Origin of the sequence: Streptomyces sp. NPDC058864, assembly GCF_042742985.1 — a bacterium.
Taxonomy (GTDB): domain Bacteria; phylum Actinomycetota; class Actinomycetes; order Streptomycetales; family Streptomycetaceae; genus Actinacidiphila.
Genome location: NZ_JBHYMQ010000019.1, coordinates 5790 through 63460, shown reverse-complemented (window position 1 = coordinate 63460; position 57671 = coordinate 5790). Strand labels below are relative to the sequence as shown.

The 57671-nt window shown below is 72.8% G+C and carries 41 protein-coding genes and 1 pseudogene (1 of these 42 only partly in view); 15 read left to right on the top strand and 27 right to left on the bottom strand.

Annotation, left to right across the window (positions count from 1 at the left end):
* From ACFW3D_RS17350 to ACFW3D_RS17335, 4 genes are all read left to right on the top strand, one after another.
* Positions 1-618, top strand: partial view of a glutamate ABC transporter substrate-binding protein gene (locus ACFW3D_RS17350; RefSeq protein WP_500504982.1) — the 3' portion only. Its footprint begins 306 nt before the window's first position; 618 of the gene's 924 nt are visible here — the last part of the coding sequence; its start codon lies off the left edge, out of view; its stop codon occupies positions 616-618.
* A 111-nt stretch (positions 619-729) separates the two neighbouring features.
* Positions 730-1377, top strand: a complete 648-nt coding sequence (locus ACFW3D_RS17345) for an amino acid ABC transporter permease (RefSeq protein ID WP_500504981.1) — start codon at positions 730-732, stop codon at positions 1375-1377.
* On the top strand, positions 1374-2222 hold the full coding sequence (locus ACFW3D_RS17340) for an amino acid ABC transporter permease (RefSeq protein WP_500504980.1): 849 nt from the start codon (positions 1374-1376) through the stop codon (positions 2220-2222). The genes ACFW3D_RS17345 and ACFW3D_RS17340 overlap by 4 nt, the downstream gene beginning before the upstream one ends.
* A gap of 105 nt (positions 2223-2327) precedes the next feature.
* Complete coding sequence (locus ACFW3D_RS17335; protein ID WP_500504979.1) at positions 2328-3983, top strand: FAD-dependent monooxygenase; 1656 nt, start codon at positions 2328-2330, stop codon at positions 3981-3983.
* Between the two features lie 282 nt (positions 3984-4265).
* Here the strand turns inward: ACFW3D_RS17335 and rny are convergent, their stop codons facing one another.
* The 5 genes and pseudogenes from rny to ACFW3D_RS17310 all read right to left on the bottom strand — a co-directional run bounded on the left by rny (position 4266) and on the right by ACFW3D_RS17310 (position 9258).
* Positions 4266-5753 (bottom strand): ribonuclease Y, encoded by a 1488-nt coding sequence (rny, locus tag ACFW3D_RS17330; protein ID WP_500504978.1) that lies wholly within the window; start codon positions 5751-5753, stop codon positions 4266-4268.
* Between the two features lie 93 nt (positions 5754-5846).
* Positions 5847-6476 (bottom strand): annotated as a pseudogene (recX, locus tag ACFW3D_RS17325) (recombination regulator RecX); the annotation flags it as partial.
* Positions 6437-7573, bottom strand: a complete 1137-nt coding sequence (gene recA, locus ACFW3D_RS17320) for a recombinase RecA (RefSeq protein WP_500504977.1) — start codon at positions 7571-7573, stop codon at positions 6437-6439. The gene recA and the pseudogene recX, both read right to left, overlap by 40 nt.
* Before the next feature lie 191 nt (positions 7574-7764).
* Entirely contained in the window at positions 7765-9042 is a 1278-nt protein-coding gene (locus ACFW3D_RS17315; RefSeq protein WP_500504976.1) for an AI-2E family transporter, read from the bottom strand.
* 21 nt (positions 9043-9063) lie between these two features.
* Positions 9064-9258: a DUF3046 domain-containing protein gene (locus ACFW3D_RS17310; RefSeq protein WP_500504975.1), complete on the bottom strand. Its 195-nt coding sequence runs from the start codon at positions 9256-9258 to the stop codon at positions 9064-9066.
* Between the two features lie 349 nt (positions 9259-9607).
* Here ACFW3D_RS17310 and ACFW3D_RS17305 point away from each other — a divergent pair, with 349 nt between their 5' ends.
* The 3 genes from ACFW3D_RS17305 (at position 9608) to ACFW3D_RS17295 (ending at position 14001) form a co-directional block, all read left to right on the top strand.
* Positions 9608-10189: a TMEM165/GDT1 family protein gene (locus ACFW3D_RS17305; RefSeq protein ID WP_500504974.1), complete on the top strand. Its 582-nt coding sequence runs from the start codon at positions 9608-9610 to the stop codon at positions 10187-10189.
* A 198-nt stretch (positions 10190-10387) separates the two neighbouring features.
* Positions 10388-11608 (top strand): PP2C family protein-serine/threonine phosphatase, encoded by a 1221-nt coding sequence (locus ACFW3D_RS17300; protein ID WP_500504973.1) that lies wholly within the window; start codon positions 10388-10390, stop codon positions 11606-11608.
* Between the two features lie 92 nt (positions 11609-11700).
* Positions 11701-14001 (top strand): SpoIIE family protein phosphatase, encoded by a 2301-nt coding sequence (locus ACFW3D_RS17295; RefSeq protein ID WP_500504972.1) that lies wholly within the window; start codon positions 11701-11703, stop codon positions 13999-14001.
* Here the strand turns inward: ACFW3D_RS17295 and ACFW3D_RS17290 are convergent, their stop codons facing one another.
* From ACFW3D_RS17290 to ACFW3D_RS17275, 4 genes are all read right to left on the bottom strand, one after another.
* On the bottom strand, positions 14002-14613 hold the full coding sequence (locus ACFW3D_RS17290; RefSeq protein ID WP_500504971.1) for an HdeD family acid-resistance protein: 612 nt from the start codon (positions 14611-14613) through the stop codon (positions 14002-14004). It lies immediately after the preceding gene.
* A 59-nt stretch (positions 14614-14672) separates the two neighbouring features.
* Positions 14673-15092 (bottom strand): SHOCT domain-containing protein, encoded by a 420-nt coding sequence (locus ACFW3D_RS17285; RefSeq protein ID WP_500504970.1) that lies wholly within the window; start codon positions 15090-15092, stop codon positions 14673-14675.
* A 94-nt stretch (positions 15093-15186) separates the two neighbouring features.
* Positions 15187-17676: an ATP-dependent Clp protease ATP-binding subunit gene (locus tag ACFW3D_RS17280; RefSeq protein WP_500504969.1), complete on the bottom strand. Its 2490-nt coding sequence runs from the start codon at positions 17674-17676 to the stop codon at positions 15187-15189.
* A gap of 145 nt (positions 17677-17821) precedes the next feature.
* A complete protein-coding gene (locus tag ACFW3D_RS17275) occupies positions 17822-20440 on the bottom strand; it encodes a Pls/PosA family non-ribosomal peptide synthetase (RefSeq protein ID WP_500504968.1) in 2619 nt (872 codons plus the stop codon).
* Between the two features lie 332 nt (positions 20441-20772).
* Between ACFW3D_RS17275 and ACFW3D_RS17270 the strand changes: the two genes are divergently transcribed.
* The 4 genes from ACFW3D_RS17270 to ACFW3D_RS17255 all read left to right on the top strand — a co-directional run bounded on the left by ACFW3D_RS17270 (position 20773) and on the right by ACFW3D_RS17255 (position 25403).
* Positions 20773-22623, top strand: coding sequence for a Na+/H+ antiporter NhaA (locus ACFW3D_RS17270; protein WP_500504967.1), 1851 nt, complete (start codon positions 20773-20775; stop codon positions 22621-22623).
* Between the two features lie 346 nt (positions 22624-22969).
* Positions 22970-23161, top strand: a complete 192-nt coding sequence (locus ACFW3D_RS17265) for a HEAT repeat domain-containing protein (RefSeq protein WP_500504966.1) — start codon at positions 22970-22972, stop codon at positions 23159-23161.
* 479 nt (positions 23162-23640) lie between these two features.
* Positions 23641-24303, top strand: a complete 663-nt coding sequence (locus tag ACFW3D_RS17260) for a response regulator (protein WP_500504965.1) — start codon at positions 23641-23643, stop codon at positions 24301-24303.
* On the top strand, positions 24303-25403 hold the full coding sequence (locus ACFW3D_RS17255; protein ID WP_500504964.1) for a sensor histidine kinase: 1101 nt from the start codon (positions 24303-24305) through the stop codon (positions 25401-25403). Before ACFW3D_RS17260 ends, ACFW3D_RS17255 begins: the two co-directional genes overlap by 1 nt.
* Here the strand turns inward: ACFW3D_RS17255 and ACFW3D_RS17250 are convergent.
* The 5 genes from ACFW3D_RS17250 to ACFW3D_RS17230 all read right to left on the bottom strand — a co-directional run bounded on the left by ACFW3D_RS17250 (position 25364) and on the right by ACFW3D_RS17230 (position 33948).
* Positions 25364-28147, bottom strand: coding sequence for a cation-translocating P-type ATPase (locus ACFW3D_RS17250; protein WP_500504963.1), 2784 nt, complete (start codon positions 28145-28147; stop codon positions 25364-25366). The genes ACFW3D_RS17255 and ACFW3D_RS17250 overlap by 40 nt on opposite strands.
* A gap of 51 nt (positions 28148-28198) precedes the next feature.
* Positions 28199-29158: a polyphosphate kinase 2 family protein gene (locus tag ACFW3D_RS17245; RefSeq protein WP_500504962.1), complete on the bottom strand. Its 960-nt coding sequence runs from the start codon at positions 29156-29158 to the stop codon at positions 28199-28201.
* Positions 29159-29218: 60 nt separating this feature from the next.
* Positions 29219-30100 (bottom strand): ATP-binding protein, encoded by an 882-nt coding sequence (locus ACFW3D_RS17240; protein ID WP_500504961.1) that lies wholly within the window; start codon positions 30098-30100, stop codon positions 29219-29221.
* A 126-nt stretch (positions 30101-30226) separates the two neighbouring features.
* Positions 30227-32674, bottom strand: a complete 2448-nt coding sequence (locus ACFW3D_RS17235) for an ATP-binding SpoIIE family protein phosphatase (RefSeq protein WP_500504960.1) — start codon at positions 32672-32674, stop codon at positions 30227-30229.
* 110 nt (positions 32675-32784) lie between these two features.
* The gene (locus ACFW3D_RS17230; RefSeq protein WP_500504959.1) at positions 32785-33948 is read right to left on the bottom strand and encodes a hypothetical protein; all 1164 of its coding nucleotides are present in this window, start codon (positions 33946-33948) and stop codon (positions 32785-32787) included.
* 165 nt (positions 33949-34113) lie between these two features.
* Between ACFW3D_RS17230 and ACFW3D_RS17225 the strand changes: the two genes are divergently transcribed.
* Positions 34114-35016: a hypothetical protein gene (locus ACFW3D_RS17225; RefSeq protein WP_500504958.1), complete on the top strand. Its 903-nt coding sequence runs from the start codon at positions 34114-34116 to the stop codon at positions 35014-35016.
* 6 nt (positions 35017-35022) lie between these two features.
* Here ACFW3D_RS17225 and ACFW3D_RS17220 read toward each other — a convergent pair whose 3' ends face one another.
* Genes ACFW3D_RS17220 through ACFW3D_RS17205 form a run of 4 tightly spaced genes read right to left on the bottom strand, consistent with a single transcriptional unit; the run spans position 35023 to position 38189 of the window.
* The gene (locus tag ACFW3D_RS17220; RefSeq protein ID WP_500504957.1) at positions 35023-36243 is read right to left on the bottom strand and encodes a PucR family transcriptional regulator; all 1221 of its coding nucleotides are present in this window, start codon (positions 36241-36243) and stop codon (positions 35023-35025) included.
* Positions 36244-36293: 50 nt separating this feature from the next.
* The gene (locus ACFW3D_RS17215) at positions 36294-36602 is read right to left on the bottom strand and encodes an AzlD domain-containing protein (RefSeq protein WP_500504956.1); all 309 of its coding nucleotides are present in this window, start codon (positions 36600-36602) and stop codon (positions 36294-36296) included.
* Positions 36599-37315, bottom strand: a complete 717-nt coding sequence (locus ACFW3D_RS17210) for an AzlC family ABC transporter permease (RefSeq protein ID WP_500505048.1) — start codon at positions 37313-37315, stop codon at positions 36599-36601. Before ACFW3D_RS17210 ends, ACFW3D_RS17215 begins: the two co-directional genes overlap by 4 nt.
* Positions 37316-37340: 25 nt before the next feature.
* Complete coding sequence (locus tag ACFW3D_RS17205; protein ID WP_500504955.1) at positions 37341-38189, bottom strand: AraC family transcriptional regulator; 849 nt, start codon at positions 38187-38189, stop codon at positions 37341-37343.
* Positions 38190-38310: 121 nt separating this feature from the next.
* On the opposite strand from ACFW3D_RS17205, the gene ACFW3D_RS17200 reads away from it, so the two are divergent.
* From ACFW3D_RS17200 to ACFW3D_RS17190, 3 genes are read left to right on the top strand one after another with little or no spacing between them, the layout of a single operon-like run.
* Positions 38311-43020, top strand: a complete 4710-nt coding sequence (locus ACFW3D_RS17200) for an ATP-dependent helicase (RefSeq protein WP_500504954.1) — start codon at positions 38311-38313, stop codon at positions 43018-43020.
* Between the two features lie 28 nt (positions 43021-43048).
* Complete coding sequence (locus ACFW3D_RS17195) at positions 43049-43879, top strand: DNA-formamidopyrimidine glycosylase family protein (RefSeq protein ID WP_500504953.1); 831 nt, start codon at positions 43049-43051, stop codon at positions 43877-43879.
* 32 nt (positions 43880-43911) lie between these two features.
* Positions 43912-44709 carry an SDR family NAD(P)-dependent oxidoreductase gene (locus ACFW3D_RS17190; protein WP_500504952.1) on the top strand — a complete coding sequence of 266 codons (798 nt, stop codon included), beginning with the start codon at positions 43912-43914 and terminating at the stop codon, positions 44707-44709.
* 568 nt (positions 44710-45277) lie between these two features.
* On the opposite strand, the gene ACFW3D_RS17185 is transcribed toward ACFW3D_RS17190, so the two are convergent.
* The 9 genes from ACFW3D_RS17185 to ACFW3D_RS17145 form a co-directional block, all read right to left on the bottom strand.
* Positions 45278-45748, bottom strand: coding sequence for a Dps family protein (locus tag ACFW3D_RS17185; RefSeq protein ID WP_500504951.1), 471 nt, complete (start codon positions 45746-45748; stop codon positions 45278-45280).
* Positions 45749-45910: 162 nt separating this feature from the next.
* Positions 45911-46294 (bottom strand): helix-turn-helix domain-containing protein, encoded by a 384-nt coding sequence (locus tag ACFW3D_RS17180; RefSeq protein ID WP_089228334.1) that lies wholly within the window; start codon positions 46292-46294, stop codon positions 45911-45913.
* Positions 46295-46388: 94 nt separating this feature from the next.
* On the bottom strand, positions 46389-46931 hold the full coding sequence (locus tag ACFW3D_RS17175; RefSeq protein WP_500504950.1) for a CinA family protein: 543 nt from the start codon (positions 46929-46931) through the stop codon (positions 46389-46391).
* A complete protein-coding gene (gene pgsA / locus ACFW3D_RS17170; protein WP_500504949.1) occupies positions 46928-47674 on the bottom strand; it encodes a CDP-diacylglycerol--glycerol-3-phosphate 3-phosphatidyltransferase in 747 nt (248 codons plus the stop codon). The genes ACFW3D_RS17175 and pgsA overlap by 4 nt, the downstream gene beginning before the upstream one ends.
* Positions 47671-49155, bottom strand: a complete 1485-nt coding sequence (rimO, locus tag ACFW3D_RS17165) for a 30S ribosomal protein S12 methylthiotransferase RimO (protein ID WP_500504948.1) — start codon at positions 49153-49155, stop codon at positions 47671-47673. The genes pgsA and rimO overlap by 4 nt, the downstream gene beginning before the upstream one ends.
* 114 nt (positions 49156-49269) lie before the next feature.
* Entirely contained in the window at positions 49270-50070 is an 801-nt protein-coding gene (locus ACFW3D_RS17160) for a helix-turn-helix domain-containing protein (protein ID WP_500504947.1), read from the bottom strand.
* A 220-nt stretch (positions 50071-50290) separates the two neighbouring features.
* The gene (locus tag ACFW3D_RS17155; RefSeq protein ID WP_500504946.1) at positions 50291-52927 is read right to left on the bottom strand and encodes a DNA translocase FtsK; all 2637 of its coding nucleotides are present in this window, start codon (positions 52925-52927) and stop codon (positions 50291-50293) included.
* 114 nt (positions 52928-53041) lie between these two features.
* Positions 53042-53722: a response regulator gene (locus tag ACFW3D_RS17150; protein ID WP_499601980.1), complete on the bottom strand. Its 681-nt coding sequence runs from the start codon at positions 53720-53722 to the stop codon at positions 53042-53044.
* Between the two features lie 318 nt (positions 53723-54040).
* The coding region (locus ACFW3D_RS17145) for a HAMP domain-containing protein (RefSeq protein WP_500504945.1) at positions 54041-57671 on the bottom strand (3631 nt) is incomplete at its 5' end.

Sequence of the window (57671 nt, the reverse complement as noted above, 5' to 3'; positions counted from 1 at the left end):
GCCAAGATGATCGCCGCCGACCTCGGCTTCGACGAGAGCAAGATCGAGTTCAAGACGATCCAGTCGGCCAACCGCGAGACCGCCCTGTCCGGCGGCCAGGTCGACTACTACGTCGGCACCTACACCATCAACGACGAGCGCAAGAAGTCCGTCTCCTTCGCCGGCCCGTACTTCGTGGCGGGCCAGGACCTCCTGGTCAAGAAGGGCGGCGGCATCAAGAGCACGGACGACCTCAAGGGCAAGAAGGTCTGCTCGGCGACCGGCTCCACCTCCATCCAGCGCATCAAGGACGGCGGCTACGGCGCCGAGCCGGTCGAGTACGACTCGTACTCGCTGTGCGTGCAGAACCTCGCCTCCGGCCAGGTGGACGCGGTGACCACGGACGACGCCATCCTCAAGGGCTACGCCGCCCAGGACCCCGCCAACCTCGAGGTCCTCGGCAAGCCGTTCTCCGAGGAGCCCTACGGCGTGGGCCTGCTCAAGGACGACACCGTCCTGCAGAAGGCCATCACCAACGCGCTGAAGAACCACGAGGACAACGGCGACTGGAAGAAGGCGTACGACGCCACGCTCGGCAAGTCCGGCGTGACCGCCGAGATCCCGCAGCTCCAGTCCTGAAGCGGTCGGGACCCGGCCTGACCCGGGTCCCGACACCCCTCCCCGGCACAGCCCGAGCCCGATGCGCCGGCGGCCAGGAGCGGCCGTCGGCGCACCCCTTTCGGAGAATCGATGAACGTACTGCTGGACAACTTCGCGCTCTTCCGCAAGGGGTTCCTCGGCACGGTGGAGCTGACCGCGCTCAGCGGGGCGATCGCCCTGGTGCTCGGGGTGATCATGGCCGCGTTCCGGGTGTCCCCGGTGCCGCCGCTGCGCGCCTTCGGCACGGCGTGGGTGACCCTGCTGCGCAACACCCCGCTCACCCTGCTCTTCTTCATCGCGGTGCTGGTGCTGCCCCGGCTGGGACTGAACACCTGGACCTTCTTCCGGCTCGCCGTGCTCGCCCTGAGCTGCTACACCTCGGCATTCATCTGCGAGGCCGTGCGCTCGGGCATCAACACCGTCCCGCTCGGGCAGGCCGAGGCCGCCCGGAGCCTGGGGATGACCTTCACCCAGACCCTGCGGCTGATCATCCTGCCGCAGGCCACCCGGACCGTGCTGCCGCCCATCGGCAGCCTGCTGATCGCGCTCACCAAGAACTCCGCGATCGCCGGCGGCTTCAGCGTCACCGAGCTGTTCAGCGTGCAGAAGGCACTCGGCGAGTTGGGCTACAGCGTCTTCGCGACCTTCATCTGGGTGGCACTCGCCTACCTGATCATCACCCTCTCCATCAGCGCGGTCTTCCGACTGCTCGAGAACCGGCTGGCGGTGGCCCGATGAGCGCGAACGTCCTCTTCGACGCCCCCGGCCCCCGGGCCAGGGTCCGCAACCGGGTCGTCGGCGCGCTGGCCGCCCTGGCGATCCTCGCCCTGCTGTGGTTCGTCTACCAGCGGCTCAAGGAGTCCGGGCAGTTCGCCGCGTACCTCTGGGAGCCCTTCCAGTACACCGACATCCAGCAGCGCCTCCTGGACGGCCTGCTCTCCACGCTGAAGGCCTTCGCGCTGGCCGCGGTCTTCTCGCTGGTGCTGGGCGCGGCGCTGGCCGCGGGCCGGCTCTCCGACCACGCCCCGGTGCGGTGGGTGGCGACCGTCGTCGTGGAGTTCTTCCGCGCGATGCCGCTGCTGATCATGATCTTCGCACTGTACGTGGGCGTCTTCACCTCGGCACCGCTGTGGGCGCTGGTGATCGGCCTGACCCTCTACAACGGCTCGGTGCAGGCCGAGATCTTCCGGGCCGGCATCAACGCCGTGCCGAAGGGCCAGCGTGAGGCCGCCTACGCCATCGGCCTGCGCAAGACGCAGGTCATGGTCTTCGTGCTGATCCCGCAGGCGGTCCGGGCGATGCTGCCGTCGATCATCAGCCAGCTGGTGGTCACCCTGAAGGACACCTCGCTCGGCTACATCATCACGTACGAGGAACTGCTCTACATCGGCAACCTCGTGGCGAAGAACAGCGCGGGCTTCCCCTTCATCCCGATGATCATCATTGTGGCGCCGATCTACATCCTGATGTGCCTGGCGCTCAGCGCGCTGGCCAACTGGATCGAGCGCCGGGGCCGCCGCAGCCCCAAGGGCGCGCCGCCGAAGGCCGGTGACATCAAGGCCGTCGAGGCCGCGGCGGAGTGACGGTGCGCCAGGCGCACCACCACGCGGCAGGTGTCGTCACTTGACGCACGCACGCGCAGTAGGTTGCATACGCAATGTGACTGCACAACTTCCCGGGACCGCGCAGTGGACCCGGTGATCATCGCGGGGGCGGGTCCGGTCGGGCTCGCCCTCGCGCTCTGCCTGGCCCGGCACGACGTGCCGAGCATCGTGCTGGACGAGCACGACCACGCGCCCTCGCTCTCCGCGGAACGCACGGCCGTCCTGAGTCCCGAGACCGCCGGGCTGCTGGTCCGGCTGGGCCACCGCCGGCTCTACGAGTCCGGCGCCACCTGGGAGGCGTGGCGGACGCTGCGCCGCCGGCAGGAGACCGTCCGCGTCGAGTTCGGCGACCCGGCCTCCGGCGGGCAGGGGCCCTCCCCGCTGCACATCGGACAGGAACGCCTGGAGCACGGGCTGCGCGGGGCCCTCGCCGAGCAGGCGCTGGTGCGGATCGTCCCGGGGGCGCGCGTCGAAGCCGTCGAGCAGGACGACCGCGGGGTCAGCGTCCGCACCAAGGGCGCCAACGCCACCTGGTGGCGCGGGAGTCATCTGATCGGCTGCGACGGCCCGCGGTCCACCGTGCGCAAGCTGCTGGGGGTGCGCTTCCCGGGCCGCACGGCCGTCGACCGGCACGCCGTGGCCGCACTGCGGGTCGCACTGCCCGACGAGGGCGTTGCGCTGCTGCACCGCGAGCCGCCGGGGCCGGGCGCGGGCCCGGAGGTGACGGCCCGTCCGCTGCCGGACGGGGTGTGGCGACTGGACTGGCTGCTCCCCGCGCGCGGTGAGCCGCTCACCTCCGACGAGCTCGTCTCGCGCATCCGCGGCACCCTCACGGCCTGGTGCGGAAGCGTTCCTCCGTACGAGCTGCTGGGCTCCGCCGAGTACCCGGTACACCAGCGGCTGGCCCGGCGCTGGCGGGCCGGACGCGTCTTCCTCGCCGGCGACGCGGCCCACCTCATGGGCGCGCTCGGCGCGCAGGGCCTGGAGGAGGGCCTGCGCGACGCCGACAACCTCGCCTGGAAGCTCTCCCTTGCCTGGCACCACGGGGCCTCGGACACCCTGCTCGACAGCTACCAGGCCGAGCGGCGCGGCGCGGTGGGCGCCCGGCTGCGGGCCACCGACCAGGTGCTGCCGCTGCTGCGGGCCAGCGGGGTCTGGCACACCGTGCGGCGCTCCGTGCTGTCCGGCTCGGCCCGGCGGTACGCCGAACTGCTCACCGACGGCCACCTCGGCCGGGGCCCGCTCGGCGCGCCCCCGGTCTACACCCGCTCACCGCTCGCGCTCCCCGCCCCCCGCGGGGCGGGCGCCGCGGCCTCGGCCTCCTCGGCGGCCGCGCCGTCGCCGCTGCTGGGGTCCTGCGCCACGCCGCCTGGCGGTGCGGTCGTCGACGTCCCGGTCACGGCGCTCGACGGCTCCCGGGCGCGCCTGTACGAGCGTCTCGGGCGCGACCTGCTGGTCGTCCTCGTCGCACCGGGCACCGGGGTGTGGGAGAGCCGCCACTGGCTCACCGCGGGCCTGATGCCCCGGCTGGCCAAGGCGGTGGCGGCCCTGCCCACCCGGGCGGAACTGCTCGTCACGGAGGCCTATCCGGGGTCGACGGCGCACAGCGTGCTGCTGATCCGCCCGGACGGCCACCTGGTGACCGTGATGACCGGCTGCCGCCCGACCGAGCTCTACGCCTACGCCGACCTCGCCCGGGGCGGCCCCCCGAGCCCCGTCCAGGACCGCGTCCCCCACTGACGGCCCGCCCCGGGCCCGGGCCGGGCCCGGGGCGCCATGTCCGCCATGGCGTCCGTTCCACCCGCGTCGCGCCTGACGGCCCTGGCGGCCCGGTCGCGGCCGAGCTCCCACCAAAGGCCGAGCAACACGTCCCGCGGTTGCGGGAGCGCTTCGCCGACCTCGCCGACACGGCTGGTTCCGGGAGCGGTGGCACGCCGGGTCGCCGCGGCGGCTCGTCGCCCCATGGGCGGCGGGCGGCGGGTGGCCGGCGCACCGCCCGGGCGCACCGCTCAGGCGGCCCGCTCAGCGGGCGAACTCCGTGGCGCGGGACTCCCGGACGACGGTGATGCGGATCTGGCCGGGGTAGGTGAGTTCCTCCTCGACCTGCTTGGCCACGTCGCGGGCGATGACCTGCGCCTGGATGTCGTCCACGTCCTCCGGGCGCACCATCACCCTGACCTCGCGTCCGGCCTGCATGGCGAAGACCTTGACGACGCCCGGGTGCGCGGCGGCGATCTGCTCCAGTCGCTTGAGCCGGCGGACGTAGCTCTCCAGGGACTCGCGCCGTGCGCCGGGGCGGCCTCCGGAGATACCGTCCGCGGCCTGGGTGAGGACCGCCTCGACGGTGCGGGGGTCGACCTCGTTGTGGTGGGCCTCGATGGAGTGGACGACGTCCTCGGACTCGCCGTGCCGTCGTGCCAGGTCCGCGCCGATGAGGGCGTGGCTGCCCTCCACCTCGTGGGTGAGGGCCTTGCCGATGTCGTGCAGCAGTGTGCCGCGCTTCGCCACGGCCGGGTCGATGCCGAGCTCGGCGGCCATCATGCCCGCGATGTGGGCGGACTCCAGGAGATGGCCGAGCACGTTCTGGCCGTAGGAGGTGCGGTAGCGCAACCGACCGAGCAGGGTGACCAGTTCGGGGTGCATGTCGGTGATGCCGATCTCGGTGAGCGCGTCCTCGCCGTGGCGTACGCACAGCTGCTCGACCTCGGCCTGCTTGCGCTCGTAGACCTCTTCGATGCGGTGCGGGTGGATCCGGCCGTCGGTGACGAGCGCGTCGAGGGTGAGCCGGGCGACCTCACGGCGCACCGGGTCGAAGCAGGAGAGCAGCACCGCCTCGGGCGTGTCGTCGATGATGAGGTTGACACCGGTGACGGCTTCGAAAGCACGGATGTTGCGGCCCTCGCGGCCGATGATCCGGCCCTTCATGTCGTCGCCCGGCAGTTGCAGCACCGAGACCACGGACTCGGCGGTCTGCTCGGTGGCCACCCGCTGGATGGCCCCGGCGACGATCTTCCGGGCGCGTTCCTCACCGCGGTCGCGGGCGGCCCTCTCGATGTCGCGGACGATCACCGCCGCCTCGCGCTTGGCCTGTTGCTCGGCGGAGCGCACGAGGTCGGCGCGGGCCTCGGTGGCGGTGTACGCGGCGACGCGCTCCAGGACCTCGCGCCGCTCCTCCTCCAGCCGGTTGAGTTCGGCGCGGCGGCGCTCCAGTTCCTCACGTTCCTCCGCGAGTTCGCGGCGGCGGCGGTGGAGTTGCTCCGATTCGGAGTCGATGCGGGACTCCCGGTCGGCGAGCCTTTGCTCACGCCGCTCCAAGTCGGCCCGGATCTCGCGGACTTCCTCCTTGGCGGTGGCCCGGATCTCCCGGGCCTCGCGCTCGGCCGCCGCCCTGAGCTGCTCGCGTTCGGCGCGGAGCCGCCGGAGCAGCACGCCCGCGGTGACGGCGACGACCACGGTGACGGCCACGGCCACGACCGTGAACACGGATTCGGTCCCCAGCGCGATGCCCATGGCACCAACTCCCGTATCTCTGAGGACGCGATCCCTCACCCGTTGTGAGGCTAAGTCGACTCAGAGGCACGGTCAAGGAACCTCAGCGGAGGTTCAGTCCGGCAGGTAGTACTCCAGCGTCTCCGAGTCCTCGCCCTCCTCCTCCAGGGCGCGGCGGACCACCCTCAGGGCGAGCCCTTCCGCGTACCCCTTGCGGGCGAGCATCCCGGCGAGCCGGCGGATCCGCTTCTCCTTCTCCAGGCCCCGGGTGGACCGGAGCTTGCGGTCGACGAGGGCGCGGGCCGTCTCCTCCTCCTGCTCCGCGTCGAGCTGTCCCACGGCGTGGCCGATCGCCTCGGCGTCCACCCCCCGGGTACGCAGTTCCTGGGCGAGGGCACGCCGGGCGAGGCCCCGGCCGTGGTGGCGGGACTCCACCCAGGCGTTGGCGAACGCCTGGTCGTCGATCAGCCCGACGTCCTCGAACCGCTCCAGCACATGCTCCGCCGCATCCTCCGGGATCTCCCGGCGGCGCATGGCGTCGGCGAGCTGCTTGCGGGTGCGAGGGGTCCCGGTGAGCAGGCGCAGGCAGAGTGCCCGCGCCTGCTCCACGGGGTCAAGTGGGCGTTCCTGCTCTCCCTCTTGGCCCGGGGCGGGCGAGGAGGGTGGGAACGAGCCGCCACGACCCTTGCGACCGGACGCCACCGTCAGGCCTTGGCGGCCGTGGCCTTGGTCGCCTTGGCGGCCTTGGGCGCCGGAACGGTCGCAGCCTCGGCCTTGGCCGGGTCGGCCGCTGCGGCGGCGGGAGCGGTCGCGTCGGCGCCGGACTCATCGGCCGGGGCCTCCGGCCGGACGCCGATGCCCAGCTTCTCCTTGATCTTCTTCTCGATCTCGTCGGCGAGGTCGGGGTTGTCGCGCAGGAAGTTCCGCGCGTTCTCCTTGCCCTGGCCGAGCTGGTCGCCCTCGTAGGTGTACCAGGCACCGGACTTGCGGATGAAGCCGTGGTCCACGCCCATGTCGATCAGGCCGCCCTCACGGCTGATGCCCTGGCCGTAGAGGATGTCGAACTCGGCCTGCTTGAAGGGCGGCGCGACCTTGTTCTTGACGACCTTGACCCGGGTGCGGTTGCCGACCGCGTCCGTGCCGTCCTTGAGGGTCTCGATGCGGCGGATGTCCAGCCGCACGGAGGCGTAGAACTTCAGCGCCCGGCCACCGGTCGTGGTCTCCGGGGAGCCGAACATCACGCCGACCTTCTCGCGGAGCTGGTTGATGAAGATCGCGGTGGTCTTGGACTGGCTGAGCGCACCGGTGATCTTGCGCAGCGCCTGGCTCATCAGACGGGCCTGCAGACCCACGTGCGAGTCACCCATCTCGCCCTCGATCTCGGCCCGCGGCACGAGGGCCGCCACGGAGTCGATCACGATGAGGTCCAGCGCACCGGAGCGGATCAGCATGTCGGTGATCTCGAGGGCCTGCTCACCGTTGTCCGGCTGGGACAGCAGCAGGGAGTCCACGTCCACGCCGAGGCGCTTGGCGTAGTCGGGGTCGAGGGCGTGCTCGGCGTCCACGAAGGCGACCTTGCCGCCGGCCCGCTGGGCGTTGGCCACCGCGTGCAGGGTCAGGGTCGTCTTGCCGGAGGACTCCGGGCCGTACACCTCCACCACGCGGCCGCGCGGAAGGCCGCCGACGCCGAGGGCGACGTCCAGGGCGGTGGATCCCGTCGAGATGACCTCGATGGGCTCGTTCGGCCGGTCGCCGAGGCGCATGACGGCACCCTTGCCGAACTGCCGTTCAATCTGTGCGAGCGCGGCGTCGAGCGCCTTCTCGCGGTCGGTTCCTGCCATGGGTTCCACCCTGGGTGTCTGAGTCGTTCGCTTCACGTCCATGACGCTACTGCCTGCCACTGACAATGCGTCCCGACGCCGCCCCCGGCCTGTGGACAACCCACGGGAGTCCGTGAAAACCCTTGGGAAACCGGGCCCGGCACACCCATGAGAATGGATGTTCGATTTTCGTGTCAAGCGACCCGCGAACCTCAGGCGCCCCCGCCGTCGGCCCCGCCCCGGCCGTCCGCACCGCCCCCGTCGCTCCCGTCGCCCGTCCCGCCCCGTCCGTCCCGGCGCGGCCACCACCGGAACAGCGGCCGCCGCTGCGGCCCGTGCGCCCGTGGGTCCGTGACGGCGTACCGCTTCACGTACGCCCCCAGGAAGCCCTGCAGCGTCGCCGTCGCCGGGATCGCCACCAGCGCTCCCACCGCCCCCAGCAGCGCGGTGCCGGCGATCACCGATCCGAAGGCCACCGCGGGATGGATGTCCACGGTGCGCGCGGTGATCCGCGGCTGCAGCACGTAGTTCTCGAACTGCTGGTAGACCACGACGAAGCCGAGCACCCACACCGCGTCCCACGGATCCTGCGTGAACGCGATCAGCATCGGCAGCGCCCCCGCCAGGTACGTGCCGACCGTGGGCACGAACTGCGAGACCACGCCGACCCAGACCGCAAGCGCAGGCGCGTACGGCACCCCGATGACCACGAACAGCACGTAGTGGGCGACGGCCGAGATCAGTGCCATCAGCGCCCGCGAGTACAGGTAGCCGCCGGTCTTGGCCACCGCGATCTCCCAGGCCCGCAGCACCTCGGCCTGCCGGGCCGGCGGCAGCACCGAGCACACGGCGCGGCGCATCCGGGGTCCGTCGGCGGCGAAGTAGAAGGTGAACAGGCTGATCGTCAGCACCTGGAAGACCCCGCCGAGGACCGTCGCCGACAGCCCCCACACGTTGCCCGCCTGCCGCTGCACGTAGTTGCGCAGCCAGTCGGAGTGCAGCACGTTCTCCTGCAGCTTGCCGACGGACAGGTTGGTGCCGAAGGTCTGGTTGACCCACACGACCACGTCGTCGACGTACTCCGGCAGGTTGCGGCCGATCGAGGTGATCTGGTCCACCAGCAGGGAACCGAGCAGCACCACGAAGATCCCGCCCAGGGCGAGCACGACCAGGAAAACCAGCCCGGTCGCCCACCCCCTGCGCATGCCGCGCGCGGCCATCCAGTCCACCGCCGGCTCGATCGCCAGGGCACCGAAGAACGCCAGCAGGATGTTCACCAGCAATCCGATGACCTGGTGGAACGCCCAGTTGGCCAGCTGGAAGGCGGCCAGCAGCGCGACCGCCAGCACCATCGCCTTCGGCAGCCAGCGCGGCATCGCCGAACCCCCCGTACCCTCCCCCGCGCCCGTTCCCCGTCCCGGTTCCCCGGGATCCCCCGGCGACCGCGGTCCCGCGGTCGCCCCGGCTATCGTCTCGTCGCTTCCCGCCACGACCCCAGTCTCACCCCGTGCTCAGCGGCGCGAGGCCGGAACGTCGACGGCCGCGCACACCGCTCGCCACACGTCCTTGGTCTCCCAGCCCGCGTCCAGTGCCTGGTGCACGGTCCGGCCGCCGAGCTCGGACATCACGTGGTCGCGCGCGAAGGAGTCGGCGTACGTCTCGCCGAAGTGCACGCGCATCCGTTCCCAGAACACCGTCAGCTTCATGCGCCCAGTATCCCGCGCCGCCGGACGAACGGGCGGGCGTCGCACAGGGGCGCACACGTCCGCCTCCCGGGAAGGCCGGGGCGGCGGGGCCGATCCCCGCGTTGGGTACACTGGGGGCAGCGAAGGGGAGTAGTCCCGCAATACCGGCTGGTCGACACACTGGACGTCCGTGGACGTCCCGGCCACCGGGCCGCCGCACCGGGTGCGGGGGTGGACGAGACCTTCGGCCAAGGCAAGACGTGGTCCGCATCTGGTTGCGGGCCGCTCCGTCGTGCCGGGCCGTTGGCGCTTCCCGTCGCCCCCTGGGTGCCGTCGAGTCCGCGGTCCGGCCCCAGCAGAAAGCACCGGAATGACCTTCGACCCCCTGGCGCTCGTGACCGCCTTCGGGCTGATCTTCCTCGCCGAACTCCCGGACAAGACGATGTTCGCCTCGCTGGCGATGGGCACGCGCATGCGCCCGCTGTACGTCTGGTTCGGCACCTCGACCGCCTTCATCGTGCACGTGGCCATCGCGGTGGGCGCCGGCAGCCTGATCAGCCTGCTGCCGAACATGGCGGTCAAGCTGGTCTCCGCCGCCCTGTTCGCCTTCGGCGCCGTGGTGCTGCTGCGGGGCGGGGGCGACGACGACCACGACGAGGCCGGCAGGACCGTGACCGGGTTCTGGCCGGTGTACTCCACCGCGTTCACGGCCGTGTTCATCAGCGAGTGGGGCGACCTCACGCAGATCACCACCGCCAACCTCGCCGCCACCAACGGCTGGCTGCCGACCGCGATCGGCTCGGCCGCCGCCCTGATGTCGGTCTCCGCCCTCGCGCTGGTGGTGGGGCGGTTCATCGCCAAGAAGGTCCCGCTGCAGACCATCCAACGCGTCGGCGGCGCCTGCATGGCGGCCCTGGCCGTCTGGACCCTGGTCGAGGCGTTCACCGGCTGACGTTCGCGGGCTGCCGTTCTCCCGGGCCGGCGCCCACACCCCCCGAACCCGTTTCATCCGGTTTTTCCGATTGGCTCCATTAAGCACCGCGATGACCCGGGATGTTTGCGGGGCGTACATTCGGTGTATGCGACCGCCGGCGCTGGAGGACGACCTTCGTGCGGCGGCTCCCGGACCCGTCGGGGACCCGGAGCCGCGATGAAGGACAGCCTCACGCACCGCCTGCGGCGGCTGCCCGGACGGCGGGCGGCCCTGCCGGGCTCAGGGCCCGGCCCCTCCTGGGTGACGCAGCTGACCCAGGGCCACGGACCGCTGGCGCTGGCGCTCTTCATGATCATCTCCATCGTCGTCACCGGCTTCGTACTGCCGCCCACCGAGCACCTGGCCTCGCTGATGGTGGTGGTCCCCGCCACCACGGCCGTGCTGGCGGGGCCGGGGACGACGACCCTGAGCGCCGCCCTGTCCTGCGTCGCCGCCTTTGTGCTGGACGTCCACGACAACCTGCTGGGCACGTCCATCCCCGCCGTGCACCAGCTGGAGATCCTCCTCGTCTCGGCCTTCGTCATCGCCTCCCGCAGCATCCGTGACCGCAGCGTCAGGGAGCTGATGGAGGTGCGGATCGTGTCCGACACCATCCAGCGCGTCCTGCTGCGCCCCTTGCCCCCGCGCATCGGGCCGTTGCTCGTGCGGGCGGCGTACCACGCCTCCCATCCGTACGCGCAGATCGGCGGGGACCTGTACGCGGTGGCCAGGAGCGCGGCGGGGGTGCGCTTCCTGATCGGGGACGTCAAGGGCAAGGGGCTGCCTGCGGTCGAGGACGCGGAGGCCCTGCTCGGGGCGTTCCGGGGGGCAGCCCGCAGGTTCGGCTCGCTCCCGGAGCTGGTGGTCGACCTGGAGCACTCGATACGCGGCCACTTCGAGGAGACCGGCCGGACCGACAGCGACGCCGTGGAACGGTTCATCACCGCGCTGGTCCTGGAGGTCCCCGACGACTGCGCCGAGATCCACATGGTCAACTGCGGACACCCCCCGCCCTACATGGCGCAGGGGTCCGACACCTTGCTGCTGTCCCCGGCCGTGCCCTCTCCCCCGCTCGGCCTGGGCAGCCTGAGCGCCGAGGACTACGTCGTCGACACCTTCCCCTTCGGCCGTGAGGCGACGCTGCTGCTGTACACCGACGGCGCCATCGAGGCCCGCAACGACGACGGCCAGTTCTACGACCTGGGCGCGCACGTGGCCGCCTGGCCGGGCTCCCGTCCGGAGGAGCTGCTCCAGCACGTGCTCGACGGGCTCTCCCTGCACGTGGGCGGCGGCGCCATCAAGCTCGACGACGACATCGCCATGATCGCGGTTCAGTACGGCGACGGGTTCCCCTCGCCCTCCCCGGCCCCGTCCGACGAGCGGCTCCTCACCTCCTGACGCCGTCGCGGCGGCGGGCCGTTCCCCGGGGGAAAACGCCGGGGTGCGGGGGGTGGTGGGGTGGGGGAGGGTGAGGTGGGAGGTGTGTGCGGATGGCGGGTGGCGGTGACGTGCTCCTGCTCGTCGACGAGGGCGGGCGGGTGGAGGAGTGGCGGCCGAGGGCCGAGGAGCTGTTCGGCCTGCCCGCCGAAGCGGCGGTGGGACGGCCCGTCGCCGACCTCGTGCGCGAGCCCGGCTCCGTCCTGGGCCGGAGCGAGCTGCTGGTCACGCCGGTGCTGCGCGGAAGCTCCGTGCTGTGGGAGGTGCGCGCGGGCGGGGACACCCTCAGCGGACGGGACGCCGCCCTGCTGAAGGTGATGTTCTCGCAGGCCCCGGTGGGTCTGCACGTCCTCGACGACCAGTTGCGCCTGGTGCGGATGAACAGCGCGACCCGGGCGCTGCACGACGCGCCGCTGAGCCCCGGGCGGCCCTTCGCCGAGGTGTTCCGGCTGGACGACCCGGTGACCGAGGAGGAGGTCGCCCGGCGGGTGCTGGAGACCGGGAAACCGGTGCTGAACCGCCTGGTGCGCGGAGCGTCGGGCGACGGGCGGCCGCACCGGCGCATGTACCTCACCTCCGTCTTCCGTCTGGAGGGCCCGCACGGCGAGGTGCTGGGGCTGGTGGCCGCGGCCTCCGACGTCACCGAGCGGCAGACGAGCCGTCGGCGGATGGCCGTCCTGGACGCGGTGCGCGAGCGGGTGGGGCACCGGCTGGACGTGGTGGCGGTCTGCGAGGAGCTGGCGGAGGCGCTGGTCCCGGCGTTCGCCGGCATCGTGGTGGTGGAGGTCGTGGAGGACGTCGTGCGCGGCGAGGTGCCGCCGCTGGTCCCCGTCGACCGGGACCTGCCGCTGCGCAGGGCCGCCTACCGCGGCAAGGTGTCGGCGTACCCGGTGGGGGACGTCCGGCACCTGCCCTACGGCACCCCGTTCGCCCGCGTGCTGGCCGATCTGCAGCCACGGCTCGTCCCGGTGGACGAGGACAGCATGTGGCTGGCGGCGGACCCGGCCCGTGCCGACGCGATCCGCCGGCAGAACGTGCACTCCCTGATCGTGTCCCCGCTGGCGGTGCGCGGTGAGGCGCTGGGCCTGGTCAGTCTCTACCGGCACGACGACGAGGACCTCTTCGACGAGGACGACGTGAGGCTGGCGCTGGACGTGTGCACCCACGCGGCGCTGTGCATCGAGAACGCCCGGCGCTTCACCCGCGAGCGCACCATCGCCGCGACCGTGCAGCGCCGGCTGCTGCCGCAGCGGCCGTCCCCGCGGATCGCCCTGGAGACGTCCCACCTCCACCTGCCGGGCATGGAGGGCGGAGGGGCGTGGTTCGACGTGATCCCCCTGCCCGGGGCGCGCACCGCCCTGGTCGTGGGCGACGTCAAGGGGCGGGGCGTCGAGGCCGCCACCACCATGGGGCAGTTGCGGACGGTCATCCACTCCCTCGCCGCGCTCGACCTGCAGCCCGAGGAACTGCTGGCCCGGCTGAGCGACACGGCTACCCGGCTCGCCGAGGAGCGGGCGGCGCTGCCGGCCGGGGACCCCCTGCACCGCGAGCCGCTGACCGCGGAGTGCGTCATCGCCGTCTACGACCCGCTCGACCTCACCTGCACGATCGCCCTCGCAGGCCACCCGCAGCCGATCGCCGTCTTCCCCGACGGCGCGATCGAGTCGCTGCCCGTCTCCCCCGGGCCGCTGCTGGCGGCGACGGGCAACGCGCCGTTCTCCGCGACCACGGTCACGCTCCCCGAGCACACCACCCTGCTGTTCGGCACCTCTTCGCTGACGGAACTGCTCCACCCGCGCTCCGGGATGCTGCGCGACCTGCTGGAGCGGTACGGCCGGGACCGGCTGCAGGAGCTCAGCGACGCCTTCGCGTACGCCATCAGGAACGGCAGCCAGCCGGGGGACCTGCTGATGCTGCTCGCCCGTACCCGGGGGTTCCCCGGCGACCGGGTGCTGACCTGCCCGCTGCCGAGCGACGCCGAGGCGGCGCCCATCGCGCGGTCGATGGCGCGGCGCCGGCTGGCGCAGTGGGGCATCGACGAGGAGACGGCCTTCACCACGGAGCTGATCGTCAGCGAACTCGTCGGCAACGCGGTGCGGTACGGGGCCCCGCCCCTGCAACTGCGGCTGATCCTGGACGCCACACTGACCTGCGAGGTCGGCGACGCGGGCGCGAGCGCGCCGCACCTGAAGCACGCCCGCACCCTGGACGAGAGCGGGCGCGGCCTGTTCATCGTCTCCCGCTGCGCCGACCAGTGGGGCACCCGCTACCACGCCGAGGGCAAGACCATCTGGGCGGAGCAGACGCTGCAGCCCCCGGCCCCCACGCGGGCCGACGGCGACGCCGGACCCTGATCAACCGGGCGGACGCGCCGGCGCCGGCCGTTTCGCGAGGGAGCGCAGCGCAAGCGCCAGCGCCACTTCGGCCAGGCCCAGCAGGACGAGCCACAGCCCGACCAGCCGGGCCAGCGCGACCGCCGACTGCACGGGGAAGGCGAGCACGACGATCCCGGCGACGACCCCGAGCGCGGCCACGGCGAAGGCCATCCCCCGGTGCGGCATGTCCCGCCCCGCGACGGCGATGAACCCCACGAGCAGCCCGGACACCAGCCAGTACGCGCCGAGGACCAGGGAGAGCACGGCGGTTGTCTGCAGCGGGTGCCGCAGGCAGAGCACCCCGGCGAGCACGGCGAGCACCGCGACGATCACCGCCGTCACCCTGCTGCCGCCGTCACGGCGCGAGAACGCCGTGACGAAGCGGAAGACCCCCGCGACCAGCAGGTAGAGGCCGATGACGATCGCCAGCACGTGCAGCGTCTCGTCCGGCCAGACCAGCACGATCACCCCCGCGACGAGCGTCGCGAGCGCGAAGCCCAGGGACCAGCCCCAGGAGCCGCCCAGCTTGCCGAGCACCTCGTCGGGGTCGGCCGGCCCCTGCGTCGTGGTGTGTCCGTACGGTGCGTTCATGGTGTCTCCCGGCGCTGTGCGCGGCGGCGGGAGCCGCCGCGCGACGAGGACAGGACGGCTCAGTGCAGGACCTTCTCCTTGAAGCGCTGGAACTCCTCCTCCGTCAGGTCGCCCTTCGCCTTGAGCTCCGAGAGCTTGGCGAGCGCGTCGACCTCGCCCGCCGCCGTGCCGGCGCCGCCGGCGGTCTGCCGGACGTAGTCGTCGAACGCCTTCTGGCGGGTGCGCATCTGCTCCGCCTCGCGCTTGCCCATGCCCGAGCCGCGGAAGAGGAGGTACGCCAGGATGCCGATGAAGGGGAGGAGGAGCACGAAGAGCAGCCACGCCGCCTTGGCCCATCCGTTCATGGTGTCGTCGCGGAAGACGTCCATCACGACGCGGACGATGAGGAAGATCCAGATGACCCACAGGAAGATCCACATCATCGTCCAGAACGCGCCCAGGACCGGGTAGTCGTAGGCGAGGTACAGGTGACCGGTCATTTTCCGTCTCCTCCCGGCGCCCGCCCCGTACGGTTGCGGAGAGGGCGCGGGCCCGGGGCGGATGCCCGCCCGTGAGCTGCTTCGCGGACCGGGGTCAACCGTCCGATTGCGCCGGCTCGTTGGCCGCCTCCTTGGCCGGCCCCTGTGCTCCGCCCTCCGTGAGGCCGAGGGACAGCTGCCCGTCCTTGACGTCGGCGACGACCGTGTCCCCTGGGTTGAGGGTGCCGTCGAGGAGCATGTTGGAGAGCCTGTTGTCGAGTTCGGTCTGGATGGTGCGGCGCAACGGCCGTGCGCCGAACTCCGGTTGGTAGCCCCGGTCGGCGAGCCATTCCTTGGCGGCCTGGGTGACCTCGAGGCCGACCTGCTGGGCGTGGAGCCTGCGGCGGCTGCGCTCCAGCAGGAGGTCGACGATCTGCACGAGGTCCGCCCGGGTCAGCGCGTGGAAGACGATGATCTCGTCGATGCGGTTGAGGAACTCGGGCCGGAAGTGCGCGTGGAGCTCGGCCATCAGGTCGTCCCTGATGTCGTCGATGGCCCCTTCATGGTCGAGGATGTGCTTGGAGGCGATGTTGCTGGTCATGATGACCACGGTGTTGCGGAAGTCCACGGTGCGGCCCTGGGCGTCGGTCAGGCGCCCGTCGTCCAGCACCTGCAGCAGCAGGTTGAAGACGTCCGGATGGGCCTTCTCGACCTCGTCGAACAGCACGACGCTGTACGGCTTGCGGCGCACCGCCTCGGTGAGCTGTCCGGCTTCGTCGTAGCCGACGTAGCCGGGCGGGGAGCCGACGAGCCGGGAAACGGTGTGCTTCTCCTGGAACTCGCTCATGTCGAAGCGGATCATGCGCTCGGGGTCGCCGAAGAGCAGCTCGGCGAGCGCCTTGGCGAGTTCCGTCTTGCCGACGCCGGTCGGTCCGAGGAAGAGGAAGCTGCCGGTGGGCCGGTCGGGGTCGCCCATGCCCGCGCGGCCGCGGCGCACGGCCTGGGCGACGGCGTCGACCGCCTCGTCCTGGCCGATCACCCGCTTGTGGAGGGCCTCCTCCAGCTTCATCAGCCGCTCGCGCTCGGTCTCGGTCAGCTGGGAGACGGGGATGCCGGTGCGCGCGGAGAGCACTTCGGCGATGTCCTCGGCGGTGACGTCGGGGGGCTGCTCCCGCTGCGCGGCGACCGCGGAGAGTTCGTTCTCCAGCTCCCGGATGCGCTCCTTGAGGCCGCCGGCGCGCTCGAAGTCCTCGGTGCTGACGGCCTCGTCCTTCTCGCGGCGGAGCTTGGTGAGGCGTTCCTCCAGCTCGTCGGAGGGGCCCGGGCCGCCCAGCGAGCGCAGGCCCACGCGGGCGCCTGCCTGGTCCATGAGGTCGATCGCCTTGTCGGGCAGGAAGCGGTCGCTGATGTAGCGGTCGGACAGGGCGGCCGCGGCGTCCAGCGCCTCGTCGGTGTAGCGCACCTGGTGGTGCGCCTCGTAGGAGTCGCGGAGGCCGCGCAGGATCTCGACCGTCTCGTCGACGGAGGGCTCGGGCACCATCACCGGCTGGAAGCGCCGCTCGAGGGCCGCGTCCTTCTCGATGTACTTGCGGTACTCGTCGATGGTCGTGGCCCCGACCACGCTCAGGTCGCCGCGGGCCAGGGCGGGTTTGAGGATGTTCCCCGCGTCCATGGCCCCCTCGCCGCCCGCCCCGGCGCCGACGACGGTGTGGAGTTCGTCGATGAACAGGACGACGCTGCTCTTCGCCGCGGTGACCTCGTCGATCACCTTCTTCAGGCGTTCCTCGAACTCCCCGCGGTACTTGGAGCCGGCCACGAGTCCGGCCAGGTCCAGGCCGACCACCCGGCGGTCCCGCAGGGCCTTGGGCACCTCCCCGGCCACGATCCGCTGCGCGAGGCCCTCGACGATGGCGGTCTTGCCGACGCCGGGGTCGCCGATGAGCACGGGGTTGTTCTTCGTCCGCCGGGACAGCACCTCGACGGTCTGCTCGATCTCCTCGCCGCGGCCGATCACCGGGTCCAGCCGTCCGCCGCGCGCCTCCTCGGTCAGGTCCCGGCCGTACTCGTCCAGGGTCGGGGTGTCGGTCGGCGCGGACCGTGTGCCGCCGCCCTTGCCGGCCAGGGCCGTGGGATCGGCGCCCTCGGAGCGCATCTCCAGGCCGGAGCGCGGGTCGTCGGCGAGCGCGGCGAGTATGTGCTCCGGACCGATGTAGGAGGCGCCGGATGCCTGGGAGCGGGCGTGGGCGGCGAGCAGGGCGCGTTTCGCGGCCGGGGTCAGCGCGGGCTCCCCGGCGCCGGTGCCCGAGGGCAGGACGGCGCTCACGTCCTCGGCCAGCCGGTCGGGGTCCACGCCCGCCTGTTCCAGCAGCTGCCTGCCCGCGGGAACGCGGGTGGCCGCCCACAGCAGGTGCTCGGTGTCGAGGTCGGCGCCGTCCGCGGCCGCCCGGCTCGCGGCGGCCGCCAGCAGTTCGTTCGAGGAGTCGCTGAGCAGTCGCCCGATGGGGACGCGCTGGACGGCGGGCGGCGATGCCGCCGGGCTCATCCCGAAGAAGCGGTTGAAGAGGTCCGAGAACGGGTCGCCGGACCCGAAGGGGGAAGTCGTCACCTTGCCCACCCGTCCGGCGGGCCCACAACGGCTGAGTGGCGCCCGCCGTAGTCGATTTGCCCGTACTCCACCAGTGTTGGCCCGATCGGACGCGCGTGCCACCGCAGTGCCCGGACGGTCACGGAGCGCGGCCCGGCGCCGCCGCTCAGCGGGTCCGGGCGGGGGCCGCGGTGTCGCGGTGCGCAGGGGGCACCGGCGGCTCGTCCGGCATCTCGCGGGCGGGGTTGCCGGCCCAGTGGGCGCCCTGGGGCATCTCCTCGCCCTTCATCAGGAAGGAGTCGGGCGCGAGGACCGTCCCGTCGCCCATCGTCACGCCGTAGTGGACGAGGGCGCCGACACCGAGGGTGCACCCGGCCCCGAGGGCGCTGTGGTCCGACTTGAAGGTGCCGTCCTCCTGGGAGTGGCACTGGATCCGGCTTCCCTCGTTGAGGACGCACCCGTCCCCGATGCTCACCAGGGAGCGCTCCGGGAAGTAGCAGCCGTCGTCGAAGACCCGCCGGCCCACCCGGACGCCCAGCCAGCGCCAGATGAGGCCCTTGAAGGGCGTGCCGTTGAAGACCATGATCGCCTCGCTGACGCTGGTGACCTTCCAGTACCGCTCGTGCCGCCAGAAGGGGCGTTCGTAGATCGAGCAGTACAGCGGCCGCAGCCCCCGGAAGCCGGTGGCGACGCGTTCGGAGAGCACCATGTCGACGACGGTGAAGGCGAGCGTGAGAACGTTGGCGAGGGCGATCACCGACAGCCCGAGCGCGTCGTACAGGTCCGCGGCCACCGACACCACGAGTGCCACCCAGAAGAAGAAGACCCAGCGCGCGAGCAGGTGCAGCGCCATGGTGGAGACGTTGTGCTTGTTCTTGGCCGCCAGGCGGCGCCGGAAGGTCTCGCCGTCCTTGAGGTGGTCGAACTTGCTGTCGCGCAGGACGGACCGGGGGATCTCGAAGCTGGGCGAACCCAGCAGGCCGACGCCCTCCCTGACCTTCCCGTCCACCGGGACCATGACCTTGGTCGCCAGCAGGCAGTTGTCGCCGGTCCTGCCCTGCGAGGGGTAGGCGACGTAGTTGCCGACGAAGTTGTGCGGCCCGATGGTGACCCGCGAGACGCAGAAGGACGAGCTGGAGAAGTCGGCGTTGATGATCGACAGCCCGTCGGCCACCATCGTCCCCCGGCCGACGGCGCTGAGGAACGGGTTGTCCTGCTTCATGATCGTGCCGAAGTTCGACCCGGTCTGCTCCACGCGCGAGAGCCGGTAGCCCAGGCCGCCGAGGTAGTGGACGATGGCCGAGCTGTCGCCGAACAGGGTCTTGAAGAAGCGCCGGTTGGTCAGGAAGCCGATGGTCCGGTGCATGCCGTACCGGAAGCCGAACAGCGGGTAGACCGTGTCCGGCCGGACGGCGAGGTTCAGCACGCGCGGGACCGTCACCGTGAACAGCAGACCGAGCACCACCGCGCCGAAGAACAGGGCGATCGAGGTGACCAGTGCGTCGGCGTAGAACCCCCAGGTCGTCAGCGCCGTGGGGCCCGGCTCCAGGAGCGAGGCGAACTGCGGCACGGCGGCGAACAGCAGCACCGAGCCGGCGACCGCCAGCGGCACGTAGACCAGGACCGCTCCGAGCAGTTGCGAGAGGGAGTAGCCCGCCCTGCGCGCGGCGCCGCAGCGGGCCGGGCCGACGGCCCGGTAGTCGACGTCGGCGGGCTGGGCGGGGGACCCGTGCCAGTGCTCGCCGTCCGGCACGCGCTGGCCGGAGTGGAGCGAGGAGGCGTGCCCGAGCTGTGTCCCGTCGCCCATGACCGTGTCGATGTCGATCACCGTCACCTCGCCGACCAGGACATTCCTGCCGAGCGTGACGGGCCCGGTGCGGATCACGCCGGACTCGGCGCGGTAGCAGGAGAAGAACACGTCCTTGCGGATCACCGTGTCGTCGCCGATGGTGAGCAGGTCGGTGCAGACCGGCACACGCCGCGACAGGACGGTGACCCGGCGCCCGATCTTCGCGCCGAGCGCCCGCAGGTAGAGCGTGTACAGCGGCGATCCGTGGAAGAACACCAGCGGATCCGACCGGATGAGCGTCTTGACGCACCAGAAGCGCAGGTAGTCCAGGCTCCAGAGGCGGATCTGCCGGGGCCGCCACCGGCCGACGAGCACCCACTTGGCCACGATGGGGAGCACGCACACCGCGGCGAAGGCCACGCCGCCGAAGGCGATCGCCCGCAGGTAGGTGTCTACCAGGCCCGCGGCCCCGGAGATCCAGTCCACGCCCTTGGTGAGGACGAGGGCGGCGCCGAAGGAGTACGCCACGAAGAAGGCGAGCTGAAGCACCGCGCAGAGCACGTAGTGGGGGGCGCCGGACGGTGGTCCCGCCACCGACCGCGGCACCGTGGCACGCGAAGGCCCGGCGCCGTCCGCCGACGGGGCCCGTACGGGACCTGAAGCGGAGACAGGGGCGGCCGGAGCGGCGGTCGGGGCCTCGTCGAGTGCGGCCGCCAGGCTGCGGACGGTGGGATGGCGGTAGATCTCCTTCATCGACACCGACGGCGCGTCCGGCCGTTTCCTCAGCCGTGCGCAGAAGTGCGCCATCACCAGCGAGTCGGCGCCCAGGTCGTCGAAGAAGTGGCTGTCGACGCGGACCTGCTCGGCGTGGACGACGCCGGCCAGGGTCTCCGCGAGGATCCTTTCCGTGCCGGTCCCCGGACCGGCACGATCACTGCCGGTCGCCGCGTCCTCGTCCTGATCGCGCCGACGGACGTCGGCCGGTTTGTCCACCATGTGATCCCCTGAGGGTCTACGACCATCCGCACCCAGCGGCCCGCTGCCACGAGGTCGTGGGCGCCTGTCCGGCCGTGCGGGAAGAAGTCGTCTCCTTGCAGTCTCGAACGTCAGGCGCCGGGGCGCCAACCGCCGGGCCCGCGACGGCCGGAGCGGTCACCGTGCGTAGGGTGTCCGGGCTCCGCGCGGGCGCCTCGCCAAACGCCGTGCGAACCACCCGGCCGCCCCTCGGGGCCGCGCGACAGGCCACCGTCGCGGGCTCGTGCCACGATGTGCGGGTGGGCGCGTTCTCGTCACTGCACGCAACGGGGCAGACTCCGCGCCGCCCCGGCGTGACCACTCCGCGCCTGCGTTTCCTGCGCACCGAGACCGCGAGCGCCGGTTTCCTGCTGGCGGCCACCGTCATCGCCCTGGCCTGGGCGAACCTGGCGCCGGAGAACTACGAGTCGGTGTGGCACACCCACCTGTCGCTCACCCTGGGCTCGCAGGGGGTGTCGCTCGACCTGCGCGAGTGGATCAACAGCGGCCTGATGACGCTCTTCTTCTTCATCGTCGGCCTGGAGGCCCGCCGGGAGTTCGACCTCGGCGAGTTCCGCGAACGGACCCGGATCACCCTGCCGACGACGGCCGGACTGGCCGGGATGCTCGTACCGCTCGGCCTCTACCTCGCCTTCACCCACGGCACCCCCGACGCACGCGGCTGGGGCACGGTCATCTCCACCGACACGGCGTTCGCCCTGGGCCTGTACGCCCTGCTGGGCCGCAGACTCCCGGCGGCCACCCGGGCGTTCATCCTGACCGCGTCCGTCATCGACGACTTCATCGCGCTCGCCGTCATCGCGTTCGCCTACACCAGCGGCATCTCCTGGCCGGAACTGCTCGTCGCCATCGGCCTCTTCGCCGTCGGCCTCGTGGCGTCCAACTCCATCGTGCGGGCCTGCGGCGAGTTCCGCGGCGCCGCCTTCGCGCTGACCGGCGTGGCCGTGTGGTTCGCGCTGCTCGGCTCCGGGGTGGACCCCGTCGTCACCGGGCTGGCGCTCGGCCTCATGGCCTGCGACCACCCGGCGCGCGGCGCCGACCTGCGCCGGGCCAGCACGCTCTACCTGCGTTTCAGGGAGCAGCCCACACCCGCGCTGGAGCGCGACGCCCGGCGGGGCCTGGCGCTGTCGGTGTCGCTCAACTCGCGGCTGCAGGAGCTGTTCCGCCCCTGGACCAGCTATCTGATCGTCCCCGCCTTCGCCCTGGCGAACGCCGGCATCACCCTTGACGCACGGCAGTTGACGGCCGCGTTCGCCTCGCCCGTCACCCTCGGCATCGTCGTCGCCTACGTGGTGGGCAAGCCGCTCGGCATCGTGGGCGCCTCGGCGCTGACCACACGGCTCAGCCGCGGGCGGCTGCGTCCGCCGGTCGGCTGGGGGGCGGTGACCGCCGGCGGCACCATCTCCGGCATCGGCTTCACCATCGCCCTGCTCATCGCGGACCGCGCCTTCCAGGGCGGGCGGCTCGCCGAGGCGAAGGTCGGCATCCTCACCGCGGTGGTCCTCTCCTTCCTGCTCACCTGGTGCGTGACGCTCGTCCTGTCCCGGCTGCCCCGGACGGTGCGCCGGCGGGCGCTGCTGGGCAAGGCGCAGCAACTGGAGGACCTGGCCGTCCCGGTGGACCCGGAGCGGGACCACATCCGCGGCCCGCACGACGCCCTGGTCACCGTCGTCGAGTACGGCGACTTCGAGTGCCCCTACTGCGGTGAGGCGGAGCCCGTCATCCGCGACCTGCTCGCCGACTTCGGCGACGTCCGGTACGTGTGGCGTCATCTGCCGCTCGCCGACGTGCACCCCCACGCCGTCCAGACCGCCCGCGCCGCGGAGGCCGCGGCCGAGCAGGACCGCTTCTGGGAGATGCACGACCAGATCTTCGCCCACCCCCAGGCGCTCGACATCCGCGGACTGGAGCGGCTGGCCACGGCGATCGGGCTCGACATGGAGCGCTTCCGGCACGACCTCGAGACCCGCTCCGTCGCGGTCCGGGTCGCCGAGGACGCCGAGTCCGCCGACCTGAGCAACGTGTCGGGCACGCCGACCTTCTTCATCAACGGCCGCCGCCACTACCGCGCGTACGACATCGAAACCCTGTCGGCGGCGGTCCGCGTCGCCCTGGAACGTGCCAAGGCGGCCCTCCACCACTGACGCCCCCGAGCGCTGTCGTACCGGGCCCGGAGGCTCCGGGTAGGCGGCACGAACGGGGAGGGCCGGCCCACGGACGACACGGTGGTCGCCGATCCGCAGACGCCCGCGACCGAGCTCGCCGCCCGTGACGCGGACCTCACCCCGTCGCTGGAGGCCCACCTCGCGGCCGCGGTGGAAGCGCGGAACCGGTACGCGCGCCGTTCTCGCCGGGATCCTCGTGCGGACGGCGGGCCGCACCTCACGTCCGACGTCGAACGGCCAGCGCTGACCGCCTCGGACCCGGACGCGGGGGTCCGCGGGGCGCGGTGGAACGCTCGGCGCCCATTGCGCGACCGACCCGCGAGCCGTGGACGCCCTGGTCGGGCTGCTCTCCGACGTCTCGCCGCGGGTACGGGTTCCGGCGCTGAGCAGCCTCGGCTTCGCGCGGCGCCCGGAGACCCTGCCGGCGATCCGGCGGCTCGCGGACGACCCCGACGAGACCGTCCGCCGCTGGGTGACCATCGCGCTCGCCCGTTTCCCGGCCGGCGGCATCAGTTAATGAAACGGGTCGTGCTCGGCAAGGGTGCCGGCCCGGCCCTGCCGTGGGCCGCCGCACGGGAGCGGGTACGGCACCCGGGGCAGGGCCGGCGGGGCCACCCGAGCGACGAAGGCCAGTCGCGCGCACCCCGCGGTCGTCGCAGCGGGAGCGGCAGGGAGCGGCCGGGGGACATCTCCGCCGTCCAGCCCACCGGCCCCCGCCGGGAAGGCCGGGTCCCGCGTGGGAGGCGTACATGCCGAGCACGGCCGGTCAGCGGACGAGGTCAAGCCCACCAGGCGCCCCCGCCCCGTCGCGGGCGCCGTGTCCGCGCGCCGCTGCCCGCGGCGCACCCGGTGTTACGTTGGTCGTGGCTCCGACGTCGAGCAACGCCTCCCGATCCCCGCTCCCCCGTCACCTGGCCGGACGCGGCCCGGCTCCCCGCCGGACCGCCCGCGGCGTGGTAGGAATCGGACAGGGGTCCGGTGGTGAGTGGAGCACGCGTGATCCGGGTATTGGTGGTCGACGACGAGGCCCTGATCCGTACGGGCTTCCAGCGCATCCTCGACGCGGCGGACGACATCGAGGTCGTGGCTGCGGTGCCCGGCGGGCAGGCGATCCGCACCGCGCAGGAGTCCCAGCCCGACGTCGTTCTGCTGGACATCCGGATGCCCGACGTGGACGGCCTGACCGTCCTGGCCGGACTCCGGCGCCTGCCGCAGCCTCCGGTGGTGGCGATGCTGACGACCTTCGACATGGACGAGTACGTGGCCACGGCGCTCCGCTCGGGCGCGGCCGGTTTCCTGCTGAAGGACACCGACCCCGAGGAACTGCCGTTCCTGGTGCGGACGCTCGCCGACGGCGGCGCCGTGCTGTCGTCCAAGGTCACCCGGACGGTCGTGGACGGGTATCTGGGCGCGGGCCCGCAGGAGTCGGCGACCCGCGGCGTGGCCCGGCTGACGGAGCGCGAGCGCACCGTGCTGCTGCTGGTCGCCGAGGGACTGTCGAACGCGGACATCGCCGGGCGGATGCACCTGGGGACCGGCACGGTGAAGGACCATGTGAGCGCCATCCTGACCAAGCTGCAGGTGGGCAGCCGGGTGCAGGCCGCACTGCTCGCGGAGCGCGCGGGGCTGCTCAAGCGGTCGCAGGACGGTGAGGACTGATGAGGTTCCGGCGCCCGTCGCCCGTGGTGGTGGACCTGGTCGTCGTCGCGGTCGCGCTGTTCGACATCTGGGTCAATGTCGACCCCGAGGAGCCGGTGCGCCTGGGCTGCGCCCTCGGTGGCGCGGTCGCCCTGATGCTGCGGCGGCGCCTGCCGCTGATCACCTTCGTGCTGGCGCTGCCCGCCGTGCTGGTCTCGGACGCGGCCTTCGCCACGCTGGCCGCGCTCTACACCCTCGCCTCGTTCACCCGGCGCAGGTGGCTGCTGGCGGGGTGCGCGCTGGCCTTCACGATCGCGGACATGGCGCCGTGGCCCGCGCCGAAGTTCGACCTGTCCGAGCCCTCGACCCTGATCACCCTGAGCTACACGGCGGCGACGGCCGCCGCCCCGGTCTTCCTGGGCCAGCTCGTGCAGGCCCGGCGGGACCTGTCGCTGCGGCTCACCGAGATCTCCGAGGCCCGCGACCACGAGCGGCTGCTCACGGCGCAGACCGTGCTGGCCAAGGAACGCGCCCAGCTCGCCCGGGAGATGCACGACGTGGTCTCCCACCAGGTCAGCCTGATCGCCGTACGGGCCGGGGCGCTCCAGGTCGGCACGCAGGACGCCGAGGTCAAGGAGGCCGCGGCGACGATCCGGCGGCTGAGCGTGCAGACCCTGGACGAGCTGCGGCACATGGTCAGCGTGCTGCGGGCCGCCGGCGGCCGGCCCACGGAGCTGACCCCGCAGCCCTCCCTCGCCGACCTGGAACGGCTGGTGAGCGGCAGCGGCATCGAGGCCGAGCTGCAGCCGGAGCTGCCGGACGGGCTGCCGCCGACGGTGCAGCGCGCGGTCTACCGCACCGTCCAGGAGGCGCTGACCAACGTCCGCAAGCACGCCCCCGGTGCCTCCGCGCGGGTCCGGATCCACCACCAGGGCGGCACGGTCCGGGTCACGGTCACCAACACCGCCCCCACCCGGCCCGCGCTCCCGCTGCCCAGCGCCCACTACGGCCTCGTCGGCCTGCGGCAGCGCGCGGCGCTGCTCGGCGGCACCGTCACCTCGGGCCCGACGGCCGACGGCGGCTACGAACTCAGGCTGGAACTGCCCGCCGCGGGCACCTGAAGCGGCGTCGCCCGGCTCCGGGCCGCCGCCCGTGACCGGCGTGCCAGGAGCTTGCCGAGCTCCCACAGGAGCAGCAGGACGACGGCGGACAGCAGGGCCCAGCCGAACTGCCGCAGGTTGATCTCGGTGGTGCCCAGGATGCGCCGGAAGCCGTCCATCTGGGTCACCAGGACGGCGAGGACGAACTCCGCCAGCGCCGCCCAGTTCATCTGCTTGCTGTCGAAGGTGGAGGTCGTGAGGACGGACGCGGTCTCGCTGCGGCATTCGAAGGCGGCCACGATCAGGCAGAGCGCGAACGCGGTGAAGGCCATGGAGTTGCCCACGGCGGCGCTGTGGAAGCGGCTCTCCCCCAGCTTGATGAGGGCCAGCAGGATGACGGTGATCGCCAGCCCGCTCAGCCCCACGGTGATCAGCACCGGCCTGGTCAGCACGGACTGCCCGCGGGGCCTGGGCGTGCGGCGCATCAGGCCGGGGCTCTCCTGGTCGAAGCCGAGGGCGAAACCGAAGGGCGCGTTGACGACGAAGTGCACCCACAGCACCTGGGCCGGGGTGAAGGGTTCACCGGCGGCGATGTTGAACAGGGTCGCGCCGAGGAAGGTCAGGACGAAGGTGACCAGCAGCAGGAGGACGAAGCGGATGTACTTGGTGAGGTTGTCGTAGAGCTTCCGGCCCTCCTCCACGGCGTGGATGATCGTGGCGAAGTTGTCGTCGGAGAGGATCATGCGGCCGGCGTTCTTGGCGACGTCGGTGCCGCTGCCCATGGCGATGCCGATGTCCGCGGCCTTGATGGCGGGGGCGTCGTTGACGCCGTCGCCGGTCATCGCCACCACCTCGCCCTTCTTCTTCAGGGTGTCGGCGAGCAGCACCTTGTGCTCGGGCGCGACCCGTCCGACCACGCCGATGCCGTCGATCCGGGCGAGCCGTTCCTCCTCCGGCAGCGCGGCGAAGTCGGCCCCGAGCATCGCCTCGCCGGGGATGCCGAGCTGCCGGGCGATGGCGGCGCCGGTGGTGACGTCGTCCCCGGTGACCATGCGGACCCTGATGTGGGCGGCCTGCGCGTCCGCCACCGCGTCCCGGGACTCGTCGCGGGGCGGGTCGATCATGCCGACGAGGCTGGTCATCCGCAGGCCCGTGACGAGGGAGAGCAGGTCACCGGCGGGGTCGAATTCGGCGGGGTCCAGGTCGCGGGTGGCGGCTGCCATGACGCGGCGTCCCTCGCCGCCCATCCGTTCGGTGGCCCCCTGGGCGCGCCCGCTGAGGTCGTCGTCCCAGGGGACGGTCGTGCCGGCGGCGAGGGCGGTCGCGGCCCGCGCCATGACGGCCGGTGCCGCGCCCTTGACGAAGCACCGCACGACCGGCCGGCCCGAGGCGTCGGTGGCCGCGTTGAAGGTGGCCATCAGCTTGTAGTCGGGGTCGAAGGGCAGGGTGGCCAGCCGTGGCATCCGTTCCCGGGTGGCCTCGATGTCCAGCCCGGCCTTGTGGCCGAGGACGAGCAGCGCTCCCTCGGTGGGGTCGCCCACCACCTTGCCGTCCACCAGCTTCGCGTCGCTGGCCACCACGTACGGCAGGATCGCGTCCTCGATGCCCGCGGAGGAGCCCGCCGCGTGGTGGATCCTGCCCTCCAGGCCGTAGCCGGTGCCGGAGACGGTGTAGCGGTCGGTGGGGCTGACCACCTCGACGGCGGTCATCTGGTTCATCGTCAGGGTGCCGGTCTTGTCGGAGTTGATGGCGGAGGTGAATCCGAGGGTCTCGACCGAGGGCAGTTCCTTCACGATCGCGTTGCGCCGGGCGAGGCTGAGGCTGCCGACCGAGAGGATCACCTGGGTCACCGTGGGCAGCGCCTCGGGGATGGCGGCGATGGCCAGGGAGACCGCGCTGACGAACAGGGCGTCCCACTCCTGGCCGCGGGCGCGCCCGAGGGCGAACATGACGATCATCGTCAGGCCCGCGGCCGCGGCGATCCACAGGGTGAGGTCGTCCAGCTCCTTGGTCAGCGGCGACTGCTCCTTGGCGGTGGCCGACAGCATCCCGGAGATCTTGCCCAGCTCCGTGCCGGCGCCCGTGCCGGTGACGATCATGACACCGCTCCCGTGCGTGACGGGCGTGTTCATGAAGGCCATGTTGGTCTGGTCGCCGGGCCCGACGGGGGCGGCGCCGGCGGGCAGGGTGCCGGCGTCCTTGGCGGCAGGGACGCTCTCGCCGGTCAGCGCCGACTCGTCGATCTGCAGGGCGTTGGCCCGGACGATCCGCCCGTCGGCAGGGACCTGGTCGCCCGCGGCCAGGAGCACGACGTCGCCCGCCACGACGCCCTCGGCCGGGACCTCCGACTCGGTGCCGTCACGCCGCACCCGGGCGGTCGCCTTCATCATCGACTTGAGGGCGTTCATCGCGCTCTCGGCCTTGCCCTCCTGGCGCAGCCCCACGACCGCGTTGAGCAGGGTGAGCAGGACCAGGAGGATGCCGGTGCTCCACTGGGCGATCAGGAAGGAGACGACGGCCGCGGCGACCAGGATGATCTGCATGTAGCTGCGGTACTGGTCGAGGAAGCGCCGCCAGGTCGGCGGCGGCTTTTCCTCGGGCAGCGCGTTCGGGCCGTGCGCGGCCAGCAGTTCGGTCACCCGGGCCGCCGGCAGGCCGGCGTCCGGGTCGACCTCGAACGCCATCGCGACGTCCTGCGGGGACCGGGCGTACCAGCCTTCCCGGGACGCGGGCCGCTCCCCCTCCGGGGTGGGCTGCACCGTCATCGTCGTGCCTCCGATCCGTTCGCCGCGTCCGGGCGTCCGGCGGGCCCCGGATCAGGGGCGCCGCGCGTCCTTCGTCCGCCGCCGGGCCGCGTACGGGTCGGCCGCCGCCCCTGCGGGGGCCTCGGCCTCCAACTCCCGCCGGGCGGTGAGCAGGTCGCGCCGGGCGTGCTCACCGAGCGTCGGGTACCGGGGGTCGATCTCCATCAGCGTGTGGGCGAGCACCGCCGCGGCGCAGATCCGCGCGAACCACTTCCGGTCCGCGGGGACGACGTACCAGGGGGCGTGCTTGGTACTGGTGGCCGACAGCATCTCGGAGAACGCCTTCTGGTACTCGTCCCAGTGACGGCGCTCCCGCACGTCGGCGGCGGAGAACTTCCAGTTCTTCTCCGGGAGGTCGATCCGCTTCAGGAAACGGGTTCGCTGCTCCTCCTTGGAGAGGTTGAGGAAGACCTTCACGACCTTGAAGCCGTTGTCGGTCAGGTAGCGCTCCCAGTTGTTGATCTCCCGGTAGCGGCGCTCCCAGATGCCCGCGCCCTTGGGGTGCTCCGGCAACTTCTGCCGCTGGAGGACCTCGTGGTGCACCCGCACGACGAGGACCTCCTCGTAGTGGGAACGGTTGAAGATCGCGATCTCGCCCCGCGAGGGCAGCCGCTGCGCGTAGCGCCACAGGTAGTCGTGGTCGAGCTCCTCCGCGGACGGCACCTTGAAGCTGCTGACCCGCACCCCCTGCGGGTTGACCCCGCTCATGACGTGGCGGATGGTGCCGTCCTTGCCCCCGGCGTCGAGTGCCTGGAGACAGAGCAGCACCCCGTAGGTGTCCTGGGCGGCCAGCCGCGCCTGGTACTCGGCCAGCAGCGACACGCCCGTGCTGAGCAGTCCAGCGCCGTCCCGCTTCTCCAGGCTGCCCTTGTACCGGGGGTCGAAGTCCCTCGCCAGGTCCACGGTGGACCCCGGCTCCACACGGAGCGGCTCGATGAACTTCGCTATGCGCCTGGCCCGGGTGTCCGCCATCGCCGTCCGGCCTTTCTACGAGCGGGATACCCGCCACGTTCCGCCGCCCCGGACGGTGCGTCAAACGGACCGGGTCCGTTCGCCTGAACGGGCGTCGCCGCGCCGGCCGGCCGGTCGGTCCGCGGGCGAGGACAGCGCCTGTTCGGTCCAGATGGTCTTGCCGTCCTCCGCGTACCGCGTGCCCCACGTGTCGGCGAGCTGGGCGATGATGAACAGCCCTCGGCCGCCCTCGTCCACGGTGCGCGCGTGCAGCAGGTGCGGCGAGGCGGGACTGGTGTCACGGACCTCGCAGGTCAGCATGCGGTCGTTGATGAGGCGCAGCCGCATCGGGGGGCTGCCGTAGCGGATGGCGTTGGTGACCAGCTCACTGACGATCAGCTCGGTGTTGAAGGCCGTGTCCTCGTCCGTCCCCCACACCGCGAGCCGGTCGCGGACGAGGGTCCGCGCGGTGGCGACCGCCGTGAGGTCGCCCCCGAGCGGCCAGGCGGCGACGCGGTCCGGCGGGGGAAGCGGCGGGTGCGGGCCAGCAGGAGCATGGGCACACCCCGGTCGACGCCGGCGGGAAGCGTGTACACGATCTCGTCGCAGAGCTCCTGGAGCGGACGGCCCCGGCCCGGCGGGACGCCTCCCAGAGTGCTCCGCGCCGTCCCCGGAGAGCGGACGCGTCCGCACGATGTCCTCGATCAGGGGCACTCCGGTGTCGAGCACCCGGCGCACGCGTTCCTCCACGTCGTCGGGCGAGACGACGGGATAGGCGTCGCGGAAGTACCGCCCGAGGAGGTCCTCCGGCCGTACTCCGCGCATGGCGGGGGTACCCATGTTGACCCGGACCACGCGCAGGTCCGGGTCGAGTACGTGCAGTCCGACCGGCGACTGGGTGAACAGGGCGCGCAGGATCGCCGCCGCCTCACCCATGGGAGCGGGCGGGCCGCCGTGCGCCATTGGAACCACCTCCGTCGGCGCACGCGCGGTGGGGCACCGGACGGACGCCGCCTACGGTCGTCCTCCCAGGTTCAGTGGCGGCACCCGGACCGGCGACCCGGGCGGCCCGGACGCCTGACGCGGGCCTCAGGGCTCCGACAGCGACTGCTCCGCCCAGATCGTCTTCCCGCCCACGGTGTAGCGGCTGCCCCAGCGGCTGGAGAGCTGGGCGACGAGGAACAGCCCGCGGCCGCCCTCGTCGGACAGCCGGGCGCGGCGCAGCCGCGGCTGGGTCTGGCTCGGATCGGACACCTCGCACACCAGGGTGTCGTCGCGGATCAGGCGCAGCCCGACCGGGGCGCCGCCATAGCGGATGGCGTTGGTGACCAGCTCGCTGGTGATGAGCTCGGTGGTGAACGCCAGGTGCTTGAGGTCCCACCGCTGCAGCTGGCTCTCCACCGCGGTCCTGGCCCGCGCCACGACGGCGGGGTCGGCGGGGAACTCCCAGGTGGCGACGGATCCGGGCGGCAGCGAGCGCATACGGGCCACCAGCAGCGTGACGTCGTCTCCGGGCGGCTCGACGAGGAGTTCCTCGAGGATCGCGCGCCCGGTCCGGGTCGGGGTCCGCCTCCCGCCGGGGTCCGCGGCCAGCACCGAGCACAGCCGTCCCAGCCGCTCCTGCGCGGAGCCGTCGGGGTGGGAGATGAGCGCTTCGTTGAAGAACGCGAGCACGCTGCCCGGGGGTACCGCGAAGCCGACCGGCTCGAAGGGCATGCTGTCCACGCCCAGCGCCGGGCCGGGCTTGAGGGCGATCACCTCCGCGGGGGCGCCCGGCGCCGCGTACACCGGCGGGGGATGCCCGGCGCTCGCCATCTCGCAGCGGCCCTCGACGGGGTCGTAGACGCAGTACAGACAGGTGGCGCCGACCGCGCTGCCGCGGACGCCGCCGTCCTCCTCCTCGCCGTGCGGCGGGGCGACGTCGCCGAGCCTGACGACGAGGTCGTCCATGTGGGCCAGGAGCTCACCGGGCGGCAGGTCGAGGTCGGCCAGGGTCTGCACCGCGGTGCGGAGCCTGCCCATGGTGGCCGCCGCGTTCAGGCCGTGGCCGGTGACGTCCCCGCTGACCAGTGCCAGCCGGCTGGAGGACAGCGGGATCACGTCGAACCAGGCGCCGCCGACCGCCTCGGTGGTGCCCGCCGGCACGTAACTGCCCGCGGTCAGCACCCCGCTGGTCTCGGTGATCGACGGCGGCAGCAGGCTGCGCTGCAGCGCCTCGACGGTGCGGTGCTCGCGCGTGTAGCGGCGGGCGTTGTCGAGGCCCAGGGAGGCCCGGGAGGCGAGCTCCTCGGCGAGGCCGGCGTCGCCGAGGCCGTACGGCGGGAGGGCGGCGGTGCGCCACATCACCAGGACGCCGAGCACCAGGCCACGGGCGATCAACGGCACGCTCAGGAAGGACTCGGCCGCGTCGGGCAGCAGCAGTCTGCTGCGCTCCAGGTCCCCGGCCAGGCCCTCGCGCCAGGAGGTCAGGTCCGCCCTGAAGACGGCGGTGCCGCGGCGCAGGTGGTCGCTCTCCAGGCTGCGCAGGCGGAAGCCGGCGCCCCGGGGGTGGATCTCGGGAGGCCACGAGCCGTCGGTGGAGGCCACCGCGATCCTGCGGAAGGGAGCGCCGAGCCGGAACTCGCCGGGCTCCTGGCCGATCAGCACGGTGTGGGTCAGGTCCACCGCGGCCAGGTCGGCGAAGCGGTGGGAGACGAGGACGTCCACGAGTTCCTGGGCGACCCTGGCGACGTCCAGGCTGCGGCCGATGCGCTCCGCCGCGGCGTGCATCAACTCCATGCGCTGACGGGCGGCGTACTCCTGGGTGACGTCGGTGAAGATGACGGCGACTCCGACGGGGCGGTCGTGCGCGCCGTGCAGCCGGAAGGCGGAGAAGGACGCCAGCCGCTTCACGTCGGGCGCCTCCCGGCGCCGGGCGCTGTGCACCCAGTCGACCAGCGGCTCCCCGGTCTCGGCGACGCGCCTGAGCTGCTCCCGGAGCGCCTTCGCGTCCTTGGGGAGCAGCACGTCCTCCAGGCCCCAGTGCATCGGATCGACCTCAAGGTCCTCCAGCGCCGTGGACAGCTCCAGGGTGCCGGGGAAGACGTTGAGGCGGGTGGTCTGCAGTGCCAGGTCGTGGATCGCGAGGCCCACGTGCCGCTGCTGGAAGAGGGCTCTGAGCAAGGCCTCGTCCTCCTTGCGGCGTTCGGCCACCGCCCTGGGCGTGGCGGTCACGACCAGACCCCCGGCCGGACCGCCGCCCGCGGCCATCCGCTGCATCCGCAGCCGCACCGGGACCGCGGTGCCGTCGCTGTGGCGCAGCTCTGTGTCGCATTCGGTGTCGGGGACGCCGGCCGCGGGAAGGAGGCGTGCCCAGGCCTCGGGCGCCGTGAGGAGTTCGGTGACCGGCCGTCCGCACACCTCCGCCGGAGACCGCCCGATCAGCTCGTGCACCGACCCGGTGCACATGAGGACGCCGCCGTGCGCGTCGACGACGAACAGGGCGCCGCTGCCGTCATGCGGCGAGCCGAGGTTGTCCAGGTCGGTGTGTGTAGTCACCCGGTCGTCCGATGTCGTCGGTCCCTCTCCCATTCAAACCCCCGGGAGCCCGCGCGCGCATCGTCACCGGGCCCGCCCGGGCGGTGCCGCCGCCCGCCGCCCGCTGCCTCTCAGGAAGCAGGGCGGCCGGTGATGCCGATCCGGCCGAACGCGGCCCCGGCACCCCGCAGGGAGACCTCGCCGGGCGCCAGGCGGTCCACGCCCGGGACCCCGCCGTCCGGGGCGCCGGACAGCAGCCCGGCCAGCTCGGCGGTGGTGACGGGCGCTCCGGGCGGCGTGGCGGGGGCGGTGACCGTCCAGGCGGCGGGCGCGCCGAAGACCGACTCCTCCACACCGCGCAGCCATCGCGCCAGGGCACGGCGCGACGAGGACGCGGCCCGCTCGTGCACGACCACGTCCAGCAGCGGCCGGGCCCACCGCGCGAGCCGTTCCGGTGGCCCGGAGGCCGTCACCTCGGGGCCGAAGGGCCGGCCGACCATGAGCAGCGGCGTCCCGTGCTCGATCTTGCGCACCTGGGCGCGGAGATCGCCGTACGGCAGCACGGCGCGGGCGGCACGGCCGGTGAGCGCGGACAGCTCCGGCCGCTGCCCCCAGGCGGCGTCCAGTCCGCCGAGCCACCGGGCCAGTTCGCCGGCGGTCGTGACGGGTGTGCGTTCCAGGACCGCCGGGTGCACGAGGAGCCCGGACTCGTGAGCGAGGGTGTCCGGCTGCGTGGCGACCAGCAGGCGGTCGTCCGCGGGGCGGAGTCCGGAGCCGGCCGGGCGCCCGTCGTGCGCCTCCAGCCCGATCAGGAGGTCGCCGGCGCGGTGGTACAGGGTGGCGGCGAGTGGTTCTCGCAGTGGATCGGCCGACGCCTCCCGGTGCGGGACCGGTACCGGGAGCAGCGGCGACAACTGGTGCAGCCAGGCGGCGAGCGCGGCCGGATCGGCGACCGGTGCGGCCGGGCGCACACTGCCGGCGCGCCCGGCCGGCGGCACGACACGCAGGGCGTCCGCGCCGGTGCGGTCCTCGACGCGGAACTCGACTGAGGTCTCGCCCTGCCGGGCGCCGCGGTGCGTGGTGGCGCGCAGCGCGTCGACGCCCGCGCCGGTGAGGAACCGGGCGAGTGAAACGGTGTCACCGGCCCGGTGGATGACGCTCCCGTAGTCGGGGAAGACCGGACCGCTCCACACCTCGTACTCGCCCGCCGATTCCCCGAGCAGCCACCGGCGCACGCCGTCCAGCCAGTCGGCCAGCTCCACGGAACCGGCCCGCCACAGCAGTGGGTCGTCCACCGCGCCCCCTCCCCCAATGTTTTCCGGCACATTAAGTCCGGCGTGCACCGGGGCCGTCAACTCCCGGCGGCCCGTGACCCGTACCGGGGGGCGCGTGGTCGCACGCCAGGGTGCTCCCTGCGCACTTCTGTGTGCAGAGTGCTTACGGAGGCCTACTGTGCGCACATGCCAGCAACCCCGCTAGAACGCGCCGAGCATTTCGTGTGGTTGACCGCACGCGTGCTCGAGCAGCGCAGGTTCGCGTACCACTTCAGGAACGGCCCGGCGGACGCGGTGGAGACCGCGCTGTCCGCCTACCGCAATGCCGATGACGGCTACGGCCACGCCCTCGACCCCGATCTGCGCGGCACGGTGAGTCAGCCGCTGCACGTGGCCCACGCGCTGCGCGTGCTCGACGAGATCGGCAGGTGCGGCGGCCAGCGCGCCGAGCGGATCTGCCGCTACGTGACGGCCGTGTCGACGCCGGAGGGCGCGTTGCCCGCGCTCCACCCCTCGTTGCGCGGCTTCCCGGTCGCGCCCTGGCTGCCGCTGGTGGACAGCCCGCCGGGCGACCTGCTGGCCACCGGGCCCGTGGTGGGCACCCTGCACCGCAACGAGGTGTGGCACGCCTGGCTGTTCCGGGCCACGGACTTCTGCTGGGCGGCGATCGAGACCCTGGACAAGGCCCATCCCGGCGAGGCCGTGGCCGCGATGGCGTTCCTGGACCACGCGCCCGATCGCGCGCGGGCCCGGGAGGCGGCCGCGCGGCTGGGCCGGATCGTGCGCGAGCAGCGGCTCGTCGTGCTGGACCCAGGGCGGCACGCGGAACACGTGTCGCCGTCCGGATCGCCGGACGGCGAGCACCGTTTCGCGTACGACTACGCGCGCAGCCCGGAGTCCCCGGCGCGGGAGTGGTTCACCGACGCCGAGATGGACCGCGCGCTGGAGTTCCTGGCGGACGGCCAGCAGGACGACGGCGGCTGGCCCGCTCGCCGGCCCGCGTGGGCGCCCGGGACTCTGCTGGAGTGGCGGCCCCTGGTCACCCTCGACGCGCTGCTCACCCTGCGCGCGTACGGGCGCCTCGGCTGAGCGCGCTCACCCGGCGGCGTCGCGCAGCAGCAGCGCGGCCAGCGCCAGGGCCGTGCCGTGCGGCGCGGCGAGGTCGAGCCCGGTGAGTTCGGAGATCCGGGCGAGCCGATTGTCGACGGTGTTGGGGTGCAGCCCCAACTGCCGGGCGGTGCTGCGGCGTTCCTGGCGGCTGCCGAGGTAGGTCCGCAGCGTCTCGACCAGGTCCTGGCGGTCGGCGATCGGGTCGAGCAGGGCGGCTATGCGCTCGCTGCTCTCGTCGCGCCGTGACAGGTGGTACTCCAGCAGTACGTCGTCGAGCCGGTGCACCCCCGGTGGCAGGCCCCCGGCGCGGGCCACCCGCAGCACCTCCGAGGCCGTACGGGCGGCGCCGGGGATGTCGCCGGGGCCGGCGGCCGTCACCGCGGCCAGCCGTACGTCCGGGGAACAGGCGCGGCGCAGCGGGGCGAGCAGCGCGTCGTCGCCACCCGGCGGGACCCGGTGAGCGGGGACGACGGCGTGGCCGCCGCTGTCGTCGAGCAGGGCCGGCACCTCGGTGCCGAAAGCGCGGTCGAGCGCGGCCTGGGCACGGCGCGGCCTGCGGTACGCGGCGGCAGCGGGACGTCCGGCGGCGTCCTCGGGCGGGAAGTGGAGGGCCAGCACGAGGGCGCCGTCCACGAGGCCCAGCCGCCCGGCGGGGAACCGTTCCGGCGGCAGGGACCCGTCCAGCAGCGCCCGCACCAGGGAGCGGCGTTCCTCACGGCGTTCGGCGGCGAGCGTGCTCTGCTCGTCCAGGTACGTCTCGGAGACGGCGCCGACGATGCCCTCCTGGATGCCGATGAGGACGTCGGCGAGTTCGGCGAGCGCGGCTTCCTCGCCGGGCCGTGCCACTTCGCGCAGTGCCCGCCACAGCACGGCGGTGCCGCGCAGATGGCTGCGCAGCACCAGGTGCAGGGGCAGCCCCTCCTCGGCGCGCTGGGCGGCGCGTTCCCTGAAGCGGTCGAAGTCGCCGCGCTCCGGCCGTTCGGCGGGAGTCCCGTGGACGACCCGGCGCAGGAAGAGCCGCAGACCGTGGCGCGCGGTGGCGGCGAGCTCACCCTCCTTGGCGTCGGCGGGCAGCTCGGCGTAGCCGGGGAGGTCGGTGAAGGCGCTCGTCGTCATGGAGCGGGCGATCTCGTTCACCTTGTGCTCGCAGCGCGCCGCGAGGGCGCGGGCCGCATCGGAGAGGAGCGGCAGGGTGTCGGCCGCCATCGTCCCACCCCTCTACTTGCGCATGTGTCGTGACGGGTCACACTAACCCGTCACAAGGTGACGGCCCGCAGCGCTCCGGTCACCACCACCGCCACGGCGACGACCACCAGGAAGGGGGCGCGCAGCACCAGGGCGACACCCGCCGCCGCGAGGCCCGCGGCGCGCGCGTCGAGCACCAGGCCGCGGCCGTCCCCGAAGGTCTGCAGCGCGGTGAGGGCCGCCAGCAGGGCGATGGGCAGCAGCGCGGCCAGCCTCCGTACGACGGGACGTTCCAGGAAGCCCGCGGGGACCGACAGGCCCAGCAGCTTCACGGCGTAGCAGCCGAAGGCCGTGACGCCCACGGCGATCCATGTGCTCAACGGTCGGCCTCCTTTCGGCCGGTCACGGCCAGGACGAGGGGCGCGGCCAGTGCCGCGACCAGGACGGGCACCCCGGCGGGGAGCAGCGGCAGGCACACCAGGGCGAGCGGTACGGCGAGGGCCGCCGTGGCCCGCTCGCGGCGGCCCCGCAGCATGGGGGCGAGCAACGCGAGGAAGACCGCCGGACCGGCCGCGTCCAGGCCCCAGTCGGCGGGGTCGCCGAGGGCGGCGGCGCCGAGCGCGCCCAGGAACGTGGTCAGGTTCCACAGCACGTAGAGGCTGGCGCCGGTGACCGTGAATCCCAGGCGGGCGCTCGCCCGGTCGGGCTGTGCCAGGGCGACGGCGGAGGTCTCGTCGATCACCCACTGCGCCGCGAAGGGGCGCACCCCGCGCGGGAGGCGCAGCAGTCCGGAGAGCCGCAGCCCGTAGAAGGCGTTGCGCACCCCGAGGAAGAACGCGCCGGCGGCGGCCGCGAGGGGGCTGCCGCCGGCGCCCAGGGCGCCTACGAGGGCGAATTGCGAGGCGCCGGTGAACACCAGCAGGCTGAGCGCGCAGGTCTGCAGCAGGCTCAGCCCGGCCCCGGCCGAGGTCACCCCGAAGGCGAAGCCGGACAGGCCGACGGCGACGCCCACGCCCAGGGCGTCGCGGACCACCGCGGAACGCGGCTTGGCGGACGGCGGTGGGTGCTGCTGCCGGGGCTGTCCGGCTTCCAGGGGTGCTGCGGTCACCCGTCCGACGCTAGGCCGCGCCCTCGGCGCCGTCTTGTACGTTCTTGCGCTCCCGTTGGTAGGCGCCCGGCGGCACCCCCACGATCCGAGTGAAGTGGCGGTTCAGATGGGGCTGGTCGGTGAAGCCCACGGCGACCGCGGCCTCGGCCGGAGTCGTCCCGTCGTCCAGCAGCCGCCGCGCGCGGCGGACCCGGGCGTCGGTGAGCCAGGCGTGCGGCGGCATGCCGTACAGGTCGCGGAAGCCGCGCAGCAGCGCGAAGGGGCTGGTGCCGAGGCCCGCCGCGAGCTCGGCCAGCGGCGGCGGGTCGGTGAGGCGCGCTTCCAGGATCTGCCGGGCGCGCTCGGCGTTGCGGGCGCCCGCGGTGAGTGGGGTGCGCTCGGGCAGCACTCCCCCGTGGCCGCGCAGCAGCCGGGCGATGGCGAGCCGCATCATGGTGTCGGCGGCGAGCGCGTTGCCCTGGTCGGTGGCTCGCAGCACCTGGGTGACCAGGTGCACCGCGTACGGGTCCTCGGCGACGGCCACGGCGAAGCCCGCCGTTCCTCGGATGGCCGTCGTTTCCGCCGCGACGGAGGCCACGACGTCCGTCCCGGGGTAGAGCACGCTGTACGTCCACCCCTCGGGCACCCCGGCGTGCCCGGTGTGCGCGGTGTCGGGGTTGATCAGCGCCACCGCCCCCGGCCCCGCCCGCTCGATCCTGCCGTGGTGGTGGAAGGCCTCGACGCCCTTGGTGATGCCGGCGATCACGAAGGACTCGTGCGTGTGCCGGACGAAGGTCTTGCGCACGTACCGCGCCCGCAGCAGATCGACGTCCGGCAACCCCGGGTGCCTCCAGAACCGCGCCCGCTCGTCCGACCCCATCCCCCCATTCTGCGCCGTGCCCGCCCCTCCCCCGCCGGTCCCCGCCCGGAAAGGGGGTGCGGGCGCGGAGCGCGGGCGGAGTGGGGGCGGTTTGTCAGTGCGGCGAGGCAGGATGGATGGCATGTCGCGACGGAGCACCGGTGGCACCCCGCAGGAGCAGGATCCCGCGGGGGCCCTCGACGCGTTCGCCCCCGCCACGCGCGCGTGGTTCACGGGGGCCTTCAGCGCGCCCACGGCCGCCCAGGCGGGGGCATGGCGGGCGATCGCCGGCGGGTCGGACGTGCTCGTGGTGGCCCCCACCGGTTCCGGGAAGACGCTGGCGGCGTTCCTGGCCGCCCTGGACCGGCTGGCGTCGACGCCGCCGCCCGCCGAGGCCAAGCGCCGCTGCCGCGTGCTGTACGTGTCGCCGCTGAAGGCGCTCGCCGTCGACGTCGAGCGCAATCTGCGCAGCCCGCTGACCGGGCTGCGGCACGAGTCCGTACGGCTGGGGCTGCCGGAGCCGGAGGTGCGGGTGGGGATCCGATCGGGCGACACCCCGGCCGCCGAGCGGCGCGCGCTCGCGACCCGGCCGCCGGACATCCTGATCACGACCCCCGAGTCGCTGTTCCTGATGCTGACCTCCTCGACCCGGGAGTCGCTGCGCGGCGTCGAGACCGTGATCCTGGACGAGGTCCACGCCGTCGCCGGGACGAAGCGCGGCGCGCACCTGGCGCTGTCGCTGGAGCGGCTGGACGAGCTGCTGGAGCGCCCCGCGCGGCGCATCGGTCTGTCGGCGACGGTCCGCCCGGTGGACGAGGTGGCCCGCTTCCTGTCGCCGCAGCGCAAGGTGACGGTCGTCCAGCCCCCGTCGCAGAAGGAGTTCGACCTGTCGGTGGTCGTCCCCGTCGAGGACCTGGGCGAGCTCGGTGGCTCTCCGGCCACCGAGGGCGACGACCCCCGGCCCTCGATCTGGCCGCACGTCGAGGAGCGCATCGCCGACCTGGTGCAGGATCACCGCTCCACCATCGTCTTCGCCAACTCACGCCGCCTGGCCGAGCGGTTGTGCAACCGGCTCAACGAGATCGCGTACGAGCGGGCCATGGGCGAGCCCCTGCCCGAGGGCGCGCCGCCCGCGGAGATCATGGCGCAGTCCGGCGCGGCGCACGGGGCGCCGCCGCTGCTGGCCAGGGCGCACCACGGCTCGGTCTCCAAGGAACAGCGCGCCCTGGTGGAGGAGGACCTCAAGGCAGGGCGGCTGCCGGCCGTCGTCGCCACGTCCAGCCTGGAGCTGGGCATCGACATGGGCGCGGTAGACCTGGTCGTCCAGGTCGAGTCGCCGCCCTCGGTGGCGTCCGGGCTGCAGCGCGTGGGCCGGGCCGGACACCAGGTGGGGGCGGTCTCGACGGGCGTGGTCTTCCCCAAGTACCGCGGTGACCTGGTGCAGTCGGCGGTCGTCACCGAGCGGATGCGGGAGGGCGCCATCGAGGCGCTGCGCGTCCCGGCCAACCCCTTGGACGTCCTGGCGCAGCAGTTGGTCGCGATGACGGCACTGGACACGTGGGACGTCGACGAACTGCTGGCGGTGGTGCGCCGGGCCGCGCCCTTCGCGGCGCTGCCGCACTCGGCGTTCACGGCGGTGCTGGACATGCTGGCCGGGCGCTATCCGTCCGACGCCTTCGCCGAACTGCGGCCGCGCGTGGTGTGGGACCGGGTGGCGAACACCGTGACGGGCCGGCCGGGCGCGCAGCGTCTGGCGGTGACCTCGGGCGGCACCATCCCCGACCGCGGGCTGTTCGGGGTGTTCCTGGCCGGCGCCGACCCGAAGAAGGGCGGCGGCCGGGTCGGCGAGCTGGACGAGGAGATGGTCTACGAGTCCCGGGTGGGCGATGTCTTCACCCTGGGCACGACCTCGTGGCGGATCGAGGACATCACCCGCGACCGGGTGCTGGTCTCGCCCGCCCCGGGTGTGCCGGGGCGGCTGCCGTTCTGGAAGGGCGACCAGCTGGGCCGTCCGCTCGAACTGGGCCGTGCTCTCGGCGCCTTCCTGCGCGAGGTCGCCGCCCTGGAGCCGGAGAAGGGCCGGGCACGACTGGCCGCGGCGGGCCTGGACCCGTGGGCCGTCGACAATGTGCTGGTCTACCTGGAGGAGCAGCGCAAGGCCTGCGGCCATGTGCCCGACGACCGCACCATCGTGGTGGAGCGCTTCCGTGACGAGCTGGGCGACTGGCGGGTGGTCGTCCACTCCCCCTTCGGCGCCCAGGTCCACGCCCCGTGGGCGCTCGCACTCGGCGCCCGGCTCGGTGAGCGGTACGGCTTCGACGCGCAGGTGATGCACGCCGACGACGGCATCGTGCTGCGCCTGCCGGACGCGGACCTGATGGGCCTGGACCTGCTGGACGTGGACCCGGCCCGGCAGGGCACCGAGTACGACGCCGACCAGTCACCGGTCGGCGCCGCCGACGTCGCCTTCGACAAAGGCGAGGTCGAGCAGCTCGTCACCGACCAGGTCGGCGGTTCCGCGCTGTTCGCGTCCCGGTTCCGGGAGTGCGCGGCCCGGGCGCTGCTGCTGCCCCGCCGCGACCCGGGCCGGCGCACCCCGTTGTGGCAGCAGCGCCAGCGGGCCGCCCAGCTGCTCCAGGTGGCCTCGGAGTTCGGTTCGTTCCCGATCGTGCTGGAGGCCGTCCGCGAGTGCCTGCAGGATGTCTTCGACGTCCCCGGGCTGGTCGAGCTGATGGGCGACATCGAGTCCCGCAAGGTCCGGCTGGTCGAGGTGACGACACCCGAGCCGTCGCCCTTCGCCAAGTCGCTGCTCTTCGGCTACGTGGCGCAGTTCCTCTACGAGGGCGACTCGCCGCTGGCCGAGCGGCGCGCCGCGGCGCTCTCACTGGACTCCCGGCTGCTGGCGGAACTCCTGGGCCAGGCCGAGCTGCGCGAGCTGCTCGACGCCGACGTCATGGTGGAGCTGGAGCGCGAGCTGCAGTGGCTCACCGAGGAGCGGCGGATCAAGGATCCCGAGGGCGTCGCCGACCTGCTGCGGGTGCTGGGCCCGCTGGACGACGCCGAGCTGGCCGCGCGCGGGGCGGAGCCGGGCTGGGCCGCCGGGCTGGAGGGCGCGCGCCGGGCGATCAGGGTCCGTGTCGCGGGCGTGGACCGCTGGGCCGCCGTGGAGGACGCCGGGCGGCTGCGGGACGCGCTCGGCACCGCGCTGCCGGTCGGTGTGCCGGAGGCCTTCACCGAGCCGGTCAAGGACCCCCTGGCGGATCTGCTGGCCCGCCACGCCCGGACGCACGGACCGTTCACCTCGGCCGAGGCGGCACGGCGCTTCGGTCTGGGCACCGCCGTCGCCGACGGCACCTTGCACCGGCTCGCGGCGTCCGGCCGGGTCGTGCAGGGCGAGTTCCGGCCCGGCGGCGCGGGCCACGAGTGGTGCGACGCCGGTGTGCTGCGGCGGCTGCGGCGGCGCTCGCTGGCGGCGCTGCGGCACGAACTGGAACCCGTGCCGCCGACCACCCTGGCCACCTTCCTGCCGCAGTGGCAGCACGTGGGCACGCACAGCCTGCGCGGCCTCGACGGACTGGTGCGGGCCGTGGAGCAGCTCCAGGGCGCCGCGGTCCCCGCCTCGGCGCTGGAGAAGCTCGTCCTGCCCGCCCGCGTGGCGGACTACACCCCGGCGATGCTGGACGAGCTCACGTCGGCGGGCGAGATCGTGTGGGCGGGGGCCGGCGCCCTGCAGGGCAAGGACGGCTGGGTGTCGCTGTACCTCGCCGACACCGCGCCCCTGCTGCTGCCGCAGCCGCAGCCCCTGGAGCTCTCCCCGGTTCACCGCGCGGTGCTGGACGGGCTCTCGGGCGGCTACGGGCTGTTCTTCCGGCAGATCTCCGAGCAGGTCCGCGCCGCCGGGCACGAGCTGTCCGATCCGGAACTGGCCGAGGTGGTCTGGGAGCTGGCCTGGTCGGGCCGGCTGACCAACGACACGCTCGCGCCCCTGCGCGCCCTGCTCGGCTCCGGCCGTACGGCGGGCTCCACCGCGCACCGGGCGCCGCGCGCGGTGCCCCGCGGCCGCTACGGCGCCTTCACGGCCCGAACCGGCCGGCCCGCGCCCAGGGTGACGGCCTCGCGGGGCGGACCGCCGACGACCGCCGGCCGCTGGTCCCTGGTGCCGGCCGCGGAGCCCGACGCGACGCACCGGGCGCACGCGCTCACCCACACCCTGCTCGACCGGCACGGCGTGGTCACCCGCGGCGCGGTGGCCGCCGAGGGCGTGGAGGGCGGCTTCTCCGCCGCGTACCGGGTGCTCTCGGCCTTCGAGGAGACCGGCCAGGCGCGCCGCGGCTACGTCGTGGAGGGGCTGGGCGCGGCGCAGTTCGCGATGGACGGTGCCGTGGACCGCCTGCGGGCCATCAGCAACGCCCGGGACCGCGAGGACGCCCGGCACGACAAGGCCCGCACCGTGGTGCTGGCGGCCGCCGACCCGGCCAACGCCTACGGTGCCGCCCTGCCCTGGCCCGAGCAGCCCCCCGGGGTCACCCACCGGCCCGGACGCAAGGCCGGGGCCCTGGTCGTCCTGGTCGACGGCGAGCTCACGCTGTACGTGGAGCGCGGCGGCAAGACGCTGCTGGCCTGGCCCGGCCCGTCCGGGACGGAGGGCGACGGGCGGGCAGGCGGCGGCGCGGACGAGGAGCGGTTGCAGGCGGCCGCCGACGCGCTCGCCCTGGCCGTGCGCGACGGGGCGCTCGGCCGGCTCACGGTGGAGCGCACCAACGGCGAGTCCGCCCTCACCTCGGTGCTCGGACGCGCCCTGGAGGCGGCCGGCTTCCATGCGACACCCCGCGGCCTGCGGCTGCGGGCCTGAACACGAACGACTGGGAACAGGGGGATCCGTGCCCGAGGGCGACACGATCTGGCTGGCCGCGCACCGGCTGCACTGGGCGCTCGCGGGGCACGTGCTGCTCCGCGCGGACCTGCGCGTCCCGCGCCTGGCGACGACCGACCTGTCGGGCCGCCACGTGGAGGAGGTCGTGGCCCGGGGCAAGCACCTGCTGATCCGGGTCGAGGGCGGGCTGACCCTCCACTCGCACCTGCGCATGGACGGTTCCTGGCAGTTGTACGCACCCGGCGAGCGCTGGCGGGGCGGCCCCGACCACCAGGTCCGGGCGGTCCTCGCCAATGCCGAGCGGGTCGCAGTCGGTTACCGGCTGCCCGTGCTGGAACTGCTGCGCACCGCTGAGGAGGACCGGGCCGTGGGCCATCTCGGCCCCGATCTGCTGGGCCCGGACTGGGATCCGCAGGAGGCGGTGCGCCGGCTGACCGCGGACCCGGCACGGCCGGTCGGGGACGCGCTGCTGGACCAGCGCAATCTCGCCGGCATAGGCAACGTCTACAAGTGCGAGCTCTGCTTCCTGCGCGGTGTCACGCCCTGGATGCCGGTCGGCGAGGTCCCCGAGCCCGAACAGGTCGTCGCGCTCGCCAGGAGGCTGCTGCAGGCCAACAAGACCCGGCACGGTCACATCACCACCGGCGACACCCGGCGCGGCCGGACGCACTGGGTGTACGGCCGCGGCCGGCACGACTGCCTGCGCTGCGGGACGGCTGTCCGCGTCGCCGAACTGGGGCCGCCCGGCCAGACCCGGGTGACGTACTGGTGCCCGCGCTGCCAGCGCGGCCCCGCTCCGGCGCCCACGTCCGCGTCCCCGCGCGGTCACATTGATTGACGGACCGTCAGATCCGGTCGTACCGTCGGCGCATGACCGTACCGGCGTACGACCTCACCGGGCGCACCGCCCTGGTCACCGGTGCCGCGAGCGGCATCGGCCGGGCCTCGGCGCTGCTGCTCGCCCAGGCCGGGGCCACCGTCGTCTGCGCGGACGTGGACGGGCCCGGCGCCCGGCACACCGCCGAACTCGCGGTGAAGGCCGGCGGCGCGGCGGAGGCCCACGCCGTGGACGTCACCGACCGCGCGCAGGTGGCGGACGCCGTCGCGGCCACCGTGGCCGCCCACGGGCGGCTGGACGTGCTGGCGGCCATCGCCGGCGTCATGCACTCCGGCACCGTCCTCGACACCGACGACGCCGACCTGGACCGGGTGCTGTCCGTGAACTTCAAGGGGGTGCTGCACTGCGCCCGCGAGGCGGCCCGCCCGATGGCGGATCGCGGTTCCGGCAGCATCGTCACCATGGCCTCCGGCGCCATCGACACCGGTGCGCGCGGGCTGCTCTGCTACAGCGTCTCCAAGGCCGCGGTCGTCCAGCTGACCCGGACCCTGGCCACGGAGCTGGGGCCGCGCGGGGTGCGGGCCAACGCCGTGGCGCCCGGCTTCGTCCGCACACCGATGACGAGCCACTACGGCACCGGCCCCGACGGCCGCTTCGACGAGCGCGCCCAGGCCCGCGCCGAGGAGGCGCTGGTGCGCGCCGCGCCCCTGGGCCGCGTCGGCGACCCCATGGACGTGGCGCACACCGTGCTGTTCCTGGCCTCCGACGCCTCAGCCTTCACGACGGGCCAGATCCTGCGCCCCAACGGGGGCGTCGTCATGCCCTGGTAGTGACTGACTTCGGGGTCCCGGGACTCTTCCCGGCAGCCCTCCCGCTGCCGGGTCCCCAATCTCACGGACGGCCGCCCGGGCGGCGGATGATGATCCCCGTGACCACCTCGCCGTGTGCAGGGGGACGATGCTGAGCCCCCAGCCACCGGCGACGACCAGGCCCTCGAAGGAGCCTGCCTGCGCGGGCTGGACGATGAGCCTCAGCAGGGCCCACCACCACACCACACCCGCGACGAAAGCGATCGCCCAGCGGACCGGCCGCCGGGCCCACAGCTCGTGAAACAGGCGGAGAACATGCATGGCCGCCTCCTTCGGAGCCCCGAGGTTGCGGCGGGAATCACCAGGGACCCGGTCCCGGGCTTTCCCCGTACACAGGTGCGATCCCCTTCCGGCAAGATCTCTAGACCTCAGCCGCCCCACCCCGCACAACGTTCACCCGGAAGGAGGACATGTACGGCTACTACCTGCGACATTCTCCGGCCCGAGGGCAACCCACGGCGACCGCGCCCCGGGGCGACCGCCGACGTTCCGCCCGTCCGGTCGGCACTCTCCGCCGGCCCGGACGGGCCTAGACGTTCTCCGCCTGGAACATCCAGTGGTGCTTCTCGAGCTCGGCGGCGAGGCCGATCAGGATGTCCTGGCTCACCGGGTCGGGCTTCTCGGTCGTCCCGATCCCCTCGCGCACCCGCCTGATCACGGCGTCCAGCGCCGCGATCATGATCGCGACCACCTTCTCGTCCTTGATCCAGCCGTCCGGCACCTCGTCGATCCTGCTGCTCTTGGACACCGTCCCGGCGCGCCCGTCCGGCGTCACCCCGATCGCGGCCGCGCGTTCGGCGACGGTGTCGGCGTAGGTCCGCGCGGTGGTCACCACCTCGTCGAGCTGGAGGTGGACCGACCGGAACCGCGCCCCGACCACGTTCCAGTGCACCTGCTTGGCGACGAGCGACAGGTCGATGAGGTCGCTGAGGGTGTGCTGCAGGGCCTCGCCCACGATCTTGCGGTCGGCCTCGGGCAGCGTGCTCTTCACGACGGTCATGCTGCTCCCTCCTCGGGAAGTGCCTGGCGTCGCGGGACCACCTCCGGAGCGGACCCGCCACAGGGGCGCCTTCCCCGGATCCGCGGACCAAACGCGGACACGCCGAAGCCCCGGCCGGTTGTCCACCGGCCGGGGCCACGGTTCGGAACTGCTTGGTGTCGCTCAGGCCGCGACGACGTCCACGGCCTCGGTGGGCGCCTTCGGCGCCTTGATGGTGACCCGCTCGTCCGGACCTGACGGTACGGACGGAACCGCGCCCAGCAGCGGCCGCATAGGCGCGGCTGCCGACTCGACAGCAGCCGACTCGGCGAGTTCGGCAAGCGCCAGATCGTCGCTGACCTCCCGCATCACCTCGGACATCGGGACGTCCAAGGCGTCACAGATCGCGGAGAGCAGTTCGGAGGAAGCCTCCTTCTGCCCTCGTTCGACCTCCGACAGATAGCCCAGGGAGACCCGGGCGGATGAGGAGACCTCACGCAGGGTGCGGCCCTGACGCTGGCGCTGCCGACGCAGCACGTCACCGAGCAGGCGACGGAGCAGAATCATCGGTGGCTCCCTCCTCGGACCGCGAATTCGCAACCTTCTTGCCCCACCGTACCGCCTCCGACACCGGCCGTGCGGGGAGCGATGACGTGTTCACTCAGGGCTGCAAACATCCCTTCCCCCCGCTCTCTTCCCTACCCTTCGCCGTCGGGGATTCGTCGGGTGTTCCCCGGCCCGTCAGAAGCGTCTGCTGCAAGAGGGTCAGAACGGCGTTCACGGTGGTGGTACGGATCTCGGCACGGTCGCCGTTCAATTGCAGTCTCTCGCACCACGCGCCGGTCGGCCCGGCGACCGCCACGTAGACCGTGCCGACGGGCTGTCCGTCCTGCGGGTCGGGGCCGGCGACACCGGTGGTGGCCAGCCCCCAGTCGGCGCGCAGCACGCGCCGCACGCCCTCCGCCATCCCCCGCGCGACGTCGGGGTCGACGGCCCCGCGTTCGGCCAGCAGCGTGCCGTCCACGCCCAGCAGGTCCCGCTTCAGTTCGGTGGCGTACGCGGTCACCGAGCCGCGGAAGGACCTGGACGCGCCCGGTACCGAGGTCAGCTCCGCCGCCACCAGGCCGCCGGTCAGGGACTCGGCGACGGCCAGCCACTGCTGCCGTGCCTCCAGCAGTCCCAGGACCTCGGCGGCGGCGTTCACGCGCCCTGTCCCTGCTCCTCCGGGAACGCCGGCGGAACGTCCTCGGCGAGCTCCGGGAGCTCCCCCTCCGGCTCGTCCGCCCCCTCGCGCGCCTGGCGCACGGCGGCCGTGCGCTGCGCGGCGAGCCCGGCCCGGCGCATGACGACCGCCTGGCGCACGTAGTCCAGACCCGTCACGACCGTGAGCACCACCGCGGCGCCCATCAGCACCGCCCGCAACGTCGCCAGCGGCCCGGTGAGGACCAGGATGTACATGCCGACGGCGACGCCCTGGGTGAGCGTCTTCAGCTTGCCGCCGCGGCTGGCCGGGATGACGCCCCAGCGGATCACCCAGAACCGCATCAGCGTGATGCCCAGCTCACGGAAGAGGATCACCGCGGTGACCCACCAGGGCAGGTCGCCGAGGGCGGAGAGCCCGATCAGCGCGGCGCCCATGATCGCCTTGTCGGCGATCGGGTCGGCGATCTTGCCGAAGTCGGTGACCAGCCCGTAGCGCCGGGCCAGCTCGCCGTCGAAGAGGTCGGTGATCATCGCGACGGCGAACGCCGCCCACGCGAAGGAGCGCCACGCCGGGTCGTGGCCGTCGTCGTGCACGAGCAGCACGACGAAGCCCGGCACCAGCAGGAGCCGCACCATCGTCAGGACGTTGGCGATGTTCCACAGCGAAGGCCGCCGGACCGCGGCCGCCGGGACGGCGGGAACGGACCGGTGGTCGCCGGCGGCGGACGCCGGGACTCCCGTCATCTGTGGGCCTCCTCCGTCGTGCCGAGCGGCTCCGCGACGAGGTCGACGCCTTCGGTGTCCACCACCTTCGCCGCCACGAACGTTCCGGGCACCAGGCCCGCGTGGGAGGTCAGGACGACCTGGCCGTCGGTCTCCGGCGCCTGGTGGGCACCGCGGCCGACCGCCCCCTCCTCCTCGTCGACGGACTCGACCAGCACGTGCACCGTCGAGCCCAGCCGCTCCTCGGCACGCTGCGCGGTCAGCTCCTCGGCCAGCCGGGACACCCGCGCCAGCCGCTCGGCGACCACGTCCTCGTCGAGTTTGTCCTCGTAGCCGGCCGCCTCCGTGCCCTCCTCGTCGGAGTAGCCGAAGACGCCGATGGCGTCCAGCCGGGCGGCGCCCAGGAAGCGCTCCAGCTCCTCCAGGTCCGCCTCCGACTCGCCCGGGAAGCCGACGATGAAGTTGGAGCGGACCCCGGCCTCCGGCGCCTTGGAGCGGATGGTGTCCAGCAGCTCCAGGAAGCGCTCGGTGTCGCCGAAGCGGCGCATCGCGCGCAGCACCCCGGGGGCGGAGTGCTGGAAGGACAGGTCGAAGTACGGCGCGACCTTAGGCGTCGAGGTCAGCACGTCGATCAGGCCCGGGCGCATCTCGGCGGGCTGCAGGTAGCTGACCCGGATCCGCTCGATGCCGTCGACGGCGGCCAGCTCCGGCAGCAGCGTCTCCAGCAGCCGGATGTCGCCGAGGTCCTTGCCGTACGAGGTGTTGTTCTCGCTGACCAGCATGACCTCCTTGACGCCCTGCTCGGCCAGCCAGCGCGTCTCGCCGAGCACGTCCGAGGGACGGCGGGAGATGAACGAACCCCGGAAGGACGGGATGGCGCAGAAGGAGCACCGGCGGTCGCAGCCGGAGGCCAGCTTCACCGAGGCGACCGGGCTGCTGTCCAGACGGCGGCGGAGCGGGGCGCGCGGGCCGGAGGCGGGTGCGACGCCCTCGGGCAGGTCCTCGGGGGCGGGGGCGGGCACCTCGGCGGCCTGTGCGTGACCGGGCAGCGCCACCTCGCCCGCCGCCTGCCGGTCGGCCGGGCTGATCGGCAGCAGCTTGCGGCGGTCCCGCGGGGTGTGCGAGGCGTGGACGCCGCCGGAGAGGATCGTCTGCAGCCGGTCGGAGATGTTCGCGTAGTCGTCGAAGCCGAGCACGCCGTCCGCCTCGGGCAGGGCCTCGGCCAGCTCCTTGCCGTAGCGCTCGGCCATGCAGCCGACCGCGACGACGGCCTGGGTGCGGCCTTGGCCCTTGAGGTCGTTGGCCTCCAGCAGGGCGTCGACGGAGTCCTTCTTGGCGGCCTCTACGAAGCCACAGGTGTTCACGACGGCCACGTCGGCGGCGGCGGCGTCCTCGACGAGCTGCCACCCGTCCGCCGCCAGCCGGCCGGCGAGCTCCTCGGAATCCACCTCGTTACGGGCGCAGCCGAGCGTGACAAGAGCGACGGTACGGGGTTCGGACATAGGCTCAGCCTACTTTGTCCCTGACGGGGCTCCGACGCACAGCGGCGCCCGGCGCCGGGACGGGTGTCCCGCGCCGGGCGCCGCCGTGTCGGTGCGCGCCCGTGGAACCGGACGTCACCCCGCTTCCGGGTCGCCGGGGGTGAAGGTGAGGCGCTGGACCTGACCGGGGTCGCCGGCGGGGCCGAGGTCCTTGCCGTTGACGAAGAGGTTGACCGCGCCCGCGTTGCCGATGATGAGGTTGATCTTGCTCTTGTCGGTGAAGGTCTTGGAGTCGCCCGGCTCCAGGCTGCCCTGGAAGAGCTGCCTTCCGTTGCTGTCCACCGCCTGGATCCAGCTCTTGGCGTCCGGGGCGGTGAGTTTGACGGTGACCTTGTCGGCCGGTGCGGCGGCGATCGCGCTGTCGGACTCCTCGGGCCTCGGCGCGGTGCTCGTGGGGTTGCCGGACGGCTTGGCCGCCGGGCTCGCCGCACTCGGCTTGCCGGCCACCGGCTGCTTGCCGCCGCCGTCGCCACCGCTGAAGAGGGTGAACCCGACGAAGCCGACGACGGCGACGATCGCCGCCACCATGGCGGCGGTCCAGTTGGGGCGGCGCGGCTCGGACCGCATCCGCTCCGCCTCGTAGAGCGGCGCCACGGGGGTCGGGGCGGGGGCACTGCCGTGCTCCGCCGAGAACTGCTCGATCAGGGCCTCGGGATCGAGGCCCACGGCGCGGGCGATCGCCCGGATGTGACCGCGGGCGTACACGTCGCCGCCGCAGCGGGAGAAATCGTCCTGCTCGATCGCGTGCACGATGGGCGCGCGCACACGCGTTGTGGTACTGACCTCGTCGACGGTCAGACCCGCGGCGACGCGGGCCTGGGCGAGGGCACGACCGACCGGGATCCGGTCGTCGGGGGGCGGGTTGCCGATGGACACGGGGGCGCCTTTCGAGCGTGTAGCCACCTGCTGGAGACTCAGTCTAGGGGGGTGTGCAAAAGGACGGGCAAGCGGGCGGGCGTTGTTTGTCCGCCATCAGGATTGCCGTCTTTCGCGGCGCCGATGACAGTCGGCCATACGCCTTCCCCCTGCATTAACTTGACGTGCGGGCAGGAGCAACGGTTGCGCCCGGCCCACTTACGAGTGAGCCACGGAATGGCTACGATCCGGCTTCGCCGCGGAGCACGGCGAGCACTCCGTCCATCTCGTCCGGCTTGACCAGTACGTCACGCGCCTTCGACCCCTCGCTGGGGCCGACGATTCCGCGCGATTCCATCAGGTCCATGAGCCTGCCCGCTTTCGCGAATCCGACACGCAATTTGCGCTGAAGCATCGAAGTCGAGCCGAATTGCGTGGAGACGACCAGTTCCGCGGCCTGGCACAACAGGTCCAGGTCGTCGCCGATCTCCTCGTCGATCTCCTTCTTCGGTCCCGTGCCGACGACCACGTCATCACGGTAGGCGGGCGTCAACTGCGCCTTGCAGTGGGCGACGAGGGCGTGGATCTCCTCTTCCGTGACGAAGGCGCCCTGCATGCGGACCGGCTTGTTCGCGCCCATCGGAAGGAACAGGCCGTCACCCTTGCCGATCAGCTTCTCGGCGCCGGCCTGGTCGAGGATGACCCGGCTGTCGGCGAGGGAAGAGGTCGCGAAGGCCAGCCGGGAGGGCACGTTGGCCTTGATGAGACCCGTCACGACGTCGACGCTGGGCCGCTGGGTGGCCAGCACCAGGTGGATGCCGGCGGCCCGGGCGAGCTGGGTGATGCGGACGATCGCGTCCTCCACGTCCCGCGGCGCGACCATCATCAGGTCGGCGAGCTCGTCCACGATCACCAGCAGGTAGGGGTACGGCGCCAGCTCCCGTTCGCTGCCCTCCGGCGGCTTCGCCTTGCCGCTGCGCACCGCCGCGTTGAAGTCGTCGATGTGCCGGAAACCGTATGCGGCCAGGTCGTCGTAGCGCAGGTCCATCTCGCGCACGACCCATTGCAGCGCCTCGGCCGCCCGCTTGGGGTTGGTGATGATCGGGGTGATGAGGTGCGGGATGCCCTCGTACGCGGTCAGCTCGACGCGCTTGGGGTCGACCAGCACCATCCGCACCTCGTCGGGCGTGGCACGCGCCAGGATCGAGGTGATCAGGCAGTTGATGCAGGAGGACTTGCCGGACCCGGTGGCGCCGGCGACGAGGATGTGCGGCATGCGCGCGAGGTTGGCCATGACGTAGCCGCCCTCGACGTCCTTGCCGAGGCCCACCGTCATCGGGTGCTCCTCGCCGGCGGCGTCCGCCGAGCGCAGCACGTCGCCGAGGTTGACCATCTCCCGGTCGCTGTTGGGGATCTCGATGCCGACCGCCGACTTGCCGGGGATCGGGCTGATGATCCGTACGTCCGGACTGGCCACGGCGTACGCGATGTTCTTGGCCAGCGCCGTGATCCGCTCGACCTTGACGGCCTGGCCGAGTTCCACCTCGTAGCGGGTCACTGTCGGTCCGCGGGTGAACCCGGTGACCCGCGCGTCGACCTTGAACTGCGAGAAGACGCTCGTCAGCGACTCGACCACGGCGTCGTTGGCGGCGCTGCGGGTGCGTCCGGGGCCGCCGCGCTCCAGCAGGTCCAGGGACGGCAGGCCGTAGGTGATGTCGCCGGACAGCTGGAGCTGCTCCGCGCGCGGCGGCAGCGCCGCGCCCTGCTCGGGCGCCGCGGCCTTGGTCAGGTCGGGCACGGAGGGGCCCGCGGTGTCCTCGGTGACGCCTTCCTCACCGGTCTCCCGGGCCGGCGGCAGGGAGTGGCTGACGAGGTCCGCGACGAGCGAGGAGCCGGGCACGCCGTAGGTGAGGGCGCCGTCGAGGTCGGCGGCCACGCCGTAGGCGAGGTCGACCGCGTCCAGGCCGTCGCCGGGCGTGAGATCGGGCAGGTCCGTCTGCTCCTGGCGGCGCCTGGTGCGGCGGCGCGGCTTCTCTCCGCCGTCCCGGGGGCCGGTCTCCTCCTCCAGCAGGTCGCTGAAGGGCACGGCGTCGTCCTCGGCGCCGGTGGTGCCCTGCTCCTCCACCAGGCCCAGCCGGATGCCGAGTTCGCGCAACCTCCGGGGGATGGCGTTGACCGGGGTCGCGGTGGTGACCAGCAGCCCGAAGAAGGTGAGCAGCGCCAGCAGCGCCACCGCCAGCGGTGCGCCCACGGTGTAGTCGAGCGGCGCGGACGCCGCCCAGCCGATCAGTCCGCCCGCGTCGCGGATGGCGTCGGCGCCCTGGCTGCGGCCGGGGGAACCGCAGCCGATGTGCACCAGGCCCAGCACGCCGACGCTGAGGGTGGTCAGGCCGATGACGATGCGCCCGTTGGCATCGGACTTCTGCGGATGGCGCATCAGCCGCCACACGATGGCGCCGACGAGGAACGGCACGAGCAGGTCCAGCCGCCCGAACAGCCCGGTGATCAGTATCTCGACGAGGTCGCCCACCGGGCCGCGCAGGTCCGACCAGGTGCCGGTGGCCACGACCAGCGCGAGACCGAACAGCAGCAGCGCCAGGCCGTCCTTGCGGTGCGCCGGGTCGAGCCCGCGCGCGCCGCGCCCCACGCCGCGGAAGAGGGCGCCCACGGTGTGCGCCAGGCCGAGCCACACCGCCCGCGCGAGCTTGTACACGCCCCCGGTCGGGGACGGTGCGGGCTTCGACGCGGGTTTGGCCGCCGCCGCCTTGGCAGGCGGCTTCTTGGCCACCGCCTTCTTCGCGGGGGCCTTCTTCGCCGCGGGCTTGGCCGCAGGTTTGGCGGCAGCCTTCTTGGCGGTGCCGGACGTACGTGAGGCCATGATGGTGAGGTTACCGTTCCGCCCCGCGCACGACACGCGTGGCCACGCATACCGCCATTCGTGTCGTGCCCCTGGTGCGCCAAGGATGACCCTGCATCAACTGGCGCACATGCTTCACTCTTGCGGGGGAATCTTCTTGTCGCCGCCGCCCGTGCCCGGTTCCAGCGCGTCCAGCGCGCGGCGCAGCCCGGTCAGCTTGCGCTCCAGGTGCGCGGCCGTGGCCACCGCCGCCGCGTCGGCGGACTCGTCGAGCTGCTTGGACAGCGCCTCCGCCTGCTCCTCGACGGCGGCGAGCCGCGCGGAGAGCTCGGCGAGCAGGCCCACGGGCTCCTTGGCGCCGTTGCCGCCGGAGCGGGCGCCCTGTTCCAGCTGCAGCCGCAGCAGGGCGGCCTGCTCGCGCAACTGGCAGTTCTTCATGTAGAGCTCGACGAAGACCGAGACCTTGGCGCGCAGCACCCACGGGTCGAAGGGCTTGGAGATGTAGTCCACCGCGCCTGCCGCGTAGCCGCGGAAGGTGTGGTGCGGCCCGTGGTTGATGGCCGTCAGGAAGATGATCGGGATGTCGCGGGTGCGCTCGCGCCGCTTGATGTGCGCCGCGGTCTCGAACCCGTCCATGCCCGGCATCTGGACGTCGAGCAGGATCACCGCGAAGTCGTCGGTCAGCAGCGCCTTGAGCGCTTCCTCCCCGGACGATGCCCGCACCAGGGTCTGATCGAGCGCGGAGAGGATGGCCTCCAGCGCCAGCAGATTCTCCGGCCGGTCATCGACCAGGAGGATCTTGGCCTTCTGCACCATGGCCCGCCCTCCTCGCCCCGGCACTGCACCGGTCGCCGCCCCCATGGACGACTCCTGAGCGCCGCCCGTCCTTGTGCCGGTCATGGTAGCCGCACCCCGCTGTCCGCCACACCCTGTCACCGCCATGTCACTGCGCACGTAGCAGAAACGCAAGCGGAGACCAGAAGGTTCCCAGAATCCCGCACTCTCACACCTCTTCACACACGCCGAGTCATGGACGTTCACCGTCCGTTGAACGCCCGGTCACCCAACGTCGTGCCCGAGGAAGTGCCCCACGAGCCGCCCCACGAGCCGCCCCACGAGCCGCCCGACGCGGCGTCACCTGGACTGCATCCACTGCTCCATCACCGCGAGGAGGTGGTCGGTGTCCACCGGCTTGGCGACGTAGTCGGACGCCCCGGACTCGATGCTCTTCTCCCGGTCGCCCTTCATCGCCTTCGCCGTCAGCGCGATGATCGGCAGCCCGGCGAACTGGGGCATCCTGCGGATCGCGGCCGTGGTCGCGTAACCGTCCATCTCGGGCATCATGATGTCCATCAGGACCACCGCGACGTCGTCGTGCTGCTCCAGGACCTCGATCCCCTCCCGGCCGTTCTCGGCGTACAGCACCGTCAGTCCGTGCTGCTCCAGCACGCTGGTGAGGGCGAAGACGTTGCGGATGTCGTCGTCGACGATGAGCACCTTCTCACCGTTGAACCCGCCCGCGAAGCCGGTGTAGGCGTCGCTGTGCGCGCCCTCCACCCATGACTCGGGCAGCGTGGTGCGTTCCACCGGTCCGGCGGCCGCCGCGGGCCGCTGCGCCGCCGAACGCCTGCGAAGCCGGGCCAGGCTGCTGCCCGCGCCCCGGCCGCGCACCGCCACGTGGCCGTGCGCCGGGGCGTGCAGCGGCTCGGCCGGCGCTCCCTCCAGTTCCGCGGCCTCGCCGCCGGGGAGCTGCGGGTAGCCCTGGGGCGGCAGTTCGGTGGTGTTGAGCGGCAGGTAGAGGGTGAAGGTCGAGCCCCGGCCGGGCTGGCTGTCGGCGTGGATCTCACCGCCGAGCAGCCGGGCGATCTCCCGGCTGATGGACAGGCCCAGGCCCGTACCGCCGTACTTGCGGCTGGTGGTGCCGTCCGCCTGCTTGAACGCCTCGAAGATGACCCGCATCTTGCTCGCCGCGATGCCGATGCCCGTGTCGGTCACCGAGAAGGCGATCAGCGGCTCGTCCGCGCCCCGCAGCGAGCCGGACTCCAGCAACTGCTCCCGGATCGCCTGCGGCACGTCGGGACCGGCCGGGCGGATGACCAGTTCGACCGAACCGCTGTCGGTGAACTTCACCGCGTTCGACAGCAGGTTGCGCAGCACCTGCAGCAGCCGCTGCTCGTCGGTGTGGAGCGTGGCGGGGAGCTCCGGCGAGACCCGCACCGAGAAGTCCAGGCCCTTCTCCGCGGTCAGCGGGCGGAAGGTCGCCTCCACGTAGTCGACCAGCTGGACCAGGGCGATGCGGGTCGGGCTGACATCCATCTTGCCCGCCTCGACCTTGGACAGGTCCAGGATGTCGTTGATGAGCTGCAGCAGGTCGGAGCCGGCGCCGTGGATCGTCTCGGCGAACTCGACCTGCTTCGGGGAGAGGTTCCCCTCGGCGTTGTCCGCGAGCAGCTTGGCCAGGATGAGCAGCGAGTTGAGCGGGGTGCGCAGCTCGTGCGACATGTTGGCCAGGAACTCGGACTTGTAGCGCATCGAGACGGCCAGCTGCTCGGCGCGCTCCTCCAGGACCTGCCGGGCCTCCTCAATCTCGGTGTTCTTCACCTCGATGTCCCGGTTCTGGCGGGCCAGCAGCTCCGCCTTCTCCTCCAGCTCCGTGTTGGACATCTCCAGCTGCTTCTGCCGGTTCTCCAGCTCCGCCGAGCGCTCCCGCAGCTGCTCGGTCAGCTCCTGCGACTGCTCCAGCAGGTACTCGGTCTTGGTGTTCACGCTGATGGTGTTCACGCTGACCGCGATCATGTCGGTGATCTGGCCGAGGAAGTCCTTCTGGATCTGCGTCAGAGGCTGGAAGGAGGCCAGCTCCATCACACCGAGCACCCGGTCCTCGAACACCACCGGCAGCACGATGACGTGGGCCGGCGGCGCCTCGCCGAGACCGGAGGAGATCCTCAGGTAGCCCGGCGGTACGTCCTCCACCAGGATCGAGCGCTTCTCGACGGCGGCCGTGCCGATCAGGCCCTCGCCGGGCAGGAACACCGTCGGCATCGTCCGCTTGGAGAAGCCGTACGAACCGCTCAGCCGCAGCTCGTAGCCCTCGTCGATCTCCTCGCCGCCGGAGGGCTCCTCCGCGATGAAGAAGGCGCCGTGCTGGGCGGAGACCACGGGGGTCAGTTCGCTCATGATGAGCGCCGCCACGTCGTTGAGGTCGCGGCGGCCCTGCATCAGACCGGAGATGCGGGCGAGGTTGCCCTTGAGCCAGTCCTGCTCCTTGTTGGCGAGCGTGGTCTCGCGGAGTCGGACGATCATGGTGTTGATGTAGTCCTGGAGTTCCAGGATCTCGCCCGCCGCGTCCACGTCCGTGCGGATGTTGAGGTCGCCGCGGGTCACCGCGGTGGCCACCTGGGCGATGTTGCGCACCTGACGGGTCAGGTTGTTCGCCATCAGGTTCACCGACTCGGTGAGGTCCTTCCAGATGCCGGAGACGCCCGGCACGCGCGCCTGACCGCCCAGGCGGCCCTCGGTGCCCACCTCACGGGCCACCCGCGTCACCTGGTCACCGAAGGCCGACAGCTGGTCGACCATCGTGTTGATGGTGGTCTTCAGCTCCAGGATCTCGCCGTGCGCGTCGACGTCGATCTTCTTGGACAGGTCACCACGGGCGACCGCCGTGGTCACCATGGCGATGTTGCGGACCTGGCCGGTCAGGTTGGAGGCCATGTTGTTCACCGACTCGGTGAGGTCCTTCCACGAGCCGGACACGCCCGGCACGCGCGCCTGACCGCCGAGGATGCCGTCGGTGCCCACCTCGCGGGCCACCCGGGTCACCTCGTCACCGAAGGCGGAGAGCGTGTCGACCATCGTGTTGATGGTCTCGGCGAGCGTGGCGACCTCGCCGCGCGCCTCGACGGTGATCTTCTTGGTGAGGTCGCCGTTGGCGACGGCGGTGGCGACGGAGGAGATCGAACGCACCTGGCCGGTCAGGTTGTTGGCCATCAGGTTGACGTTGTCGGTCAGGTCCTTCCAGATGCCGGAGACGTCCCGCACCCGCGCCTGGCCGCCCAGCTGGCCCTCGGTGCCCACCTCGCGGGCCACCCGGGTCACCTCGTCGGCGAACGCGGAGAGCTGGTCGACCATCGTGTTGACGGTGGTGACCAGGGCGAGGATCTCGCCCTTGGCGTCGACGGTGATCTTCTTGGACAGGTCGCCCTGGGCGACCGCGGTGGTGACCTCGGCGATGTTGCGGACCTGCATGGTGAGGTTGTTCGCCATGAAGTTGACGGACTGCGTCAGGTCCTTCCAGGTGCCCGACACGCCCTTCACCTCGGCCTGGCCGCCCAGGATGCCCTCGGTGCCCACCTCGCGGGCCACCCGCGTCACCTGCTCCGCGAACGAGGAGAGCTGGTCGACCATCGTGTTGAGGACGTTCTTCAGCTCCAGGATCTCGCCGCGCGCGTCGACGTCGATCTTCTGGGAGAGGTCACCGCGGGCCACCGCGGTGGCCACCTGCGCGATGTTGCGGACCTGCGCGGTCAGGTTGCCCGCCATGCCGTTCACGGAGTCGGTGAGGTCGCGCCACACGCCGGCCACGCCCGGCACCTGCGCCTGGCCGCCGAGCCGGCCCTCGGTGCCCACCTCGCGGGCCACCCGCGTCACCTGCTCCGCGAACGAGGACAGCTGGTCGACCATCGTGTTGATGGTGTTCTTCAGCTCCAGGATCTCGCCGCGCGCGTCGACGTCGACCTTCTGGGAGAGGTCACCGCGGGCCACC

Coding starts and splice junctions, on each gene's coding strand:
- ACFW3D_RS17345 (WP_500504981.1), top strand. CDS start 730: ATGAACGTACTGCTGGACAACTTCGCGCTCTTCCGCAAGGGGTTCCTC.
- ACFW3D_RS17340 (WP_500504980.1), top strand. CDS start 1,374: ATGAGCGCGAACGTCCTCTTCGACGCCCCCGGCCCCCGGGCCAGGGTC.
- rny (WP_500504978.1), bottom strand. CDS start 5,753: ATGGGCATCGCGCTGGGGACCGAATCCGTGTTCACGGTCGTGGCCGTG.
- recA (WP_500504977.1), bottom strand. CDS start 7,573: ATGGCAGGAACCGACCGCGAGAAGGCGCTCGACGCCGCGCTCGCACAG.
- ACFW3D_RS17310 (WP_500504975.1), bottom strand. CDS start 9,258: ATGAAGCTGACGGTGTTCTGGGAACGGATGCGCGTGCACTTCGGCGAG.
- ACFW3D_RS17305 (WP_500504974.1), top strand. CDS start 9,608: ATGACCTTCGACCCCCTGGCGCTCGTGACCGCCTTCGGGCTGATCTTC.
- ACFW3D_RS17300 (WP_500504973.1), top strand. CDS start 10,388: ATGAAGGACAGCCTCACGCACCGCCTGCGGCGGCTGCCCGGACGGCGG.
- ACFW3D_RS17295 (WP_500504972.1), top strand. CDS start 11,701: ATGGCGGGTGGCGGTGACGTGCTCCTGCTCGTCGACGAGGGCGGGCGG.
- ACFW3D_RS17290 (WP_500504971.1), bottom strand. CDS start 14,613: ATGAACGCACCGTACGGACACACCACGACGCAGGGGCCGGCCGACCCC.
- ACFW3D_RS17285 (WP_500504970.1), bottom strand. CDS start 15,092: ATGACCGGTCACCTGTACCTCGCCTACGACTACCCGGTCCTGGGCGCG.
- ACFW3D_RS17275 (WP_500504968.1), bottom strand. CDS start 20,440: ATGGTGGACAAACCGGCCGACGTCCGTCGGCGCGATCAGGACGAGGAC.
- ACFW3D_RS17255 (WP_500504964.1), top strand. CDS start 24,303: ATGAGGTTCCGGCGCCCGTCGCCCGTGGTGGTGGACCTGGTCGTCGTC.
- ACFW3D_RS17250 (WP_500504963.1), bottom strand. CDS start 28,147: ATGACGGTGCAGCCCACCCCGGAGGGGGAGCGGCCCGCGTCCCGGGAA.
- ACFW3D_RS17245 (WP_500504962.1), bottom strand. CDS start 29,158: ATGGCGGACACCCGGGCCAGGCGCATAGCGAAGTTCATCGAGCCGCTC.
- ACFW3D_RS17240 (WP_500504961.1), bottom strand. CDS start 30,100: ATGGCGCACGGCGGCCCGCCCGCTCCCATGGGTGAGGCGGCGGCGATC.
- ACFW3D_RS17225 (WP_500504958.1), top strand. CDS start 34,114: ATGCCAGCAACCCCGCTAGAACGCGCCGAGCATTTCGTGTGGTTGACC.
- ACFW3D_RS17220 (WP_500504957.1), bottom strand. CDS start 36,243: ATGGCGGCCGACACCCTGCCGCTCCTCTCCGATGCGGCCCGCGCCCTC.
- ACFW3D_RS17205 (WP_500504955.1), bottom strand. CDS start 38,189: ATGGGGTCGGACGAGCGGGCGCGGTTCTGGAGGCACCCGGGGTTGCCG.
- ACFW3D_RS17200 (WP_500504954.1), top strand. CDS start 38,311: ATGTCGCGACGGAGCACCGGTGGCACCCCGCAGGAGCAGGATCCCGCG.
- ACFW3D_RS17190 (WP_500504952.1), top strand. CDS start 43,912: ATGACCGTACCGGCGTACGACCTCACCGGGCGCACCGCCCTGGTCACC.
- ACFW3D_RS17185 (WP_500504951.1), bottom strand. CDS start 45,748: ATGACCGTCGTGAAGAGCACGCTGCCCGAGGCCGACCGCAAGATCGTG.
- ACFW3D_RS17180 (WP_089228334.1), bottom strand. CDS start 46,294: ATGATTCTGCTCCGTCGCCTGCTCGGTGACGTGCTGCGTCGGCAGCGC.
- pgsA (WP_500504949.1), bottom strand. CDS start 47,674: ATGACGGGAGTCCCGGCGTCCGCCGCCGGCGACCACCGGTCCGTTCCC.
- rimO (WP_500504948.1), bottom strand. CDS start 49,155: ATGTCCGAACCCCGTACCGTCGCTCTTGTCACGCTCGGCTGCGCCCGT.
- ACFW3D_RS17155 (WP_500504946.1), bottom strand. CDS start 52,927: ATGGCCTCACGTACGTCCGGCACCGCCAAGAAGGCTGCCGCCAAACCT.
- ACFW3D_RS17150 (WP_499601980.1), bottom strand. CDS start 53,722: ATGGTGCAGAAGGCCAAGATCCTCCTGGTCGATGACCGGCCGGAGAAT.